This window comes from Pseudomonas sp. JAI120 (genome assembly GCF_014207255.1).
Lineage (GTDB): Bacteria > Pseudomonadota > Gammaproteobacteria > Pseudomonadales > Pseudomonadaceae > Aquipseudomonas.
The window spans coordinates 110,997-167,001 of the sequence record NZ_JACHCZ010000008.1 but is presented as its reverse complement, the minus strand read 5'-3'; the positions used below and the strand labels follow the sequence as shown (position 1 = coordinate 167,001).

Below are 56,005 nucleotides of genomic sequence, written 5' to 3'. Positions count from 1 at the left end.
CCGGACAGCAAAAAGCCCGCGATTAAGCGGGCTTTCTGTGGTGACCTGGCGTTCAGCGTTCCAAGTTACCGAATATGGCGCAGCGGACGGGACTCGAACCCGCGACCCCCGGCGTGACAGGCCGGTATTCTAACCGACTGAACTACCGCTGCGCGTAACACTTGAAGCGAATGGTGGGTGATGACGGGATCGAACCGCCGACCCTCTGCTTGTAAGGCAGATGCTCTCCCAGCTGAGCTAATCACCCTTCGTCTCGGTGTGGCGCGCATTCTACGGAGCGACCTTGGGTCTGGCAAGCACTTTCTTAAATCTTTTTTTTGAGGCCTTCCAATGGCTTAGGCAGGGTTGGCCTGAGGCGCTATCAAGAGAATAATGCCCCCCTTTGTATAAAGGAGAGACTCACCCCATGTGGTTCAAGAACCTGCTTATCTATCGCCTGACCCAAGATCTGCCTGTTGATGCCGAGGCGTTGGAAGCGGCCATGGCCACCAAACTGGCGCGCCCTTGTGCAAGCCAGGAGTTGACCACTTACGGTTTCGTCGCGCCTTTCGGTAAAGGCGAGGACGCTCCCCTGGTTCACGTCAGCGGTGACTTCCTGCTGATCGCCGCCCGCAAGGAAGAACGCATCCTGCCAGGTAGCGTGGTGCGTGATGCACTCAAAGAGAAAGTCGAAGAGATCGAAGCTGAGCAAATGCGCAAGGTCTATAAAAAGGAACGCGACCAGATCAAGGATGAAATCATCCAGGCCTTCCTACCCCGCGCCTTTATTCGTCGTTCGTCGACCTTTGCCGCCATCGCGCCGAAACAGGGCCTGATCCTGGTGAACTCGGCCAGCCCGAAACGCGCCGAAGACCTGCTCTCCACCCTGCGTGAAGTGATCGGCACCCTGCCGGTTCGCCCACTCACCGTGAAAACCGCGCCAACCGCCATCATGACCGACTGGGTCACCACCCAGAAACCGGCCGATGATTTCTTCGTCCTCGACGAATGCGAACTGCGCGACACCCACGAAGACGGCGGCATTGTGCGTTGCAAGCGTCAGGACCTGACCGGCGAAGAAATCCAGTTGCACCTGACCACCGGCAAAGTCGTGACCCAATTGTCCCTGGCCTGGCAGGACAAGCTGTCCTTCATGCTCGACGACAAGATGACCGTCAAGCGCCTGAAGTTCGAAGACCTGCTGCAAGACCAGGCAGAACAGGACGGTGGTGAAGAGGCGCTGGGCCAACTGGACGCCAGCTTTACCCTGATGATGCTGACCTTCGGCGACTTCCTGCCAGCGTTGATCGAAGCCCTCGGCGGCGAAGAAACCCCACAGGGCATTTAAGCCATGTGAAGATCAAAATGTGGGAGGGCTTGCCCTCTCCCACTTTTGACTGCATTTGCACTTCCAGAATCTAACAACAAGGACGCCCCCATGCGCGCACTCGCCGCCTTGAGCCGCTTCGTCGGCAATACCTTCGCCTACTGGGTGTTGATCTTCGCCGTCGTCGCGTTCTTCGAACCCAGCTGGTTCATCGGCCTGAAAAGCGCCATCGTGCCGCTGCTGGGCCTGGTGATGTTCGGCATGGGGCTGACCCTCAAACTTGAAGACTTCGCCGAAGTCGCTCGCCACCCGTGGCGTGTGGCCCTGGGTGTAGTCGCGCATTTTGTGATCATGCCTGGGGTGGCCTGGCTGCTGTGCCAGGCCTTTCACCTGCCGCCGGAAATTGCCGTCGGCGTGATCCTGGTCGGTTGCTGCCCAAGCGGCACCTCCTCCAACGTGATGACCTGGCTGGCCCGTGGCGACCTGGCGCTGTCGGTGGCCATCGCCGCCGTCACCACCCTCCTCGCCCCGCTGCTCACCCCGGCACTGATCTGGCTGTTGGCATCGGCCTGGTTGCCGGTGTCGTTCATGGAGTTGTTCTGGTCGATCCTGCAAGTGGTGCTGCTGCCGATCGTGCTCGGCGTGGTCGCGCAACGCCTGCTCGGCGAGCGGGTCCGCCACGCGGTGGACGTGCTGCCCCTGGTGTCGGTGGTCAGCATCGTGATCATCGTCGCTGCAGTAGTGGCGGCCAGCCAGGCGAAAATCGCCGAGTCGGGCCTGCTGATCATGGCCGTGGTGATGCTGCACAACAGCTTTGGCTACTTGCTGGGCTACTTCACCGGCCGCTTGTTCAAGTTGCCATTGGCCCAACGCAAGTCGTTGGCGCTGGAAGTAGGCATGCAGAACTCAGGGCTGGGTGCCGCGTTGGCCAGCGCGCACTTTTCACCGTTGGCGGCAGTGCCCAGTGCGTTGTTCAGTGTCTGGCACAATATTTCCGGGGCACTGCTGTCGACGTATTTCCGTCGCATGAGCGAGAAGGAAGACCGCCGCGTATTGGAGAACACGCCGCAAACTTGATCGAATGATCAATTTTCGGCACTCTACCGAGCTTCGCGGGGACGACCTCGCGACGCTGTCGAGGCGCACAACCCGGGGACGGCCCCGCCTGAAAAAGCGAGGTCATCATGTCCTGGATCATTCTGTTTTTTGCCGGCCTGTTCGAAGTCGGCTGGGCCGTCGGCTTGAAGTACACCGACGGTTTCAGCAAGCCACTGCCCACTGTCCTGACGATTGCCGCCATGGCCATCAGCCTCGGCCTGCTGGGACTGGCCATGAAAGAACTGCCCCTGGGCACCGCCTATGCCATCTGGACCGGCGTGGGTGCCGTGGGCACCGTGATCGCCGGGATTGTCCTGTTCGGGGAGTCCATGGCGTTGTTTCGGTTGGCCAGTGTGGCGTTGATCATTTGCGGGCTTGTTGGGCTTAAGATCAGCGCTTAGGCCGCTACCGCCATCGGGGGCAAGCCCCCTCCCACATTTGACCGAGCTGTCTAGTGTGGAAGGAAGCTTGCCCCCGATGAGGCCAGTACATCCAGCACAGAACTACCTGACACTCCCCCGCAAAACACCAACCACCGCCTGCAACTGCGCAGGCGTAGCCGCGTCCACAGCAACAGGCTCGCCCGCCACCAACACCACCCGCGACCAGATTCGATGAAGGAAGCCCTTATTCGGATCGCGGCTGAAGAAACTCCCCCACAACCCCTGCAACGCCATCGGAATCACCGGCACCGGCGTCTCTTCCAGAATGCGCGTCACGCCACCGCGGAACTCGTTCATCTCGCCATCACTGGTCAGCTTGCCTTCCGGGAAGATGCACACCAACTCCCCGTCCTTCAGGTATTGGGCAATGCGCGTGAAGGCCTTTTCGTAGATATGAATATCTTCGTTGCGCCCGGCAATCGGAATCGCCCCGGCGGTGCGGAAGATAAAGTTCAGCACCGGCAACCGGTAGATCTTGTAGTACATGACAAAACGAATCGGCCGACGCACCGCGCCACCAATCAACAGTGCATCGACAAACGAAACGTGGTTGCACACCAGCAAGGCTGCGCCTTCGTCCGGAATCAGGTCGAGGTTGCGATGCTCCACGCGGTACATGGAGTGGCTGAGCAGCCAGATCATGAAGCGCATGGTGAACTCGGGGACGATCCGGAAGATGTAGGTGTTGACGGCGATGTTGAGCAGCGAGACCACCAGGAACAGCTCGGGGATCGACAACTTGGCCACGCTCAGCAGCAGGATCGACACAATCGCCGACACCACCATGAACAGCGCGTTGAGAATGTTGTTGGCGGCGATCACACGCGCCCGCTCGTTCTCGGCGGTACGCGACTGGATCAGCGCGTACAGAGGCACGATATAGAAACCGCCGAACACACCCAGGCCAAGGATATCGAACAACACCCACCAGGCTTGGCCATAGCTGAGCACCGCGAGCCAATCATTCGCTTGAACGTTCTGTGGAAAGCCGCCGGAATGCCACCACAGCAGCAGGCCGAACACCGTCAGGCCGAACGAGCCAAACGGCACCAGGCCGATTTCCACCTTACGCCCGGAGAGTTTTTCACAGAGCATCGAGCCCAGGGCAATGCCCACCGAAAACACCGTGAGGATCAGGGTGACCACGGTTTCATCGCCGTACAACCACTCCTTGGCGTAGGCCGGGATCTGTGTCAGGTAGATCGCGCCGACAAACCAGAACCATGAGTTGCCAACAATCGAGCGCGACACCGCCGGCGTCTGTCCCAGGCCCATGCGCAGCGTGGCCCAGGACTGCGTGAAGATATTCCAATCCAGGCGCAGCTGCGGCGTCGATGCCGCCGCCCGTGGAATACTGCGGCTGGCCAGGTACCCCAGCACTGCCGCGCCGACAATCGCCACCGCCACGATCGGCGCGTAATGGGTGGACGACATCATGATTCCGGCGCCAATGGTGCCGGCGAGGATGGCCAGGAACGTGCCCATCTCCACCAAGCCGTTGCCACCTACCAGCTCGTCTTCGTGCAGGGCCTGGGGCATGATCGAGTACTTCACCGGACCGAACAGTGCCGAGTGGGTACCCATGGCAAACAACGCCAGCAGCATCAATTCCAAATGGTTGAACAGGAAGCCCGTGGCACCGACGGCCATGATCACGATCTCGCCGATCTTGATCGCGCGGATCAACGCATCCTTGTTGAATTTTTCGCCAAACTGCCCGGCCAGCGCCGAGAACAGGAAGAACGGCAGGATAAACAGCAAGGCGCACAGGTTGACCCAAATGGTGCGGTCACCGTCGATGGTGAGCTTGTAGAGAATCGCCAGGATCAGCGATTGCTTGAAGATGTTGTCGTTGAAAGCGCCCAGCAACTGGGTGATGAAAAACGGCAGGAAGCGCCGTGTGCGCAGCAAGGTGAATTGTGAGGGGTGGCTCATCGTCCGTGTTCCTGCGTGGCCTAATAGTTATCAGGCCACGACTTTACCTAACTCCGCCTACTTATTCCCTAGTCCTGCAATGCACGGCGAAACAAAAAGCTCACCTTTATAGGCGCCCTGCACAGTGCGCTTGGCCACGATCAGCCACATCAGCGCCAACGCCGCCACCAGCACGCTACCAAACACATTAAAGAAACCCAGATGCAACAGGCTCGCCAGCTTCAGAGTGGCCAGGGCGTAAACGCCCAACGGGAAGGTAAAGCCCCACCAGCCCAGGTTGAACGGAATACCGCCGCGCAGGTAACGCAGGGTGATCAATACCGCGATCAGCATCCACCATAAGCCGAAGCCCCACAGGGTGATACCTGCAACCAGGCCGAGACCATTGGCCATTTCCCCCACGCCAGGCAAGCCATTGGCGGCAAAGATCGCTGGTGCATCGCCGCCCAGCAACAACATGCCCAGGGCACCGGTACCGATCGGACCCAGCGCCAGCCAACTCGACGCGGCCATATTGGCATGGGGCAGTTTGTGCAGGGCCATGCGCAACATCAGGATCGTCAGGATGCTGAACGCCACCGGCAGCGAAAACGCCCACAGCACGTAGCTGGTCACCAGCATCACCAGTTGCGAGTGAGCGTCCGCCAGGTGCGGCGCGAGCAAGCCACCGCTGGCTGCCGCAACTTCTGCTGCAACCACCGGCAGCAGCCACACGGCGGTCATCTGGTCGATGCTGTGTTCCTGGCGGGTGAACATCATGAAGGGGATCAGCACACCGCAGGCCAGGGCCATCGCCACATCCAGCCACCACAGGGCTTCGGCCAGCGGGATCACGTCGCCGCCCCAACGCGGCAGGCCAAACAGCAGCAAGCCATTGAGAATGGTCGCCAGGCCCATGGGAATGGTACCGAAGAACATAGAGACCGTGGAGTGCCCGAAGATCCGCCGCGCCTCGTGGAAAAACATCAACCAACGCGCGGCATACAAGGCACTGAACAGGATAAACAGGCCGATGGTGAACCACCACAGCCCTTCGGCAATGGCATGCAAACCTGGCAGGTTGACCGGCCATTGCGCCAGGGCCAACGCCAGTACACCGGTGCCCATGGTCGCGGCGAACCAGTTGGGGGTGAACTGACGAATCACTTCCCGAGGGCGGGTCAGGTGACTGAAGGGTTTGTAACTGATGGTCGTCGAGCAGGTCATGATGGCAATCCTCTTCCTCGCATGAGGTTGAGACCATGGTAGAACCTGATCGAATATCTATATAACGGGTAATATCTCTAACTGTTATCTACTTTGCAGATATACAGGCCACCTTGGACTTTGCCGAATCCTGCAGCAGCAAAGCGACCAACGCCCCGAGGGCCAGCAGGATGAGGACTGCGCCGTACCCGTCGGTGGTGGCGATCAGGCCAAAGCTGCGAATCAGGTTGCCCGCCAGCAGCGAAGGCAAGCAAAACGCCAAATAACTCAGCACATAGAATGCCGACATCAAGCCTGCCCGTTCATGGGGCAAGGCCAGTGGCACCACACTGCGCAATGCGCCGAGAAAGCCGGCGCCGAAGCCGCTGCCGGCGATCAACGTGGCGATAAAAAACAGCGGCAGGCTGGCGCTGTGCACTGCCGTGAGGATCAGCGCCACCCCCACAGCCAACAGCGTCGCGCCCAGGCGCAGGACCTTACTGGCCGGGCGGTTGCGCAGGGTGAAGATCATCAGCGCCCCGCTCAACGTCAGCACCGCCACCAGGCCGCCGCCGATAAGGTTCGACGTAGAGCCTGTGGCCGCTCGCACCAGCGACGGCGCCAGGGACAAGTAAAAGCCCCCCATCGCCCACACCGCCACGTCCACCGGCAGCGACAACCACAACGCTCGACGCGCCTGGGGCGGCACATGCAGCGTTGGGCGCAGCGATGCCACTGCACCGGGAATGCGATCAACGGTTTCCGGCAGGCGCCATACATACAGCGCCTGCACCAGCATCAGCGCCAGCAGCGTCCAGTAGATCAACTGCGTCGGCAGCGGCGCGAACTCCGCCAGCACACTGCTGCCCATCGCACCGCACGCCATGCCCAGCAGAGGCGCCACACTGTTGACCAGCGGGCCCTGTTGGCGGTCGGTGTCGAGCAATGCCGCGCCCAGCACCGCCGTGGCCATGCCGGTGGCAAACCCTTGCACGGTACGCGCGGCGATCAGCCAAGCCACGCTGCCTTCATTGATGAACAGCAGCATCGCTAGCATATTCAGGACCAACGCAGTAAAAATCACTGGCTTGCGTCCCAGGTGGTCCGACAGCGAGCCCACGGTCAACAGCGCCGCCAACAGGCTCAAGGCGTACACGCCAAAGATCAACGTGAGCATGCCTGCCGAAAAATGCAGCCCCTCCTGATACAGGTGATACAACGGTGTCGGCGCACTGGAAGCCGCGAGAAACGTCAGCAACGTGACCGCGAGGAACACCAGGCTGGACCGATGAGAAGTGAGGCTAGACATGGGCACGCTCCGCTAAAGCTAATATTTTGCTTTTGCGGAGTGTGCTACCCGCCAGCGCTTAAAGCAAATTCTTTGTGTTAAGGTCGCCGCATGGCGATAAAAGAAGGCCTCCGCCCGGGGGGCCGCAGTGCCCGGGTACAAGAATCGGTCCATTCGGCCGTACGTGATTTGCTCGACGCCCATGAGCGCTCCAGTGTCACGGTGCCGATGATTGCCGCGCGCGCAGGCGTCACGCCCTCGACCATCTACCGGCGCTGGGGCGACCTCTCGGTGCTGCTCGCGGATGTGGCCCTGGCGCGGATGCGCCCCGACAGCGAACCCGCCAACACCGGCAGCCTGCGTGGCGACTTACGGGCGTGGGCCGAGCAATATCTGGATGAGATGAGTTCGGAGCCGGGCCGCAACATGATGCGCGATCTGCAATGCAGCGTGACGCCGGGCTACTGCGTGAGCATCTTGAGTGGGCAGTTTCAGGCGATTGTCGATCGTTATCCGGACCAGGCACCACCGAGCGTGGACCACTTGATCAATCTGCTCGCGGCGCCGACAGTGTTTCGTATTCTGTTCTCAACCGAGCCACTGCAAGTTGAAGAACTGCACGCGCTGATCGAGCTGGCACTGAAGGCCTGAAGACCTGACACAAAACCAAATGTGGGAGGGGGCTTGCTCCCGATTGCGGTATGTCAGTCAGCTTATCTGTAGCTGACACATCGCAATCGGGAGCAAGCCCCCTCCCACATTTTTCTACCGCGTTTATCAGGTACGCATCCCGCGCCCGCTCACCAGCAGCTTCGCGCAACCGATATACAACACCACCGTCGCCACCAGCATGAAGGTGATCGCCACGCTGATCTTGATATCCGACACGCCCAGGATGCCGTAGCGGAAGGCGTTGACCATGTGCAGCACCGGGTTGGCCAGCGACACGGTCTGCCAGAACGGCGGCAGCAAGGTGATGGAGTAGAACACCCCGCCCAGGTAGGTCAGCGGCGTCAGTACAAAGGTCGGGATGATCGAAATATCATCGAAGTTGCGTGCGAACACGGCGTTGATAAACCCCAACAGCGAGAAGATCGTCGCCGTCAGCACCACCACCAGAATGGTGACCCCGAGGTGATGCACCTGCAGGTGGGTGAAGAACAGCGACAGCAGCGTCACGATCACGCCCACCATCAAGCCGCGCAATACGCCACCCAAGGTGTAGCCGATCAGGATGGTGTGCGGCGACACCGGCGAGACCATCAGCTCTTCGATGGAGCGCTGGAACTTGCTGCCGAAGAAACTGGAGACCACGTTGCCGTAGGAGTTGGTGATCACTGACATCATGATCAGGCCCGGCACGATGTACTCCATATAGGTGAAACCACCCATATCGCCGATCTGGCGGCCGATCAGGTTACCGAAGATCACGAAGTACAACACCATGGTGATCGCCGGCGGCAGCAGGGTCTGCGGCCAGATCCGGGTAAAGCGCTTCACTTCGCGGTAGACGATGGTCTGCAGCGCGACGAGGTTGGGTTGCAGCTCAGAACTCATACCGCCACCTTCGTCAGATTTTTCTCCACCAGGGACACGAACAACTCCTCAAGGCGATTGGTTTTATTACGCAGGCTCAGCACTTCGATGTTCTGGGTCGCCAACTGGGTGAACAACGCAGTGATGCCCATGGCTTTATCCACCTGGACCTCCAGAGTGTGGCTGTCCACCAGGCGGCTGGGGTAGCCAAGCAGTTGCGGCGCTGCCGACAGGTTGTTCTTCAGGTCAAGCAGGAAGGTCTCCACATGCAACTGGCCCAGCAGGTTACGCATGCTGGTGTTCTCGACGATGGTGCCGTGGTCGATGATGCCGATATTGCGGCACAACTGCTCAGCCTCTTCCAGGTAGTGGGTGGTGAGGATGATGGTGATGCCCTTCTCGTTCAGCTCGGTGAGGAAGGTCCACATCGAGCGACGCAGTTCGATGTCCACGCCAGCGGTGGGTTCATCGAGGATCAACAGGCGCGGCTCATGCACCAGTGCGCGGGCAATCATCAGGCGACGCTTCATGCCGCCGGACAGCGAGCGGGACGGTACGTCGCGCTTGTCCCACAGGCCCAGCTGAGTCAGGTACTGCTCGGCGCGCTCCTTGGCGATTTTCGCCGGGATGCCGTAGTAACCAGCCTGGGTCACGACGATGTCGAAAGTCTTTTCAAACTGGTTGAAGTTGAATTCCTGGGGCACCACACCGATGGAACGCTTGAGCGCCGCCGGGGATTTGTCCAGGTCGTGGCCGAAGATATTCACCGTGCCGCTGGTCTTATTGACCAAGGTGGAGAGGATACCGATGGTGGTGGATTTGCCAGCGCCGTTGGGGCCGAGCAAGGCGAAGAAGTCACCTTCGGCAACGTCCAGATCGATACCGCTCAGGGCCTGGAAACCGTTGCCGTAGGTTTTGGTTAGCTGCCGGATGGACAGAGCAGAACTCATATCGGAATACGCACCAAAGAAGGGAATAGAAAGAGTAGATGAGGGCGCAGCGCACGTAGTTCAACGGCGGCGCATGACGGGCATGGTGCTTGCCCGCGCCGCACAAGTACAGTCACCTGTATTAATAGTCAGTATTAAGTCAACGCGGTCATGACCGCTTTGCGGTAGGCCGGGCGTTGTTGCAGGCGCTGGTACCAGGCCTCCAGATGGGGCATCGAAGGGCGTTCGATGGGCATCTCGAACCAGGCGTAGATAAAGCAGCCGAGGGGGATATCACCGATGCCGAAGGTGTCGCCCGACAGGTAAGGCTGGTGGGCCAATGCGCTGTCCACGGTGCTCAGTGCATCGATACAGGCCTGACGCCCAGCGTTGATGCTGTCCCAGTTCCGCTTTTCCTCCGGGGTGCGCACAACGCCCCAGAACACAGCCTTGAACGGCTCGGCGAGGGTCGAGGTGGTCCAGTCCATCCATTTCTCGGCGCTGGCACGCACTTGCAGGTCGCTCGGGTAAAACGCCGACGCGTGCTTGGCGCAGAGGTAGCGCACGATGGTGTTGGACTCCCACAACACAAAGTCGCCGTCCTCGATCATCGGCACCCGGCCATTCGGGTTCAATGCCCGGTATTGCGGCGTATCGACCACACCAAAAGCCCCGCCCGCATCAATTGCCTCATAGTCCAGGCCGAGTTCCTCGGCGCACCACAGTGCTTTCCTGACGTTTGATGAATTTTTACGACCCCAGATTTTCAGCATGACCGCGCCTTTTTATTGATGAACATGGCTGGATGAACGCAGCAGCATACGCCGGTTCACGCGCGGCTTAAATCGCTCTGCAGGTCGCCCAACAGGGTCGGCATCTGTTCGGCAAACAGGTGGGGGTAACATTTCTCCAGGTGGGCGAAGAAGAAATCCTCGGGCACATCGGGGAACTGCCCGTGGTCCACCACGTATTCCATCGAGCGCTGCCCCTGACGGTTGAACGCGTGGAATACGCTGTCGTTAATCCCATCAAAGTCCAGCGGCGGTACGTCGAACATTTCGCACAACTGCTGGTTGAACGCCGGAGTGGCTTTGACCCAGCGGCCCCGCAGGTACAACTCCGTGTATCCATGCATGGCGAACACATCACTCTTGAGCAACGCGACCAGGCGCGGCGTCGACAGGTGGTTGCGCACATCCGCCAGGCCGATGCGCGCCGGGATGCCGCAATGGCGGGCGCAGGCGGCGAGCAAGGTGGCCTTGGGCACGCAATAGCTTTCGCCGGCGGCCAGGGCAAAGCTGGCGCTCAGGGTGTCGGGGTCACGGCTGAAGGTGTAGGGGTTGTAGCGAATCGCCTCACGCACGGCGTAATAGAGACTGACCGCCTGGTCACATAAGTCCGCGCTGGGACCACGATGTTTTTCGGCGAACTCCACCACCGCTGGGTGGTCACTATCGATGAAGCGGCTGGGACTCAGGTACGTATCCATGAGCTTGATCTCCGAGGGAAGCCTGGAGTTTAACGACAGGTCTGCCATAGAGATAACGACGAATCGGCCAAATGTCGGCGCCTGATGCCAGGTGTCCCCAGTACAACTTGTAACACCCTGATCACCTCGCTTGTTCGGATGCCGACTAAGCTTCCTGGTGGTTTCGCCCCTGGTTTCACGGAGGATTGAATATGCTGTTGTTGTGGATACTGGTTCTGGTGGTCGGCATTGCCTACCTGGCACATCGCCGCGTCGCCCCCCTGCCCGCCCTGGGCGTGGTCGCCGTTTACCTGCTGGCGATGGGTGCCTGGAGCCACGCACCGGGTTGGCTGCTGCTGATTTTCTGGGTGTTGATCGCTGTCGTGGCCGCGCCCCTGCTGTTGCCGGACCTGCGCCGCCAATACTTCACCAAGCCGCTGTTCAGCTGGTTCCAGAAAGTCTTGCCGCCGATGTCCGAGACCGAGCGCGACGCGATCGACGCCGGCACCGTGTGGTGGGACGGCGAACTCTTGAGCGGTCGCCCCGACTGGGACAAGTTGCTGGCCTATCCCAAGGTCAAACTGACCGAAGAAGAACAGGCATTTATCGACGGCCCCACCGAAGAACTCTGCGCCATGGTCAGCGACTGGGAAATCGGCCAGGCCATGGACTTGCCGCCTGCCGCGTGGGAGCACATCAAGACCCACGGTTTCTTCGCCCTGATCATTCCCAAGGAATATGGCGGCAAAGGCTTCTCAGCTTATGCTCACTCCCAGGTCGCGATGAAACTCGCCACCCGCAGCGGCGACCTGGCCTCCACCGTGATGGTGCCTAACTCCCTCGGTCCGGCCGAACTGCTGCTGCACTACGGCACCGACGAACAACGCAACCACTACCTGCCGCGCCTGGCGCGTGGCGATGACATTCCCTGCTTCGCCCTCACCGGCCCGCTGGCCGGCTCCGATGCCGGCGCCATGCCTGACACAGGCGTGATCTGCAAAGGCGAATGGGAAGGCAAGGAAACCCTCGGCCTGCGCCTGAACTGGGAAAAACGCTACATCACCCTTGGCCCGGTCGCGACCCTGCTGGGCCTGGCCTTCAAGGCCCACGACCCCGACCACCTGCTGGGTGAAGAAGAAGACCTGGGCATCAGCCTTGCGCTGATCCCTACCGACACCCCCGGCGTGGAAATCGGCCGTCGCCACCTGCCCCTCGGCGCCGCGTTCATGAACGGCCCGAACTCCGGCAAGGACGTGTTCATCCCCCTGGAGTACCTCATCGGCGGCCAGGAAATGCTCGGCAAAGGCTGGATGATGCTGATGAACTGCCTGTCGGTAGGCCGTTCGATCTCCCTGCCCGCCGTGGGCACCGGCGCGGCCAAGTTCACCAGCCTGGTGACCGGCCAATATGCCCAGGTACGCGAACAGTTCAACGTACCGCTGTCGGCTTTCGAAGGTATCCAGGAAGCCCTGGCCCGCATCGGCGGCAACGCCTGGCTGATGGACAGCGCGCGCATGCTCACCGCCAATGCCGTGGACCTCGGCGAAAAACCCTCGGTGCTGTCGGCGATCCTCAAGTACCACCTGACCGAACGCGGCCGCGAGTGCATCAGCCACGCCATGGACGTGCATGGCGGCAAGGGCATCATCATGGGCCCGAACAACTACCTGGGCCGCAGCTGGCAGGGCGCGCCGATCTTCATCACCGTGGAAGGCGCAAATATTCTCTCGCGCAATCTGATGATCTTCGGCCAGGGTGCCATCCGCTGCCATCCGTTCGTGCTCAAGGAAATGGCGCTGGCCGGTCGTGAAGACCACGATCAGGCACTGAAGGAGTTCGACGGGCTGCTGATGCAACACATTGGTTTTGCCGTGAGCAATGCCGCCAGCACCCTGGTGCTGAACCTCGGCGTGGGGCACTTCGAGAAAGCCCCGGGCAACCGTTTGAGCCAGGGTTATTTCCGCGCCTTGAACCGCCAGGCTGCCGCATTCGCGCTGCTGGCGGACCTGAGCATGATGCTGCTGGGTGGCGAGTTGAAACGCCGCGAACGCCTGTCGGCACGCCTCGGTGACGTGCTGAGCCATATGTACCTGGCATCGGCGGCACTCAAGCGTTACCACGACCTGGATTCGCCGGATCACCTGGAACCGCTGTTCGCCTGGGCCATGGAAGAAAGCCTCGGCGAGTCCGAGCGTGCGCTGGATGAACTGCTGACCAACTTCCCGAATAAAGTGCTGGGCTGCCTGCTGCGGGTGATTGTGTTCCCGTTCGGGCGCCGCCATACCGGCCCGTCCGATGCACTGGATGCCGAAGTGGCCGCGGTGATTGGTCGCGCCAAAGGCGACCCGACCCTGGAAGAACTGCTTGCCGGCTGCTACCGCCCGCAAGCGGCAGAAGATCCGGTGGGCGCACTGCAACATGCCTACGACCTGCTGGGTGCCAGCCACCCGCTGCAGAAAAAACTGCACGCCGCGCTCAAAAGCGGCCAGGTCAAACCGACTGCCGGCGAACATGCCATCGACGCCGCGCTGCATGCCGGTGTGCTGCAACCTGCAGAAGCGCAAACCTTGCGTGACGCTGAAGCGGCACGGCGCAAGGTGATCGACGTGGATGATTTCAGCAAGGAAGAGCTGGTACACGCTGAAGGTAAAGTCCGCTGAGTCCGGAGGTCATATAAAAACGGGCGCGAGAGGCATATACTCTCGCGCCCGTTTTTGCTTTAGAGGACTTATCTCGTGTCCAACGTCGTTGCCGATCATCTCGTCTTGCTCGACCACCTGCGCAGCATCCTGGTTGCCGTCGGCGAAGCCGAACAGGTGCCCGAGGAAAGCCACACCCTGTTCCTGGAGCGCTTCGACGAACTGCGCGCCCTGCTGCCAATCGACCCGATCGAAAGCCAGTACCTGGGCCAGGACCTGATGAGCCAGGTCATCCTGCGCTACCCGCAGATCGCCCACCTCGTCCCGCGCGACCTGCTGTGGTTCTTCGGCGGCGATTGCCTGCACTTCATGCCTGATGAAGAACTGGACCTGTACCAGGCCCTGGAAGAGCGTCGCTTTGAAGCCGAACAGAACGAGGAACCGTTCGACTGGAACCAGGAAAAGCAACTGCTGGCCATGCCGCAAGACCAAAGCAAACACTGATTGCTCAAGACACTGCACAACTGAATGCGGGAGGGAGCAGGCCCTCCTCCCACATTTTCGACGGCGCGCCTATCGACGGCGCAATGTCGGCTCCCTCGCCATGCACTCCACCAGATAATCGATAAACACCCGCAGCTTCGGCGGCAAGTAGCGCGTGGGCGAATGCAACAACCACGCCTCGCCATGGTAGGACGCAATAAAGTCCCACGCGGGCAACACCTGTACCAACCGCCCCTCCTCCAACGCGTGCCGCGCGGTGAAATACGGCAAGCTGCCAATTCCCACGTGCTGTAACACCGCATCCAGCCGTACGCCGGTGTGATTCGCCGCATAACGTCCACGCACGCCGACCGTCACCGCCTTGCCGCCCTGGCGGAATTTCCAGCGCGAATCCCCCGGGGTTTCACCGAGATAGATGCAACTGTGCGCCAGCAAATCGTGGGGATGCTCCGGCGCACCATGCTCGGCTAGATACTGCGGCGTGGCACAGAGTAAATGCTCAATTGGCAATAACTGCCGCCCCACCAGGCCCGGCGGCGGGCTGTCGGTGATACGGATGCTGAGGTCGACATTGTCGTCGATCATGTCCACATGCCGGTCCTCAAGGATCAATTGCACATCCACCTTGGGATAACGCCGCAGAAACTCCGGCATATGCGGGTGCACCACAAACCGCCCCACCGCCTTCGGCACACTGACCCGCACCAGGCCTTCGGCCTCATGGGTGAACTGGCCGCTGATTTCCATCACTGAGCGCGCCGCGCTGACCATCTCCTGGCAGCGCTTGAAAACCTCCTCACCGGCTTCACTCAGGCGCAATTTGCGTGTGGTGCGTTGCATCAAACGGGTAGCCAGGGCCTTTTCCAGGCGCGAGATGCTACGGCTCACCGCCGACGGCGAAACGCTCAACTGCCGAGCCGCTCCGGAGAAGCTGCCGGTTTCTACTACCTTGACGAAAATCGCCATTTCACCCAGCAGCGACAAAGGAAGATTGATGCTCATGACGCACAGGTCCATTGATATTTGAGCGGATTATCACCTATCGACGCACTATTTATACTGCCCGCAGAACCCTGATGCGGATGTAGAAAATGACCGAGCGCCTGTTTTTCACCCACGACCACCTGACCGCCGAGCTTGAAGTGCTGAGCTGCACCCCCTGCGAGGGCCAGTTTGCAGTCGTTTTGCGGTCGACGATTTTCCATCCCCAAGGCGGTGGCCAGCCATTCGATACCGGCTGGCTGGGCGACAGCCAGGTGCTGCGAGTCACCCAGGAAACCGATCGCGTGGTGCACTATGTCAACCAACCTGTGGAACCGGGCCCCATCACCGCACGGGTCGACGAACCACGCCGCGCCCTGCACACCCGCCTGCATTCCGCCGGACATTTGATCGGCAACGCCGGCGAGACCCTGGGCTGGATGCCGATCAAGGCCCATCACTGGCCAGGCGAAGGCAAGATCACTTTTATCCGTGGCGAAACCGCACAAGCCATGGACGCCGAGATCATTCAACAGCGGATCAACCAATGGATCGCCGCCGACTACCCGCGTCATATGACCCTGGACGACGGCACCCGCGAAGTGGGCTTCGGTGATTTGCCGCCCTACGCTTGCGGCGGTACCCATGTGCAAACGCTGGGCGAGCTTGGCCAGGTGACGATCCTGGCGCTTTCGGAGAAAAAGGGCGCGTTGTCGGTGCGGTACAGCCTGGACTAGAGCGCGGAGTCGAGGGTGCTATCGAGTTTTTAGATAAGCCTCCCAGTGGCCTCCCAGGCACACCTTGGCAGTGGTAGTGTGTCGAAATATTTCTGACATATCGATCAGGAATCCCCTATTTCCCCTTGCAAAGGAATGCCTCTGACCATGCACTTTCGACTCAAGCAATTAGCGGCTGCCACCCTGTTCGCGGCCGGTCTTTCGGTGATGACCACGCCCGCCTTTGCCAACATCACCCCAGAGCAAAGCACGGCGATTCTGCAGAGTTTCAGCGAAAAGTCGGTTACGGATTTCCGTGGTTTCCTCGGCAGCCTGGCCAAGGGCGACTTGGGCAAGGCTGACGACGTGGGTCCGGCGATCAGTGCCTTCCTCGATAACAAAACCCTGACCGCCGACCAGCAGAACGAGATCCATCGCCTGCTGGGGATTTACACCCGAGTGAAGTACGGCAAGGCCGCCCTCGATACCTTGCGCGAACTGGTGGAAATCCCGACCTTCAACGTGGACGGCATACCGCAGTACAAAAACCCGGAATTCATCCGGATTGCTGACAAGATCCAGGCCCTGGCCAAGACCTTCAACCTCAACTTCCGTAACGTCGACAACCGCGTGTACGAGATTTCCCTGGAAGGCAGCGGCGACGAAGTGGTGGGCATCCACGCCCACGCCGACGTGGTGCCGGTGACGCCGGAGAACTGGGTGTTGAAAGACGGCACCAGGCTCGACCCGTTCAAGGTCACGCTGATCGGCGACCGCATGTATGGCCGGGGCACCGAGGATGACAAAAACGGCATCGTGGTGGCGATGTACGCCATGAAGGTGATCAAGGAAGAGAAGCTGCCGCTGGCGCGCAATTTCAAGCTGCTGGTGGACACCACCGAAGAAACTTCCGGCGACGCGATACCCTATTACTTCGAACGCAACCCGACGCCGCAGTACAACTTGGCGCTGGATGGCGGCTACCCGGTGGTGATTGCCGAAAAAGGTTATGGCACTGTCATGGCCACCTTCCCGCGTCGCAAAGGGGAAGGCAAAGGTGCCGAAATCATCTCGATGACCGGCGGCATGGCCACCAACCAGATCCCCTCGGCCTCGGTTGCCACGTTTATCAGCGACAAGCCTGCCGAACTGGCCGCCAGCCTGCAAAAAGCCGGCGCGGAGTATGCCAAGCGCAACGGCGGTGACTTCGAGGTGGCAGCCAAGGTGGTCGGCAAAGAGGTCAAGCTGACGGTGACCGGGGTTTCCGCGCACTCCTCCGAACCGCAATCCGGTATCAACCCGGTGTCGCGCATGCTGGAGCTGATCCACACTGTCGACGGCAAGAACGCCCTCAAGCATAACCACATCACCGACGCCGCCCGTTATGCCTCGGATAACTGGGGCCTGGATTATCTGGGCGGCAAATTAGGCGTGGGTTTCTCCGATGATTTCATGGGGCCGCTGACCACCTCGCTGACCTTTGTCGGCCTGGATGACAAAGCCTTCAAGCTGGCGGTGAACCTGCGTGTACCAAAGGGCAAATCGCCGGAGAAACTGAAAGCCGAGATTTCCAACAAGTTGAGCGCCTGGGACAAGCAAACCAAGGTCAATGTGGACTTCACTTACTCGATCGCCGAACCGATGTACCGCAACCCGGAAGGTGAGTGGGTGAAGGCCTTGTTGGCAGTGGCCAGCGAAAACCTGGGCATGGAGCATAAGTTCGGCACTTCGGCCGGCGCGACCTCTGTGCATGAACTGCCCAATGGCGTGCAATTCGGCCTGGCGCGGCCGGAAGTGAAATACACCGGGCACACCGACAATGAGTTCAAGACGGTCGATCAGTTCTTGCTGGATCTGCAGATCGTCACCGAAATGATGGGGCGTATCGGGCAGTTGCCGAAACTCTGACAGCGATTGAAGTGTGCGCAAAAAAACGCCGATCAGTGATGATCGGCGTTTTTATTCAGGTTCTTCATGCGCCCAGGTATCGCTTGCGCTCCTGTTCCCGCTGCAACATGTCCAGAGGTGGGTAGTAGATATACAGGGAAGACTCGATGGCAAACCATGCCGACGCCAACATTACCCCGCCAGCTACCACGACCATACTGGCCAAAAACAGCCCCGTATCACCCAGTACATGCATTGCCGAGAAAATCAGCGAACCAGTGCCGAATCCAAAATATGGCACCGCCCAATCCACGACGGACAGCACCAAACAACCAAACACCAGGTGCGCGACTTTGTTCATCATCAACCGGTGCTGTTCTCGCAACTGCACATGCCGCTGATACCAGCTAAGCAGGAAATCACTGTTTTCCTTCAGTGCCAGATCCAGAAGGTCGTTGGCCCACACATAACCGATCCCCCTTGAAGGAGGTGTATAGGCATCACCCAAGAGCTTTGGAAAGGCCATTCGCAACCTTGTGCCGATCCCACGAACGATTTCCGTCAACAGCGGCAGAACGAAAGACACCACCAGCGCAAAAGAGGCCGCGGCGACCGCCAGGAACCCCAAGTCAGCGAGCAATGCATCGCTGCTGGTCGTCCACTCCACCAAGGGCGTACCGGTACGGATTAGCAAAGCGATATCGAGAAACAGCACAACGCTGACAAAGCGCATTGCCCAATGGAAATCCCATGCTTTTTCCAAGGCGCTGATCCCCAATGGGGCGACCTTGGTTTCACCGGACGATTGAGAGGTTTCTGCCATCACGGGCGCTCCTTGAACTGAAACGCCCGACTATATCTCGAAGACGCCAGGATCTGAGCCAGGAAGATGGCAGTTTCAGACAGATAAACAAATAACGCACAAACAAAAACGCCGATCATCACTGATCGGCGTTTTTGTTGAATATGGAGCGGGAAACGAGACTCGAACTCGCGACCCCGACCTTGGCAAGGTCGTGCTCTACCAACTGAGCTATTCCCGCAAATGGCGTCCCCTAGGGGACTCGAACCCCTGTTACCGCCGTGAAAGGGCGGTGTCCTAGGCCACTAGACGAAGGGGACACGCTACTGAAACACATGGTGTGTATTTCAGTGCCCAGAGGCCTCATCCGAAGACTTGGTCCTGGTTTCACTCAGTGCCGCCCGAGAGCCACACTGCTTGTAAATTGGAGCGGGAAACGAGACTCGAACTCGCGACCCCGACCTTGGCAAGGTCGTGCTCTACCAACTGAGCTATTCCCGCATATGGCGTCCCCTAGGGGACTCGAACCCCTGTTACCGCCGTGAAAGGGCGGTGTCCTAGGCCACTAGACGAAGGGGACACACGTACAACATTCACTCCCTACCGCGTTTCGCTGTGTGCTTTACGCTGTAAGTGGCGCGCATTCTATGGATGGATTGAAAGGTCGTCAACCCCCAAGGATAAATTTATTTAAATCAATGACTTCGCCCGCGTTTACCGGCCTGCACGGGCATTCTGACCGCCCGGGCCTTGGCGCCTATATTCTGGCGCCCGACAAGGCGCTATAGTTTGCTCCAGCAAATGATGGCAATGTGCATCTATGCAGGAAGCGGCTACCTATATAGCTATATAGGAGAAACTACCTGGGTAACTGGTCGATCAGTCCTATCCGCCGACAAGCCCAGTCACTACACTCTACTGTAAACCCTATCAAAGAGGTCACACCGGTGACACCACTCATGATCACCCTGCTGGTAATAGCCGGGATCGTAATACTGATCGCCATTGGCTACATGAACCACGTGGTGGAAAACAACAAGCTGGAAAAGAAGCGCACCGAGATCGAGCTTAACGATCGCCTGCGCCGTTGCGGTGAGATCACCGAGACATTCCCTGGCCAACTGATGACCCCGGCGCTCAAACTGTTACTGACCCGCCTGGAGCTCAACGTCAACCAGCGCCTGTTGAACCTCAACAAGACCAGTGCACCGATCAAGGCACGTATCGCTGAGCTGAACACGCTGGTGGCCCAGGGCGAATCCCTTCCGGTGAACAACCCGCCCGCGCCGATCCAGACCGAAGCCAAGGCCAAGGACGTGCGCTTCCTGCTGGAAGCCCTGCACGGCCAAGTCACCCGCGCCGCCCAGGACGGTTTCCTGCCGACCAACGAAGCCAAGCACTGGATCAAGGAAATCCGTCATATCCTGGTGCTGTTGCACATCGAATTCTTCAACAACCTCGGCCAGCACGCCTTGCAGCAGGGTCAGCCTGGCCAGGCGCGCCTGGCCTTCGAGCGTGGCGTGCAGTACCTGCGCAAGCAGCCTGAACCGGTGCTCTACAGTGCACAGCTGCAATTGCTGGAAGGCCAACTGGCCCGCGCCAACTCTACCGTGCTGGCTAACAGCAAACAGGCGGCAGAGGAAGTCAACGAATTGACCCAAGGCATGAAAGAAGTCGACGCCGACGCCGAGTGGAAAAAGAAAGTCATCTACGACTGATCTGCCCACTCCCCTGTGGTGAGCGGGCTGCCCGCTCACCACAACATGCCATCACTTTGCATCTATCGCCACGCCCCCGACTAGCGTAAAAAAGTGCCCCTCACTCCGTGAAGTCAGAGGCCCGTTATGCCTATCGCCGTCATTGATGGACAACCGCTGCATTACGTCGACCAGGGCATCGGTCCTGTCGTCCTGCTCGGTTCAAGCTACCTGTGGGACCGCAACATGTGGGCTCCGCAGATCGAAGCCCTGTCACAACAGTACCGGGTGATCGTGCCCGAACTATGGGGCCACGGCGAATCGGGCCAACTCCCCGCACCCACCCACTCCCTCGACGACCTCGCGCGCCAGGCCCTGGCCCTGCTTGACCACCTGGAGATCGCACAGATCAACCTGGTAGGCCTGTCGGTGGGTGGCATGTGGGGCGCACGCCTGGCGTTGCAGGCCCCCGAGCGGATCAACAGCCTGGTGCTGATGGACACCTACCTCGGTGCCGAGCCAGAGGCCACGCGCCAGTATTACTTCTCGTTGTTCAAGATGATTGAAGACGCCGGCGCCATTCCTGAGCCGTTGCTCGATGTGATCGCGCCGATCTTCTTTCGCCCGGACATCGACCGCGAATCAGCGCTCTATCAGGATTTTCGCAAGTCACTGCTGGACTTTCCCCGGGAACGCCTGCTGAACAGCATCGTGCCCCTGGGTCGATTGATCTTCAGCCGCGAAGATGTGCTGGAACAACTACCGCACCTGGACGCCGACACCACCTTGGTGATGTGTGGCGAACAGGACCAACCTCGCCCACCCGCCGAATCCGAGGAAATGGCCGAACTGATTGGCTGTGCCCTGATCCTGATTCCAGACGCCGGGCATATCTCCAGCCGGGAGAACCCGGATTTCGTCAACGAAGCGCTGCTGACCTTCCTCGCCAACCACGCCTGATCGCCCTCCCTTTTGATCGCCGCCTCCGGGCGGCGATCAAAGACGGAAGTGCCCTACCATCCCTTTGAGTTCCGCCCCCAACTGCGCCAGTTGGATGCTCGACGCCGCATTGCCCTGCATGCTCAACGCCGATTGATCGGCACTCGCACGAATACTGGTGACGCTACGGTTGATCTCTTCGGCCACCGAGCTCTGCTCCTCAGCCGCAGCGGCAATCTGCTGGTTCATCTGCTGGATCAACGACACCGCTACCGCAATGCTGCCCAGGGCACTCTCGGTTTCCAGCGCATCGCTGACCGCCAGCTTGACCAGCTCGCCACTTTGCTGGATCTGCTGCACCGATGATTGCGCAGCGCTGCGCAGGGTACTGACCAGCCGCTCGATTTCTTCGGTCGATTGCTGGGTGCGCTTGGCCAGTGCCCGTACTTCATCGGCCACCACCGCAAAACCCCGGCCCTGTTCGCCTGCGCGCGCGGCCTCGATGGCCGCATTCAGGGCCAGCAGGTTGGTCTGTTCGGCAACGCTTTTGATCACACTCAGCACGGCGCCGATATTCTGGATTTCGGCACTGAGGCTCTCGATGCTGGTGCTCGCACGGGTACTGGACGTGGCCAGCAACTCAATGCGCTGCAAACTCTGGCGCACCACCAACTGGCCGCTATCGACCTTCTCATCCGCCGTCTGCGCGGCTTGCGCGGCCTGTTCGGCGTTGCGCGCCACATCGTGCACGGTGGCGGTCATCTGATTCATCGCGGTAGCAACCTGCTCGGTTTCTTCCTTCTGGCTGCTGACCTCGACGTTGGTCTGCTCGGTCACGCTGGACAACGAATGCGCCGAGCTGGCCAATTGTTCGATACCGGCCTGCAGGCCGCTGACCATCTGGCTGAGGCCGCTGCCCATCTGTTGCATCGCCTGCATCAACTGGCCGATTTCATCACGACGGCTGACCTCCATGCGTCCGCTCAAATCACCGGCGGCAATCTGTTGGGCCACCGCGATCACACTGCGCAGCGGTGCAACGATCAAGCGGGTAATCACCCAGGCTGCAATCAGGCCCACCAGCAAGGCCAGGGCCGACGAGCCGACGATCAGCATCGCGCTTTTCTTCAGTTGCGCCTGCATCGACAGGTCTTCAGCGTCATAGGCCTGGTTGACCCGGCTGACGACCTGGTCAGCACGATCATGCAGTTGTTTGTAGACGACTTTTTCCTGGGCCAGCAGGCCGGTGTATTCCCCCAGTTTCTCGCTGAACGCGGCGATATGCCCGGAAACTTCGTTGAGCACCGTCTGATAACCAGGGTCCTTGACTGAAGTTTTCAGTTGCTCGACCTGGGCCAGGGCCTGGTCGGCCTGCTCGATCTTGCCTTGCTCGGCGTCGTCTGCATCCACCCTGCGGCTCTGGTCCAGGCGCACTTGAGCTTCGTTCATGGCCTGCAACATCAAACGTGAAACCTGACTGATCTGGCCTGCCTGCTCGATAAACTCGGCCCCCTCCTTACCTTGGCTTTCCTTGAGACCATAGGCCCCGTCGTCCGACAGCCCGGACTGCAATACATCCAGGTTATTCGCCACGCTGGACACCGACCAACTGGCCATTTCCAGCGCCAGATCCTTGGTCTGTGTCAGCTCGACAAATTCATCGAACGCCTTACGGTAAGCGGCAAGGGCCTGCTCGACCTCGGCCATCACCGAAACATTCGCCGCAGACCGGGCCTTGAGACTGGCCACCTGGACCGCCAGGGCATCGAGATTTTCATGCAGGGCGTCGACAGCCTTGGGGTCGGCGTGCAGCGCGTAGTCCTGTTCGATCAGGCGCACCTTGAGCAAGCCGCTGTTGAGCGACGACATGGCCTTGAGGCCTTCAAAACGATGGCCAACGGTTTGCAGGGACCACACGCCGATAGCTGCGACCAACGCCGTCAGCAGCAGCACCAGGGTAAAGCCCAAACCCAGTTTTTTCGCCATACCGAGGTTGGCGAAACGTCGTTGCACGCCTGAAATCATTGCACTTGAATCCTCTTGCAATGGCGAACGCCATCAAGTCCGATGGACAAGCGACGAGATTCGCAACCAAAAGGCACCGAGCACAAGGCACTGGCGCCACAATAATGGCAAAAAGCTACACGCTCGTCGTTTTCAGAATGGTCGAGGTCGATCTGGCGGGCCCCATCGCACGGAACAACGCCAAGGCACGTTGATCAGTAGCATAGGCGACATTGAGGCGTAGCCACTCACTGTGACTGCCGGTTGGACTGAACAACGCCCCAGGCGACAACAACACCCCCAACTTCCGGGCGCACGCCTGCAACCGCGAAGGCTGCGCCGTCCCCGGGCGTGCCCACAGGAACATACCGCCGGTGGGTACGTCGAACACCTCCCACTCTTCGTCCTCCAGCACTTGCAGGGTCACGGCCATTTCACTACTCAACCGCTTGCGCAGGCGCTGCACCCACTTACGATACGTACCATTGGCCAGCAACGTGGCGACCACCGCTTCAGCAAACCGGGAGGTGCCGAAACCGGTCAAGGTCTTGAGGCTGGCCAGTTGCGTGATGATTGCGCTACTGGCGCAGAGGTAGCCCACACGCAAGGCGCTGCTCAGGGTCTTGGAAAAACTCGCGACGTAGATCACCCGATCATCATGGGGCAATGCCGAAAGCCGCGTGCAACCGGCATGTTGCAGGTCGCCGTAGACGTCTTCCTCAATGATCAGGAAGTTTTCGCGGTGCGCCAGTTCCAGCAAACGCTCGGCCACCACCCGGCACAGGCTGGTGCCGGTGGGATTGTGATAAAGGCTGTGGATGAACAGGCACTTGGGATGATGGCGCTGTAGCAGCGCTTCAAGCGCCGGGAGGTCGGGGCCGCCTCGGGTACGCGGTACTTCCAGCAGTTGCACGCCCTGGAACGCCAGTTGCCGATAGAGGTTGGCATACCCGGGGGTTTCGACCACCACGCTGTCGCCGGCCTTGAGTAGTGTACGTATCAGCAGGTCCAGGGCATGGCTGGCACCTGCGGTGGTAAGAATACGGTCCAGGCTGGTGGCGATGTGAATCTGAGTCAGGCGCTTGAGCAGTTGCTCGCGCAGCGCGGGCAACCCCAGAGAGGTGCTGTAGTTGAACAGGCCTGCGGTGTCGGTGCGGGTGACTTCACGAATCGCGTAACTGATGTCATCGCTTTCGCGCCAGGCATCGGGCAACCAGCCGCAGCCCAGTTTCAACTCTCCCAACGGATTGTCGGCAAAGGCGCCCCACTCGCGCTCCGCCCCCTCATACCAATTACCTTCGTGGCAGACCGCCGGCTGGGCCACCACAAATCCCGAGCCCTGCCGGGGCGCCAGCACCCCTTGGGCGACCATCCTTTCGAATGCTTCGATCACGCTGGATTGGCTGAGCAGATTATCCAGGGCCAACTGGCGGACGGACGGCAAGCGCGTTCCGGGGCTCACCCCGTCCTTGCGAATCCATTGCGCCACTGCACTGACGATTTGCTGCACGACCGGTACAAGGGCTTGTCGATCGATCCCTAAATCCATGAGCCACTCACTTCAACTGTCTGTTATCAACCCGGAGAGTTAAGCACAGAAGCAGCGAATTACCGGCCGCATAATTTTATTAAAGTATTGATTTTATTGACTTATTTACCTAATGACACATATTCGGTCACGGCGTTTTGCCAGCTTTGGAAAAGCCCCACGCCCCCCCAGACGTTTTCGAACAAGGGGGCGGCCAAAGGTCCTAGATAGCCGTCGCGCCACCGTCCACGGCCAAGGCGTGGCCGGTGGTGAACGCCGCTGCGTCGCTGCACAGGTACAGCACTGCGCTGGCGATTTCCTCCACCTTGCCGATACGCCCGACCGGGTGCATGGCGGCGGCGAATTCCGCCTTGCGGGGGTCGGCTTCATAGGCGCGCCGGAACATATCGGTATCGATCACCGCCGGGCAGACGGCATTGACGCGGATTTTCTTCTTCGCGTACTCGATGGCTGCGGACTTGGTCAGGCCGATCACCGCGTGCTTGGAGGCCGCATAGATACTCATCTTCGGCGCCGCGCCCAACCCCGCCACCGACGCGGTGTTGACGATGGCCCCACCGCCCTGGGCCAGCAGCAGCGGCAACTGGTACTTCATGCACAACCACACCCCCTTGACGTTGACGCCCATGATCGCGTCGAACTCATCCAGGCTGCCGTCCGCCAGCTTGCCCTTCTCGATCTCGATGCCAGCGTTATTGAAGGCATAGTCCAGGCGACCATAGGCACTGATGGTCTTTGCCATCAACTGCTGCACCTCCGCCTCCTGGGTGACGTTACAGCGCACGAACAGCGCCTCGCCACCGGCCTGGTGGATCAGCCCGACCGTACCCTCACCGCCTGCGACGTCGAGATCGGCGACCACGACCTTCAAACCTTCGGCGGCGAACGCCAGCGCAGTGGCGCGACCAATACCGGCGGCTGCGCCGGTCACCAGGGCGACCTGACCGGAAAACGTCATGCTCATGGAAGATGTCCTATTGGGATTAATGGCTGTGGCGCGAGTCTAGCCACCGCCGAGACGGACACGTCAGCACTATCAGAAGGCCGGTTAGCGCCGTATGAGTCATAGTGATAAGGCAACCGGGTTCGCTATCAATGGCACCTATCGATGAGCATTCGCGCCCTCGGCTGACCTTGCCCCGGGGCCGTTCAAGGTCTATCAATCATGCTTCACTTCTAAAGAGTCCTTGCCATGACCGCCCAGACCAACCGCCAATTCCTGCTCGCCAAACGCCCGGTCGGCGCGGCCACGCGGGAAACCTTCACTTACCAGGTAGTGCCGGTGGGCACGCCCGAGGACGGGCAGGTGCTGGTGCACAACGAATACCTGTCCCTCGACCCGGCCATGCGTGGCTGGATGAATGAAGGCAAATCCTACATTCCGCCCGTAGGCCTCGGCGAGGTAATGCGCGCACTGGGTGTGGGCAAGGTGATTGCCTCGAACAACCCGAAATTCGCAGTCGGGGACTACGTGAATGGCGCCCTGGGCGTGCAGGATTACTACCTGGGCGAACCGCGCGGCTTCTACAAGGTCGACCCCAAGCTGGCTCCCCTGCCCCGCTACCTTTCTGCACTGGGCATGACCGGCATGACCGCCTACTTCGCGCTGCTGGACACCGGCGCACCCAAGGCCGGTGAAACCGTGGTGATCTCCGGCGCGGCCGGTGCCGTGGGCAGCATTGCCGGGCAGATCGCCAAGCTCAAAGGCTGCCGCGTGGTCGGCATTGCCGGCGGTGCCGACAAGTGCAAGTTCCTGGTGGATGAACTGGGCTTCGACGCCGCCATCGACTACAAGAACGAAGACGTGCCCGCCGCCCTCAAGCGCGAGTGCCCTAAAGGCGTGGATGTGTATTTCGATAACGTCGGCGGCGACATTCTTGACGCGGTGCTCAGCCGGCTGGCGTTGAAAGCCCGCGTGGTGATTTGCGGGGCCATCAGCCAGTACAACAACAAGGAAGCCGTGAAAGGCCCGGCCAACTACCTCTCATTGCTGGTCAACCGCGCACGAATGGAAGGCTTTGTGGTGATGGATCACGCGGCGAACTTTGCCGCCGCCGGGCAGGAAATGGCCGGCTGGATGGCCCAGGGCAAGCTCAAGAGCAAGGAGGATATTGTCGAGGGGCTGGAGACGTTCCCGGAGACACTGATGAAGCTGTTCAACGGCGAGAACTTTGGGAAATTGGTGCTCAAGGTCAGCTGATACACGGCAGATCCGCTCGTTCCCACACGCGTGGGAACGAGCATCGATCAGGCGATCTCGGCGACTACCGCTGCCAACGCCTTGGCCGGATCCGCCGCCTGGCTGATCGGACGGCCGATCACCAGGTAGTCGGAGCCCGCGTCCAGTGCCTGGCGCGGGGTCAGGATGCGGCGCTGGTCGTCCTGGGCGCTGCCCGCCGGGCGAATCCCCGGAGTGACCAATTGCAACGACGGATGGGCGGTCTTCAAGGCCTGTGCTTCCAGCGCCGAGCACACCAGGCCATCAAGGCCGGCTTTCTGCGCCAGGGCTGCCAGGCGCAGCACCTGTTCCTGAGGCTCGATGTCCAGGCCCACGCCCGCCAGGTCTTCGCGCTCCATGCTGGTCAGCACGGTCACGCCGATCAGCAAGGGCTTGGGGCCGCTGCGCTGTTCCAGCACTTCGCGGCAGGCGGTCATCATGCGCAGGCCGCCGGAGCAGTGCACGTTGACCATCCACACGCCCATCTCGGCCGCAGCCTTGACCGCCATGGCGGTGGTGTTGGGGATGTCGTGGAATTTCAGGTCGAGGAACACCTCGAAGCCTTTGTCACGCAGGGTGCCGACAATTTCAGCGGCACAGCTGGTGAACAGTTCCTTGCCGACCTTGACCCGGCAAAGCTTGGGGTCCAACTGGTCAGCCAGCTTCAGTGCGGCGTCACGGGTGGGGTAATCCAGGGCGACGATGATAGGAGTCTGGCAGACGGACATTGGAATGGGCTCTCAGGCAAGTCGAAATCGGCGCGGATTGTAGCGCAAGCAGCGCCGTTGCGGGATCCGATGATCGGTAAATACTGACCGACCGCCATCAGGCGGGCATTTCGGGTAATTATTTCAAGGCTGATACATTCACGACATGCCCACAACACGCCCCGTCGCTAGTCTCGCCCGCACGACTCAACGACCAGCACTACCAGCCATGGGGCTGGGCGCCTATGCTGACCGCAATAACCAGGCAGATGATCGCACTATGCATACCCCTTCCGTCCCTGTGAACGAAGAGCAAAAAGGCGCAGTGATCGCCGATGACAAGCGCTGGAATACCCGCGCACTGATCGTCGACGACGATGTGCCGATCCGCGAGTTGCTGATCGACTACCTGGCACGCTTCAATATTCTCGCCACCGGTGTGACCGACGGCGCCGCAATGCGCCTGGCCATGCAAGCCGAAACCTACGATGTGGTGGTACTCGACCTGATGCTGCCGGGCGAAGACGGCCTGACGCTGTGCCGCTGGCTGCGCGCCGAATCGGACATCCCGATCCTGATGCTCACCGCCCGCTGCGAGCCCACCGACCGCATCATCGGCCTGGAACTGGGGGCCGACGACTACATGTCCAAGCCCTTCGAACCGCGTGAACTGGTAGCCCGCATCCAGACCATCCTGCGCCGGGTACGCGATGACCGCACCGAACAGCGCGCGAATATCCGCTTCGACAACTGGCGCCTCAACAGCGTGTTGCGTCAATTGGTGGCCGACGATGGCTTGGTGGTGCCGCTGTCCAACGCTGAATTCCGCCTGTTATGGGTGTTTATCGAACGCCCGCGCCGAGTGCTGAGCCGTGAGCAGCTGCTCGATGCCGCCCGTGGCCGCTCCATTGAAGCCTTTGATCGCAGTATCGACTTGCTGGTGTCACGCCTGCGGCAAAAACTCGGGGATGACCCCAAGGCACCGCAGTTGATCAAGACCGTGCGCGGCGAAGGCTACCTGTTCGACGCCCGGGATATTGGCTGATGCGCGCCCCCTTCAATACGCTGTTCGGTCGGCTGTTCGGCGTGTTGCTGGTGGCGATTGTGCTGGCCCATGCGCTGGCGTTCTTCTGGTTTCACCACTACGGCCAACCGCCCCCCCCCCCTCCTGAGCGATTTATCGAGCAGCCGGACGGGACCATGGTGCCAATGCGCGATAAGCACCCACGCCCCTGGTTTGGCGGCCCGGTGGTGCCCCTGACCTTTCAATTCGTCTCGTTGATTATCGCGGCCTGGTACGGTGCCAAACTGCTGAGCCGGCCAATACAGCGCCTGAGTGAAGCGGCGGAACGCTTGAGTCTGGACCTCGACAGCCCCCCCCTCGATGAATCCGGCCCGTGGGAAGCGCGGCAGGCCGCCTCGACCTTCAACCTGATGCAAAGGCGCATTCGCGAGCAGGTCAGCCAACGCGCGCGCATGCTCGGCGCCGTCTCCCATGACCTGCGCACCCCGCTGTCACGCCTCAAGCTGCGTCTGGAACAAGTTGAAGACATCCGGTTGCAGGGCCAGATGCGCCAGGACCTGAACGACATGATCGGCATGCTCGACGCCACCCTGAGCTACCTCCACGAACAGCGCACCAGTGAAACCCGGCATTGGCTGGATGTACAGGCGCTGGTGGAGTCAATGAGTGAAAACGCCCAGGACCAGGGTTCCGATGTGCAATGTTCGGGCACCTGCGTGCCCTTGCTGGTGCAACCGATGGCCTTGCGTTCATGCCTCAACAACCTGATCGACAATGCCTTGCGTTATGCCGGCACAGCCCGCGTGGAGTTGAGGGACAGCCGTGAGGCGCTGATCATCCGCGTGATAGACCATGGGCCGGGGATTGCGGCAGATATGCGCGAGGCGGTATTCGAGCCGTTCTATCGTCTGGAAGGTTCCCGTAACCGCAATTCCGGCGGCGTCGGCCTGGGCATGACCATTTCCAAGGAAGCCGCGGAGCGCCTGGGCGGCCGCCTGAGCCTGGAAGAGACGCCAGGCGGCGGCTTGACCGCAGTGATGTGGTTACCCAGGGCTTAAAGAGGCTTGTCTTCGCGCCGAACCTGGGCCTGGGTTGCGCTCCAATCCATCAGCAGGCTGTAGGCCACGGCCAGCAGGGTCGGACCGATAAACAGGCCGATAAAGCCAAAGGCGATCAACCCGCCAAATACCCCAAGCAACACGATCACCAGCGGCAAATTGCCGCCACGGCTGATCAGGTAGGGCTTGAGCACGTTGTCCACGCCGCTGATGATGAACGTACCCCACACGCCAAGGAACACCGCGTAGGTGTAATCGCCTTTCCACGCCAGCCAGGCCGTGGCCGGGATCCACACCAGCGGCGGGCCCATCGGGATCAGGCTGAGCAGGAACGTCACGATCCCCAGCACCAGCGCGCCCGGTACGCCGGCGATCAGGAAGCCAATCAGTGCCAGCAGGGCCTGGGCGGCAGCAGTGCCGATCACGCCGTTGACCACCCGTTGCACGGTGCCCGCCACCAGTTCGATGTAGTAACCGGCGCGATCACCGATCAGACGCTCCAGCAGGCGATGGACGAACATCGCCAAACGTGGGCCATCACGATAGAAGAAAAACACGAACACCAGGCTCAGGGTCAGCTCGAGGATGCCGCCACCGATCTGCGCGCTGCGCGCCAGCAACCAGTTACCGACCTGCCCAAGGTAGGGCTTGATGCTGACCATCAACGCCGCGCCTTGCTGATCGATAGTGTCCCAGGTCGCCACCAGCCGCTCGCCGATAAATGGGATCGAGCCCAGCCAGGTGGGCGCCTCGGGCAAGCCATCAACCTGAATATCCTTGATCAGCGCGACGGCATCGCGCACATGGTCCGCCAGGTTGAACCCCAGCCACACCAGGGGCACTGCCACCAGCAACATCCAGCCCAAGGTCAGGATGCCGGCGGCCAGGGATTCACGGCCGCCCAGCCAGCGGGTCAACAGCACCATCAACGGCCAACTGGCGAACGCCAGCACTGCGCCCCAGAACAGCGCCGACCAGAACGGCGCCATCACCCAGAAGCTGGCACCAAACAGCACCAGCAGCAGGATTTGCACCAGCAGGCGATCGTTATTGAGCATGGAGTATCTCTAGAAGAAGGCTGTAGGAGAGAGCTTAGGCAAACGGCACGGGTCCGTTCGCCCTGTTACGGTCAGCGTATCAGATGCAGATGCAGGCCTTTGGTTTCAGTGGTGCCGGTTTCCAGGCGTGCGGCACGCACGCCCTTGTCGACCAAGGCCTGGCGCCAGGCTTCGGCTTTCGGGCCGGTCAAACTGACGCGCAAGGTGGCATCGAGGTTCAATCCGCGGGAAATCAGGGTCAGCCAGGTGTCGTCAGGGTCGCCGCCCAGCGCGGGGAAGTCCAGCTCGCCGGTGCTTTTCAGCTCGCGCAACAAGGTGGCCGAGGTGGGCAACAAGTCGCCCAACGGTGCGCTCGAATCCAGCTGCTCCACATGCAGATAGGCGCGGCGGTTGCCCCGGGTGATGCCGTACATGGCCACCAGGGCGTTTTCCTGCGGGGCGGCCAGACGCAGCAGCAGGTATTCCTGCTGGCCATCGGCACCGACCAGCTTGGCATTACCGAAGACTTCGTTGGCCCACAGGCTGCTTTCCCCGCAGTCGCGGGCCTGGCACCAGAACAACAACTGCGCGCCGTTGGCCTGCAACGCTTCGCGCGTCGACGTAAATGCAGCACTGGAGGTGTGTTCGGCAGGCAGTTCATAGGTAATCGCTGTGGTTTGCCCACGGGCGGTGGCCTGGCTTTCGTAACGCAACTGGCCACTGATCTTGCGGATCGCCCCCATGGGGTAGATGCGTTCCTTTTCTTCAGCGGGGCGGTAATCGACGATCTGCGCGTCGACCTGACGGGCCACGGCAGGCAGGTCCTGGCTTCCCGGCACATCGGCGGCGAACACCAAAGGGCTGAAACAGCACAGTCCGAGGGCACGTATACATCCTTTACGCAGGCTCATCGGATCGGTGAGCCCTGGCCATCGGAGGTCGCAGCGGTGTTGAGTTGGTTCATGGTTGACTCCCTTTCAATCCGCCCAGCCTCGGCAGTTGACCGCCCCAAGTCAAGGCGCGGAGAAGAACCGATTGAAACAGTCTGCAACAAGGACTGCACCGGGCTCATCATTCAGGTGTAAATGATGGCCACCTGGCAACGTGGTTACCGTAAAGGGTAGCTGGGAAAGCAATTCGGGATGTTTCGCCAACATGCCATCGGCGGCGACCACCAACTGCGTAGGGCAACCCACGCGGCGCACGAAAGCCATCGCCTGCTCATCGGTCAGACGCATCGGCGAAGCCAGGGTCAGGCGACTGTCCGAGCGCCAGGTATAACCGCCCGGCACCGGCATCAAACCGCGCTGGGCCAGCAGTTCTGCGGCTTCACGGCTCACGGCAACCAAACCTTTCATACGCGCCTCAACCGCCCGGTCCAAGGTGGTGTAGACCGGTTTGCGCTTATCCTGCAGGTTCAATTGGGCCTGCAAGGCCATGCCCAAGCGCTCGGCTGCGTTCTCACCGCTGGCAGTGGGCGGGATCACGCCGTCAATTAAACCCAGGTGCGTCACCCGTTCCGGCAAAGCGCCGGCCAGCACCAGGGAAACGATGGCGCCGAGGGAGTGGCCAAGTAATGCAAAACGTTTCCAGCCCAGTTGCTCGGCGACTTGCAGAACGTCGTGGACGTAATCCCACAAGGCATAACCGGCACCTGCAGGACGATGCGCCGAATGCCCGTGGCCGGCCATGTCCAGCGCCACGATACGTAAACCCGCAAGCTTCGGCGCCAGGCGCGCAAAGCTGTTGGCATTGTCCAGCCAGCCATGCAGGGCGATCACCGGCAAACCGTCCTCGGGGCCAAACAGATGGGCCGCCAACTCGATGTGCGGCAGGCTCAGGCGCACTTCTTCGACCGGCGTACTCATGCGCAACTGCGCTCGCGGGCTTGCCAGCGGGCGAACAGGGTCTTGATCAAGGTCGCGGTGTCCTGAGGGCGTTCGAGGGGAAACATATGACCGCCGGGCATAGTGAGCATTTCGCCCATGGGCAGACGGTCGACGCCGCTGGCGTGGTGACGCATCACCACACGACTCTGTCGACCGCGCACCACCGCCAGCGGCACTTTCAGTTGGCGCACCTGGCCGGGGCTGGTGTGAGGCACGCCCCGGTAGATGCTGATTTCGGTCGCCGGGTCGAAGCGCAGGCGCAGGCGATCACCCGCCTGGTACAGGCCGTGTTGCAGGTAGGCGTCGAAGCATTCCGGGTCGAAGCCTCGGAACAGGGTCTTGCCGGCGAAGTAGCTGCGCGCGGCGTCCAGGTCGCTGAACTCTTCGCGACGGCCCAGGGTGCGTCCGGCCGGCGTGAGTCGGTCGATAAAACCGAAGCGCTTGGCGGCACGGATCACCCAGCGGTCGGCGCGGGTCAATACCGGCGAATCGAGCATCACCACCCCACGATACAGCTGCGGGCAGCGCATGGCCGCGTGCAAATGCAGCACGCCACCCAGGGAGTGGCCCACACCCCACACAGGCTCCGGTTGCTGTTCCAGATGATGGATCAACTCGTCCACCAGGTTCTGCCAGTTATCGTCCACTGGAAACCTGGGGTCGTGACCGTGCTGCGGCAAGTGAGCTACCGCATACTCCGGGGCCAGGGCGGCAAACAGCTTGCCGTAGGTGGCCGAGGGGAAGCCATTGGCGTGGGCAAAAAACACGTGCTGCGACATAGCGGATCCATCTGCAAAAACCGAGATTGATTGTCACCAGCCTCAAGCCCCACAGCAATGACTGTAACCGCCAGGAATGATGACACTCACGCCACACCTATCGCGCCGGAGGGGTTTCGCCCAAAGGCACCACGGCCATGGTCAGCCGTGAAACACAGTTGCACTTGCCGTCATCGGTGGTCAGGCGGATGTCCCAGACCTGGGTGGTGCGGCCGATATGGATCGCCTTGGCCACCGCCGTCACCCGCCCGCTGCGCACACCGCGCAGGTGGTTGGCGTTGACCTCCAGGCCCACGCAATAGAACTTGCTCGGGTCGATGCACAAGTAAGCCGCCACGGAGCCGACGCTCTCGGCCAGTACCACTGACGCGCCGCCATGCAGCAGGCCGTAGGGCTGGTGAGTGCGGTGGTCGACCACCATGCTGGCGGTGAGGGATTCGTCGTCGAAGCTTTCAAAACGGATGTCCAGCAGGTCACCGATGGTGTTCTTCTGGCCGGCATTGAGTTGCTCGATATTCGGTTGGGTGCGCCACAAGCTCATGGAATTGTCCTTATTGGTTTTATTACGACCCTAATCCTGCCACACAACTGCCTCGCTGCGCTCGCTCCACGCCTGAAACTGAGCACCGTTGTGCGGTGCAGCGGGCGTGGTGAGGGTCTGCACCTCAGCTGCGCCGACGGGCTGCACCAGAAAGGTTTGGCGCGGGTGCCGCGCTTCACGTTCGAAGAACACCTGTAACGGCAAACGAAAAGCGACGGGCATGGGACGCGCGCCTTTGTGGCCCGACGATAGCCTACGGATTCTTCACGCTGACCAGGCTCATCAGTCCCGCCAGCGGGAAGTCGCCCTCCAGTTCCGCCAGGCTGGCGGTGTACATCGGCTGCGGCTGGCGCTGATGGCCATGCTGCAAAAAGCTGATCAAGCTGCCGACCAGGGGCTGATGGCTGACCAGCAGCACATTGTCATCGCTGTCGAGCTTGTTCAGAACCTCCAGCGGATTGCCCTCCGGCGCGAGCCAAGGCACCGTGCGGATGTCCGGCTCAAAACCCAGCGAGTCCCGCACCAACTGTGCAGTTTGCTGCGCCCGTACGTACGGGCTGGCAATGATCGCGCTGAGCGGCTGGCCGATCAGGTGCGCAGCACTGCGCAACACCTCGGCGCGGCCATGCTCGGTGAGGTTGCGCTCGGCATCCGTGCGGGCATGCCCCTCGGCCTCACCGTGACGCAAGACCCACACCTTCATAGCTTCGGTTCCTCATCACGCGCTGGATGCGGTGCCGGCGGCACGCTGTGGGCGGCTTCGCCCTCGGGAGCGCGCGGGGTTGGCCAGTCGGCGAACGGCCAGGGCTTCTGTTCAGTGTGGAAGCTGCCAAAGCGGCCGATCTGGGCAAGAAACTGGCTGAGGCTGTCGCCGAAGTTCATCAGGCCAAGATTCGGCGCGCTGTAGACCAGACGGTAGATCACCTGCACCACCACCAATGCGCCTAGCAGGAACTGCGCCACCTGCCACACCAGGGCAAACACCAGCATCCACAGGATGCGCAGGAGGATGGACTCGTACTTGGGGGCTGCTTTCGGATCGTTCATGGCGCGTTCCTCAGTTGAAACCACTGGTGGAAATAAAGTCGACGTCGGTTTTGGGTTCGGCCCGCATCAGCAACTCGATGACCTGATTCAAGGTGCGCCCTTCAAACAGGATGGCGTGCAGCCCGGCGACCAGCGGCATATACACGCCGACTTCCTGGGCCTTGGCCTTGAGCACCTTGAGGGTGTTGACCCCTTCGGCCACTTCGCCCAGGCGCGTCACCGCGTCTTCCAGGCTCAGGCCCTGGCCCAGGGCGAACCCCACCTGGTAGTTGCGGCTTTTCGGCGACGAACAGGTGACGATCAAGTCGCCCACGCCGGCCAGGCCCAGGAAGGTCATGGGGTTGGCGCCCTGGTTTACCGCGAAGCGGGTCATTTCCGCCAGGGCACGGGTAATCAACATGCTCTTGGTGTTTTCGCCCATGCCCAGGGCCACCGCCATGCCGGCGATGATCGCGTAGACGTTTTTCAGCGCCCCGCCCAGTTCCACGCCAAAACGGTCGCCACTGGCGTATACGCGGAAGGTCCGGCCATGCAGCACCGCCTGGACACGCTCGCACAGTTCCTCATCCTCGCTGGCGATCACCGTGGCGGTCAGCGCGTGCTCGGCGACTTCCCGCGCCAGGTTCGGCCCGGACAGCACGCCAATGCGCGCCTGGGGGGCGATTTCTGCGAGGATTTCGCTCATCAGCTTGAAGGTCTGCGCCTCGATGCCCTTGGTCAGGCTGACCAACAGCTTGCCCGCCAGGCGCTCGGCATGGGGCGCCAGCACCGAGCGCAAGGCGCTGGAAGGCAGCGCAACGAAGCACAGGTCGCAGTCCGTCAGGGTGGCCAGCAAGTCGGTGACCGGCTCGACCGCCGGATGAATCTTGATGCCTTTAAGGTAACGCGGGTTTTCGCGGTGTACACGAATGGCCTCGGCCTGCGCGGGATCGCGCATCCACTGGCGCACCGCATGACCGTTCTCGGCCAGCAGGTTAGCCACGGCGGTACCAAAACTTCCGCCTCCCAGGACCGCAATAGGGCGCTGTTCAGTCATATGCAATCCGTTAATCCATACCAGTGGCGATGGCGGCATTATACGGGGCGACCCGCTTGCGGCCAGCCCCCGTATCAAATCGTGCGGCTATCGGGAAATGCCATGCCCGTGCGACGGAATTGCAAGGGCGACGACTGGCAAATAGCCTCACCTCAGTTAACATGGGCGGCTATCCGTCACTATCAAGGCCATGTCGTGTATTTGGGCCCTCCTTCCCGTTCATCTCTACTGCTTATGCTGTTGTGCAGTGCACCTGTGCTGGCTGACGACCTCTTCCTCGACAGCCAGCCGCTCCCGCAGGTATTGACCGCCACGCGCCTCAAGCAATCGGCCGCCGCCGTGCCGGGCAGCATGACCGTGATCGACAGCGAGTTGATCAAGGCCAGCGGCGCAAGGGACATCAGCGAGCTGCTGCGCCTGGTGCCGGGGATGATGGTCGGTTACACCACCGGCAACCAGGCGGCGGTGAACTACCACGGCACCAGCGCCAGCGACGCGCGACGCATGCAGGTGTTGATCGACGGGCGTTCGGTGTACCGCGCCGGCCTGGCCACGGTGGACTGGAGCGACATTCCGGTGGCGATGGAAGACATCGAACGCATCGAGGTCTTCCGCGGCCCCAACACCGTCAGCTACGGGGCGAATGCCTTGATGGCGGTGGTCAATATCCTCACGCGCTCACCGGCCAACAGCCATGGCTCACGGGTGAAGGTGATTCGCGGTGAGCGCGGTATCAATGACTTTTATGCCAGCCAGGGCGTGGGCTGGGAAACCGGCGATCTGCGCCTGTCGCTGTCAGGGCAACAGGACGATGGCTTTGACAGCGATGCCGTTGGCGCCGACCGCCGAGACAGCCGTCGCCTCAACCGCTTCAGCCTGGCAGTGAGCCAGACCTTGAACGCGCAACAGAGTATCGACTGGCAACTGAATGCCAAGGAAGGCACCAACCAGCGCCCTTACACCTACGCCCCGGTATTCGCCGGGATTACCGAAGGCGGCGACAGTTCCGACGTCACGGCCAAGGACTACGCCGGTTCCCTGCGCTGGAACTTTGATTTCAACCCAGAGCACAGCCTGTATATCCAAGGCTCGGCCCAGCAATGGGACCGCCGGCAAATCTGGAAAGCCTGTGACGCCAAGGTCTCGTTCAGCCCCGAGCTGACCCAGTTGTGGCAGCTCAACCCCAACTACGCCGAACGGCTGGCCCGGCATATGGACACCTACAGCCAGGGCTCCGCGCCACCGGGCAGTGCTGCCGAACAAGCCTTGGCCAACCAGGTACTGGACCAGTGGCGCAACGGCGCCAACCAGAGCGTATGCGGCGACATCGACCAGAGCACCCGCGAAAGCCGCTACGACGTGGAAATTCAAGACACCCTCAGCCTGTCCGACAGCCTGCGCCTGGTCAGCGGCATGAACTACCGCTACGACCGCGCCGACTCCGACACCTACTTCAACGGCACCTTGGACGACACCACCTGGCGCCTGTTCGGCCAGTTGGAATGGCGCGCCAGTGAGCATTGGCTGCTGCAAGGCGGCGCCATGTTCGAAGACACGCACCTGAGCGGCCCTTCGCTGACGCCAAGGGTGGCAGTCAACTATTTGATCAACCCGCGCCACGGCTTGCGCGCGGTGTACTCGGAAGCCATCCGTTCGCCGGACATGTTCGAGAACAATGTCAACTGGAGCTACCGCGTTACCAACCTCAGCTCACCGGCCTATGGGCAGAGTTCCGGACAGTACTTCGTGAAGACGCGGGGCCCGGGCAACCTCGACAAAGAACTGATGCGCTCGCGGGAACTGGGCTACAACGGCTTCTTTGCCGACATCGGGCTGAACATGGACGTGAAGCTGTTCTACGACGAAATCACCGATATGATCAGCTCGCCGCTGCGCAATAACCAGTACATTGCCAGCAACGCCAACAGCTCACGGTTCACCGGCGCCGAGTCCCAGTTCGACTGGCGCGTGAGCAACGCCGACCGCCTGCGGCTGACTTACGCTTATGTCGACGCCACCACCAGCAACCCACTGGACAAAGCACAGACCGCGCGTAACAGTGGCTCGGCCGGCTGGTTGCGCGAATGGGGCCAAGGTTGGTCCAGCGCGCTGTTCTACTATGGCGACGACGCACTCAACCAATATCGTTTCGAACGGGTCGACCTGCGGGTGGCCAAGCGTATTGCCCTGGGCAAAGCCAACGTGGAGCTGGCCGGCATGTTGCAACAACGCCTCGATAACCAGCCCACTACCTGGGCCGACAACACTTACGATCATCGTCACGTACTCTACTTCAGCGCGGAGTTAGAGTTCTGACATGAGCGACTCGTCACGGATGACCTTCTTCCTTATCTATAAGCTGCGGCGACTTGCCGTGCTGCTGGCCGGCCTGTTGCTGTGCGCACCGGCGTGGAGCGCCGAGATCCTGCTGACCGCCGCCGAAGACGGTGCTGGGGTGCAGGCCTTTACGCAGGCGCTGGCCCAGCAACGCCCCGAAGACCGCGTCACCTTCACCTCCCTCGCCGACTTGCCAGCACCAAGCCACCTGCCCGCCGGCACGCGTCTGATCCTGCTCGACCTGCCCGGCCTCGACTGGCGCCTGCGGGATACCCAAGGGCCGCCGACGCTGGTACTGCGCATCAGCCGGCTACAAGCCCATCAGCGCCCGGAGGCCTCACGGCACGCGCGGGTCAGCCTGTTGTGGAGCGACCCACCGCTGGAGCGGCAGTTGCGCCTGATCACCAGCGTCATGCCCCAGGCACGGCGCATCGGCGTGCTCTACGGTGTCGACAGTGAATTCCTGCTGCCCGAACTGCGCCAGCATGCAGCGGCCCTGGAATTGGAGATCGTGCCGCAGCGCTGGGACAACACTAACGACAGTCGTCCGCTGCAAACCCTGTTCAGGAACAGCGACGTGCTGCTCGGCCTCGATGACCCGCAGCTGTACAACCCGAAGACCGCGAAGAACCTGCTGCTGAGCAGCTATGCCCAGCAATTGCCGCTGTTCGGGCCCAATGCAGGGTTTGTGCGCGCCGGCAGCCTCGCCAGCACCTACAGCGACCAGGACGATTGGCTGGCGGTACTCGATCGTTTGCTGGACCAGTCGCCGGCCGGTTGGCCACGCGCGCTGTACCCCGAACACTTCAAAGTCGTGGGCAACGCACAGGTCGCACGCTCACTGGGCATCGAACAGGTGGACGAAACCAACGTCGCCGCCCGAATGGCCGAAGGAGAAAAACGCCCATGACCTTGCGTCGTCGTTGGGACATCAATACCCGCACCCAGCTCATCACCCTGGGCCCGGCGCTGTTGCTGACGTTGCTGTTGATCAGCTTCTTCACCTTCGTGCGTATCCAGGACCTGCGCCAGGAACTGGACCACACCGGCCAATTGATCGCCAACCAACTGGCACCGGCCACCGAATATGGGGTGATCTCGGGCAACAACGATGTGCTCGACAGCCTGCTGCGCGCCACGCTGGCCACGCCCCATGTGCGCTTCCTGGAGATTCAGGACAGCAGCGAAAATATCCTGGTGTACGTCGAGCAACCCTCGGAGAAGCACGACCGCGCGCTGTCGGTAAAAGTGTTCCAGGCGCCGATCCGCCTGCAGCATATCCAGCTGGGCAACGACTTTTTCCAGGACAACCTCAACGAACCCAAGGCCCCCCGCGCGGACTACCTGGGCCGGGTGATCGTCGGCATGTCCAATGACGCCTTCAGCCAGCGCCAGCAGGAGATCCTGTTCAAGGCCGGTATTCTCGCGCTGTTCGCCCTGCTGTTTACTTTCCTGCTCGCCCGGCGCCTGGCGGCGAGCCTGTCGCAACCGATCAGCGCCATGGGCAATGCGGTCAAGGCCATCCAACAGGGCGACTACAAGACGCAGTTGCCGATTGTGGATGACTCGGAGCTGGGCGACCTGTCGCGGCATATCAACAACCTCGCCGAAGGCCTCAACCAGGCCAGCCGCGAACAACAGCAGGCCATGGCCCAGTTGATCCAGACCCGCGAAGAGGCCGAACGGGCCAACAACGCCAAGTCAGACTTCCTGGCCATGATGAGCCACGAACTGCGTACGCCGATGAACGGCGTACTGGGCATGCTGCAACTGCTGGAAACCACCGAAATGACCGAGGAACAGACCGAATACGCGGCGCTGGCCTCCGAATCCACCGAGCATTTGCTCAAGGTGATCAACGATATTCTCGACTTCTCGCGCATTGAACGCGCGGCCCTGGAGCTGGAACATATCCCCTTCAACCTGGCCGACCTGATCAACAGTTGCGCCCAGGCCTTCCAGCACAGCGCCCAGCAGCGCGGGCTGGCGCTCAAGCTGCCGATCCCGCCCGGCATGGACGCACTGCGGGTACAGGGCGATCCGACACGGATCCGCCAGATCCTGGTAAACCTGATCGGCAATGCCTTGAAGTTTACCGAACACGGCACCGTCAGCGTCGAGCCCCACTGGCAGGTGCTCGACCATGAGTTGGTGTGGTTCACCTGCACCGTGCGTGACAGCGGCATCGGGATTTCCGCCGAGCGCCTGGAATTGATGTTCGATGCGTTCCAGCAGGCCGACAGTTCCATTTCAAGACGTTACGGCGGTACCGGTCTCGGGTTGCCCATCGCCCGCACCCTCGCCGAACGCATGGGCGGCACCCTGCGCGCGCAGAGCGAGGAAGGCCGTGGCTCTGTGTTTACCCTGGAGATCCCCCTGGCCATCGACCAGCACAGCCAGCCGTCGATCGCCCTGGATGCCGAGGGCAAGCACAGCGCAGGCGAAGGTCGCCATGTGTTGCTGGTGGAGGACAACCCGGTCAATCGCACCGTGGTCGAAGCCATGCTGCGCAGCCTGGGCTTTGAAGTCAGCCTGGCCACCGATGGCGCCGAGGCGATCCGCAGTGCCGAGAGCCTGATTTTCACCGCGATCCTGATGGATTGTCGCTTGCCCTTGATCGACGGTTATGAAGCCACCCGGCAGATTCGCCAACTACCCGGCTGCGCCGATCTGCCGATCATCGCCCTGACGGCCAACGCCTTGCAGGGCGACCGGGAAGCGTGCCTTGCGGCCGGAATGAACGATTACCTGGCCAAGCCGTTCAAACGCACGGATTTGCAGCAAATCCTGCAGCGCTGGGTGCAATAGCGACGCGCCATCAGCCAACTGCGACTGGCGTGAAAGACGAAAGTGCGGCAGTCTTAGGCACCCGAACGGGCCCCTAAACAGGCTCGGTTTAAAATTTCAGTGAACAAGTGTACATTCAGTGCCTTGCCGCTGTGACTTTCACTACAACGCAATAGTCTATGTGTAGGCTGCCGACATGAGGCATGAACGCTTCATTCGGTTCGGGAAGATTTGCCCTACCCTGCCGCATGGGATTATTGAGGAGCTCGCATGACCAAACAAAACGCCTTTACTCGGGAAGACCTGCTGCGCTGCAGTCGCGGTGAGCTGTTCGGCCCAGGTAACGCGCAACTGCCCGCCCCGAACATGCTGATGGTGGATCGCATCACCCATATCAGCGAAGAGGGTGGCAAGTACGGCAAAGGTGAATTGGTCGCCGAGCTGGATATCACCCCGGACCTGTGGTTCTTCGCCTGTCACTTCGAAGGTGACCCTGTGATGCCGGGCTGCCTGGGCCTCGACGCCATGTGGCAACTGGTCGGCTTCTACCTGGGCTGGCAAGGCCTGCCAGGCCGTGGCCGCGCCCTGGGTTCGGGCGAAGTGAAGTTCTTTGGCCAGGTCCTGCCGACCGCCAAGAAAGTCACCTACAACATTCAAATCAAGCGCGTCCTCAAGGGCAAGCTGAACCTGGCAATCGCCGACGGTTCGGTGACTGTCGACGGTCGCGAGATCTATACTGCCGAAGGCCTTCGGGTCGGCGTATTTACTTCCACTGACAACTTTTAAGGGTTATCCGCATGCGCCGCGTCGTTATCACTGGTCTGGGCATCGTTTCTTGCCTGGGCAATGACAAAGAGACCGTCACCGCTAACCTGCGTGCAAGTCGCCCTGGCATCCGCTTCAACCCGGAATATGCCGAAATGGGTCTGCGTAGCCAGGTTTCCGGCTCCATCGACCTGCCCCTCGAAGAACTGATCGATCGCAAGATCTATCGCTTCGTGGGCCACGCTGCCGCCTACGCCTACCTGGCCATGAAAGACGCCATCGCCGACTCCGGCCTGAGCGAAGACCAGGTATCGAACGTACGCACCGGCCTGATCGCCGGCTCCGGCGGCGCATCGACCCTCAACCAGATGGAAGCGCTGGACATCCTGCGCGAAAAAGGCGTGAAGCGCGTTGGCCCGTACCGTGTCACGCGGACCATGGGCAGCACCGTTTCGGCCTGCCTGGCCACGCCGTTCCAGATCAAGGGCGTGAACTACTCGATCTCCTCCGCATGCGCCACCAGTGCACACTGCATCGGCACCGCCGTTGAACAGATCCAACTGGGCAAGCAGGACATCGTGTTCGCCGGCGGCGGTGAAGAAGAACATTGGAGCCAGTCGTTCCTGTTCGACGCCATGGGTGCCCTGTCCACCCAGTACAACGAAACCCCAGAAAAGGCCTCCCGCGCCTACGACGCCAAGCGTGACGGTTTCGTCATCGCCGGCGGTGGCGGCATGGTGGTGGTCGAGGAGCTGGAACACGCCCTGGCCCGTGGTGCCAAGATCTACGCGGAAATCGTCGGCTACGGCGCTACTTCCGATGGCTACGACATGGTTGCGCCAAGCGGTGAAGGCGCCATCCGCTGCATGCAGATGGCCATGTCCACCGTGGATACCCCGATCGACTACCTGAACACCCACGGCACTTCGACTCCGGTCGGCGACGCCAAGGAAATGGAAGGCGTGCGTGCGGTATTCGGCGACAAGGCTCCGAAAATCAGCTCCACCAAGAGCCTCTCCGGTCACTCCCTGGGCGCCGCCGGCGTTCACGAAGCGATCTACTGCCTGCTGATGATGGAAGGCAACTTCATGGCCGGCTCGGCCAACATCGACGAGATCGACCCGGTCGTCGCCGATATGCCGATCCTGACCAAGACGGTTGAAAACGTAAAAGTCGACACCGTGATGAGCAACAGCTTCGGCTTCGGTGGCACTAACGCCACCCTGGTGCTGAAACGCTGGCAGGGTAAGTAAGCCCCGCAGGTTGAGTAGATGAAAAAGCCCCGACTGGTTCGGGGCTTTTTTATGGGCGACTGGATGCCCCCGCCCTGCAGCCGGTCTCCTGGAAGTTATCAGCGCTCCGCCGCATTGGCGTAAGACGAAAACGAAATATCAACGCGCACCCTCATCGCGACGAGGTTTAGGCAGGATGGCCAGGAAGTTATCCCTCGCCACTTTGTGGGCAACGTCTTCAGGCAATGCATCAAGGAACACATCAAAGCGGTGCATTTCCTTACCCAGCTTGTTGAAACGCCCGACGACGTCCGAACCCAGCATAAAGCGCTCCGGGAAGCGTTCCACCAGCGCTACCCACTCCGGCCGAGGCTTGCCCGCATCATCCAGTAAGTACGGCGTGAGCATGCTCCACGACAGGTCGATATACAGGTTGGGGTAAGCCTCGAGCATGCGGCTCAAGGTGGGCAGCAAAAAGTCCATCTGCACCTGGTGGCGATGAATTTCCTTGCTGGTGCCAGCGTGGGCCCAGATAAAGCGGGTGTGCGGATGGTTGCGCAGCGGCTCTTCGATTTCGGCCAAATACAGCGGGTTACGCTCGCGCTTGGAGGTGATGTTGGAGTGCAGCATCACCGGCAAGTCGTTTTCCGCCGCCAGATGATAGATGCGTGTCATGGCTTCGTTATTGGCGCGCGGGGTATCCCCCGATGTGAGGGCGGTAAGGTCGTCGTGACGGGTAAACACTTCACCGATGCCCTGCCACAGCCCCGGGTTGAGGTCGAGCATGCGCTGGATATGGGCATCCGAGTTCTTGTCGTTGGGGTTGAAGCCGGACAGAAACGGATGAAAGTGCTGGCGTTGTTCAGGTGTCAGTCTATTTACCGCTGCGGCAACAATCACGTCAGTGGCGCTGTACCAATAGGCATCCGCGTCATCACCGGCGTAGTAGCGTGGGCGCTTGGGTTCGTCTTCGTGCCATTTCTTTGCGACGGGAATGCCGGAAATCATGACATGCTCGATGCGATTTTCTGCCATCGCCTTGAGCAACTTGTCCATCCCCGCCGTTTCCTGGAAGAAATCCACGTAATGCAGGTGCGCATCGCTGTAGGCATAGTCGCGAGCCTGTGCGACAAGGCTGCTGGCGGCGAGCAACAGGGCGAAACTCAGGCGGGTCCAGGGCACGGTACAACCTCGATAAGGGCGAATACCGGTAGACCTTGCGCGCCATACCGGGGTTCAGCCAGCAAAAAATGTGGAACACCCCAGCGCCTGCATGCTCTATAACTGCATGACCTTCATTCTGCCACCCCGTGAGGTTTGCCATGCCTGTTACCGTCAATACGCTGAACGCAGACAACTTCCGCCACAGCGTCAATATCAATAACCACGAGCTGTTTACCGACCTGCCCAAGAGCCTGGGTGGTGACGACTCGGCGCCCTCTCCCCATGATTATTTCGACGCCGCGCTGGCATCATGCAAGGCGCTGACCGTCAAGCTCTATGCCCAGAAAAAAGACATCCCGCTGACCGGTGTCACCGTGGAAGTCACCCACGACGCCACCGAAGAGCAAAAGGGCAAATACAAGCTCAACGTCAAGCTGACGCTCAAGGGCGTACTCACCGACGAACAGCGCGACGAGTTGCACCGTGTGGCCGATCGCTGCCCGGTACACAAGCTGATGACCACCGCCGAGGTCACCATTGAAACTCGCCTCTCTGAAGGCGCGTTCAGCCAATAGCGGCAACATCTCGTCGGGCGGGTTATGCTCAGCGCCATCTAACCCGCTCAGACTGGGACGCACCATGAACACCCTCACCGTGATCCGCCCACGCCCTGAAGATGTCGAAGGCCAACCCATCCTGCGCCCGCTGCCTTCGCGCGAATGCCGCAGCGTCGGGCCGTTCGTGTTCTTCGATCATATGCTGCCCACCCGTTATGCACCGGGGAGCGGCATGAATATCCGCCAGCACCCGCATATTGGCCTGTCCACCCTCACCTACTTGTTTGAAGGCGTACTGCAGCACAAGGACAGCCTGGGTTCCGACCAAGTGGTAGAGGGACGTCAGTTGGATGACCGCCGGCAGCGCGATTGCCCATGTCGAGCGCACACCCGAGGCACTGAAGGCCAATGGTTTCACCCTGCATGGCCTGCAAGTGTGGCTGGCATCGCCCAAGGACCACGAAGAGGGGCCGGGGCATTACAGCCATCACCCTGCGGCGAGCCTGCCGGTGAGTGACAACCTGGGCGTGCGGATTCGCCTGATCGCCGGCAGTGGCTTCTGCCTCAAATCACCGGTGCCGGTGCTGTCGCCTACGTTGTATGCAGATGTGCACATGCAAACGGCCACGACCCTGCTGATTCCTGACGAGCACGAGGAACGCGCGGTGTATGTGCTGGAGGGTGAAGTACAGCTGGAGGGTGAGCGGCTTGAGGTGCACAGCCTGGTGGTATTGCCGGCCGGGCAGGAAATGACCCTATTCGCCGAAAGCGATTGCCACGTGGTGGTGTTTGGCGGGGCACCACTGGATGGGCCGCGGCGGATCAACTGGAATTTTGTCGCTAGCGATCCGCTGAAGATCGAGCAGGCCAGGCAGCGCTGGGCCGATGGGGATTGGCCGACGGTGCCGGGTGAAACTGAAAGAATTGAGTTGCCTGTGAGATAGCTATCGGGGGCAAGCCCCCTCCCACACTTGATTGGATTCACACGGTCAAAATGTGGGAGGGGGCTTGCCCCCGATGAAACCGGAACAGGCGCTGAAGATTTAGCCCTTGAACACTTCGTCCAGCAAGTTATGCATCGACTGGAAGGCCCGCGCAGCGGTCTTCGCGTCGTACATCATCTTGCCCGGCACATTGGCATCCGGGTCAGTGAAGGAATGCACCGCACCGCCGTAGCTCAGCAATTGCCAATCCACGCCCGCCGTGTTCATTTCAGCTTCGAACGCTGGCAGTTGCTCTTTCGGCACCAGCGGGTCGGAAGCCCCGTGCAGCACCAGCACTGAACCCTTGATGTTTTTCGCATCTGCCGGGTTCGGCGTGTCGAGGGTGCCGTGGAACGATACGGCTGCCTTCAATGGCGCACCGGTACGCGCCAGCTCCAGGGAGCAGCAACCGCCGAAGCAGAAACCAAAGGTGGCCAGCTTCGAGGTGTCCACTGCCGCTTCGGTCTGGCCCAGCAGCTGCTCAAGGGCAGCCTGCATGCGCTTGTTCAGCAACGGGCGATCATTCTTCAACGGCATCATTGCGGCACCGGCTTCATCGCCATTCGACGGGCGCACGGTTTGCCCGTAGAGGTCGGCGATCAGCACCACGTAGCCCTTGGCGGCAACGCTCTTGGCGATTTCTTCGGCACCCGCACTCACACCCATCCAGTTCGGCGCCATCAGCAGGCCGGGCAGCGGGTTCTTTTGGCTGGCATCGAACGCCAGGCGGCTTTCATAAGACTGGCCATCAATCTGATAGACCACGGAACGCACAGTAACTTGGCTCATCATTTACTCCAGTTGAAGATCACTAGAACGGAAATGGGCTGTAGGAGCGAGCTTGCTCGCTCCTACAAACGAAAAAACCCGCCGAAGCGGGTTTTTCTACAACGGTGTCAGATCGACAGTTCAACCAACAGCTTGTTCAGTCGGCGCACGTAGGCGGCCGGGTCTTTGAGGCTGTCGCCAGCGGCCAGGGCCGCCTGGTCGAAGAGGATGTGCGACAGGTCGCCAAACCGCTCTTCGCTCTGCTCGCCGTCGAGTTTCTCGATCAGCGGGTGAGCCGGGTTGAATTCGAAGATCGGCTTGGAGTCCGGGACCTTCTGGCCGCTGGCTTCGAGGATCTGGCGCATCTGCATGCCCAGGTCCTGCTCGCCAATGGCCAGGATCGCCGGGGAGTCGGTCAGACGGTGGGAAACCCGCACTTCGCTGACGGCATCGCCCAGCGACGCCTTGATCCGCTCAACCAGGCCTTCTTTGGCCTTCGCGACTTCTTCGGCTTCTTTCTTCTCTTCTTCGGAGTCCAGGTTACCCAGGTCCAGGTCGCCACGGGCTACGTCGACAAAGGATTTGCCGTCGAACTCGTTGAGGTAGCTCATCAGCCACTCATCGATACGGTCGGTCAGCAGCAGCACTTCGATGCCTTTCTTGCGGAAGACTTCCAGGTGCGGGCTGTTCTTGACCTGTGCGTAGGTTTCGCCGGTCAGGTAGTAGATCTTGTCCTGACCTTCCTTGGCACGAGCCAGGTACTCGGCCAGGGAAACGACCTGCTCGCCCTCTTCACCCTGGGTGGAAGCAAAGCGCAGCAGACCGGCGATTTTCTCCTTGTTGGCGAAATCTTCTGCCGGGCCTTCTTTCATGACCTGACCGAAGTTTTTCCAGAAGCCCTTGTATTGCTCAGGCTCGTTCTTCGCCAGTTTCTCCAGCATGTCGAGTACGCGCTTGGTCAGCGCCGACTTCATGGAGTCGATGATCGGGTCTTTTTGCAGGATTTCCCGCGACACGTTCAACGACAGGTCATTGGAGTCGACCACGCCCTTGATAAAGCGCAGGTACAGCGGCAGGAACGACTCCGCCTGGTCCATCACGAACACGCGCTGCACGTAAAGCTTCAGGCCTTTCGGCGCTTCACGCTGGTACAGGTCGAACGGCGCACGGGCCGGCACGTAAAGCAGCGAACTGTATTCCAGCTTACCCTCGACCTTGTTATGGCTCCAGCTCAGCGGGTTTTCGTAGTCGTGACCGATGTGTTTGTAGAACTCCTGGTATTCCTCGTCCTTGATCTCGGTACGCGGACGGGTCCACAGGGCACTGGCGCGATTGACGGTTTCCCATTCCTCGGCAGGCTTCTCTTCACCTTCGGCAGCGGCTTGTTCTTTCGGCAGCTCGATCGGCAAGGCGATATGGTCGGAGTACTTCTTGATGATATTGCGCAGGCGCCAGCCATCGGCGAACTCGTCTTCACCGGATTTGAGGTGCAGGACGATGCGGGTACCACGGTCAGCCTTGTCGATGGTGGCGATTTCAAATTCGCCCTCACCTTTGGAAGCCCAATGCACGCCTTCGCTGGCGTCAAGGCCGGCACGACGGCTGAACACTTCAACCTTGTCGGCAACGATGAAGGCCGAGTAGAAGCCCACGCCGAACTGGCCGATCAGGTGCGAATCTTTCTTTTGGTCGCCCGACAGGTTTTTCATGAAGTCGGCGGTGCCGGATTTGGCGATGGTCCCCAGGTGGGTGATCGCATCGTCGCGGCTCATGCCGATACCGTTATCTTCGAGGGTGACGGTATTGGCGTCTTTGTCGAAGCTCACACGGATTTTCAGTTCCGCGCCACCTTCCAGCAGCTCAGGCTTGGACAGGGCTTCGAAACGTAATTTGTCGACAGCGTCAGAGGCGTTCGAGATCAATTCGCGAAGGAAGATTTCCTTGTTGGAATACAGCGAATGGATCATGAGGTGCAGCAGTTGCTTCACCTCGGTCTGGAAGCCCAGGGTTTCCTTTTGAGTTTCCACACTCATGGTCATCAAACTCCAATTGGATGGCAGTGGCCGCGCCCTTGAGGGTTGGCGGCGGGTTGTCATCAAAGTTGGGGGCTAAGACCAGGATTTCAAGGGCGGCTTCCTTCCTCGATCTTGAAATGCGCACGAGCGGTGGCAATCGGTTCGGCAGCGGTGCTTTGCCAGGCGGTGATCGCGACATTCGCCACCCGTCGGCCCTGGCGCCACACCTGGCATTTGGCGTAAGTGTCGCGAAACTGGCCGGCGCGCAGGTAATCGAGCGAGAAATCGATGATTTTCGGGATACCCGGCGCTCCGGTAAACACCAGCAGGTGCAACGCCGCTGCCAGCTCCATAAAGCCGGCGATCACCCCGCCGTGAAGCGCAGGCAATATGGGGTTACCAATATTGTCCTTGTGGGCCGGCAGGCGAAACAGCAATTCATCCCCCAGCCGGGTGCATTCGATACCGATCAGTTTGGCGTAGGGGATCAGGTCCAGCAGGGCCTCGTAGTTGCCTCGCTGATGGGCCTGTTCCAGGCGAGTCTTGAATCGATGTGTCATGCCTGCTCTCCCTTGATGGCGCTGCCCAATCCGTGGGTGCCCTTGAGACGCTTGCCCATGCGCATGAAGGTGCCCACCACATGGGCGATGGGTTGTTGCGGGTCGTCCTGGTAGGCAAAGCCACGGGTAAAGATCACGTCGGTGGTCACTCGGTAGCATTGGGCGAATCCATATACCGGCTTATGTGGCTCGGCGGGATGCATATAGTCGACACGCAGGTCCAGGGTCGGGCACACCTCGAACTCCGGCAGGACACACAGGGTGGCCATGCCGCAGGCAGTGTCCATTAAAGAGGTCAGCGCGCCACCATGGATCACGCCGGTCAGGGGATCTCCCACCAGTTGTGCGGCGTAGGGCATGACCAACGTGATGCCCTCCTCGCTGGCATGATGAGTGGTGATACCCAGCACCTGGCAATGGCGCAAGGCCGAGACAAAGCGCTTCGCGCGCTCTAACAAGGGATTTTCGGTCATTCGTTGCAGACTCTTATTAGTGTTGATGTGCGAAATAGACGGTACGCGCGAAAGTTCCTCTGAGACCGTTGTTTATATATCTGTGGAATAAAAGGAACTAATGCTGAACGCCCATGCTCGAAAGGCCAGTAGATATCTTCACTAAGGAGAAACACCCCATGCGTAAGACTTTAGCTATTTCCATGATGTTGGCCGCTGCCCTCGGTCTCGCTGCTTGCGACAAGAAATCCGAAGACAAAGCCCAAGATGCCGCAGCGCATTCTGAGCAAGCTCAAAAAGACATGGCGAAAGCTCAGGATAAAGTGAACGACGCTGCGAAAGAAAACGCCGATGCTGCCAAAGCTCAGGCTGAATCGAACGACGCCGCCGCAAAAGAAGCAGCACCTGCTACTCCTGCCACCGGTTCCTGATACCGTAGCATGAAATAGCTTCGCTGCAAAAAGAAAGCCCGCTTATATAGCGGGCTTTACTTTGTCTGCTGTTTTTAACCCGCCGCGTCACGCATTAAATCTCCTCTTTGGCGGCCTCAGGCATCGGTGTATCCGTCTGCGTATACACCATCACTTGCAGTACGTCGGAATGAAACTCCCGACGATACAACACGAACACCACCCCGGCACTCATCAACATGAACAACCAGGGGCTGACGAACCACGCCAGCATGGTCATGCCGAAGTAATAAGAACGCAGGCCAAAGTTGAACTGGTTGGCGGCCATGGAGATCACTCGCGCCGCACGCAGGGCAAACGCCTTGCGCTCCTGCTCCGACACATGCCGCTCACCGATCATCGGCGCCGACCCTACCAGCACCGCGGCAAAGTTGTACTGGCGCATGCACCAACTGAAGGTGAAGAAGGCATAGACAAAGACCAGCGCCAGGCAGAGCAGCTTGATCTCCGACATGCCCTGGGAGGCCTGCTGCACCATGGGTATGTCGGCCAGCAATGACACCGCCCGCTCGGAGGCCCCCAGCACCGTGAGAATGCCGGCGAGGATGATCAAGGTGCTGGAGGCGAAGAATGAGGCATTACGCTCCAGGTTGCCGATCACGCTGGCGTCGGCAATCCGGTTGTCGCGCAGCAGCATGCGGCGCATCCAGTCCTCGCGATACAAATGCAGCACGCTGGCCAGGCAAGCAGTGTCTCGGGCTTTCCAGGTGGCATAACGGGTGTAGCCGCCCCAACACAGGACGAACCAGAGGGCAGCAAGCAGGTGAATCTGATTGGCTTCGACGAACGACATGCGGGTCCTTGCAGAAAGGAGATTGAAAAACTTTTTGCGTCTGTTCGACGTTAGCGCAAAGAAAAAGACACGGCCCGCCGCTCAAAAAAAATGCCCCGTATCGATTGATACGAGGCATTTCCGTACTGCATGAAACCCGCTTGTTATGCGATGGCTTCGCTGCGCTTACCCAGCATACGATCAATGACGACCGCCACACCCAGCGTCATCACCGACGGCACCAGCCACGCCAGGCCTTGCTCGCTCAGCGGCAGGTTCGCCAGCTGCGAAGGCATCCAGCCTGCCAGGCCTGCGCCCTTGAGCGCGTCGATGCAGCCAAAGATGAACGACACCAGCATCACCGGCCCGACGATACGGCCCTGCTCCTGCCAGAAGTCTTTGCAGAAGCTCAGGGCCACCAGCACGATGCACGGCGGGTAGATCGCGGTGAGTACCGGGATCGAGAATGCAATCAGCTTGGTCAGGCCCAGGTTCGACACGAACAGCGAGAACAGCGCCAGGATCACTACCAGAGTCTTGTAGGACAGCGGCAGGATTTTGCTGAAGTACTCGGCGCAAGCACACGTCAGGCCGACCGCGGTGACCAGGCACGCGAGCGAAATCAACACCGCCAGGAAACCACTGCCCAGGGAGCCGAAGGTGTGTTGCACATAAGCGTGCAATACAGCCGCGCCATTGGCAGCGCCGGCAGCGACTTCATGACTGCCCGCCCCGAGGCGGAACAGACTGATGTACACCAGCGCCAAACCTACGCCGGCAATCAACCCGGCAATGATCGCGTAGCGGGTGATCAGCTTGGGCGATTCGACACCACGGGAACGGATCGCGTTGACGATCACAATGCCAAACACCAGCGCACCCAGGGTGTCCATGGTCAGGTAACCATTGATAAAGCCCTGGGAGAACGGTGCAGCAACGTATTCCGGGGTGGCGACACCCACCTCACCGGCCGGCAGGGCAAACGCGGCAATGCCGAGGATGGCCAGCGCGATGATCTTCAGCGGCGCCAGGAAGCGACCCACGGTGTCCAGCAGTCGGCCTGGGTACAGGGAGACAAAGAACACCACCAGGAAATACACCGAGCTGTAGAGGAACAGCGCCAGCGGGCTTTCGCCGGTCAGCGGCGCCAGGCCCACTTCAAACGACACGGTCGCGGTACGCGGGGTGGCGAACAGCGGCCCTACCGCCAGATACGCAGCCGCCGCGAGCAGGCCACCGGCGATCTTGCCGATCGGGCTGCTCAACGCGTCCATGCCGCCGCCGACCTTGGCCAGGGCGATCACGGTGACCACCGGCAGGCCGACGGCAGTGATCAGGAAGCCCAGCGCCGCCATCCAGACATGAGGCCCGGACTGCAAACCAACGATAGGCGGGAAGATGATGTTGCCGGCGCCCACGAACAGGGCGAAGGTCATGAAGCCCAACGCCAGGATGTCCTGGCTTTTCAACACTTTCATTTGAGGAAATACCACACTACTGAATCGGAATTTAGAGAGGGATTCCCTATGGATGAGGGAAATGCTGCCGGCCCTTATGGGCACCGACCGGTCTAGCGCGCGGCTTCCTTTTGGGAGGCGGACGCATAAAGAGGCGGCTAGCCTAACGAATTTGCGGGTCAAACGCACTGTTGGGGGGCGAACTGTCCGATAAGCGACATTTTTATGTCGCGTTTTTATATCTAAATTTTGAAATGCGATCGGATGTGGGAGCGGGCTTGCTCGCGAAAGCGGCGTGTCAGTCAGCTCACGAGTGGCTGATACACCGCTTTCGCGAGCAAGCCCCCTCCCACATTTTGATCTTCGCCAACTTCAGAATGCACAAAGGCCACCCGAAGGTGGCCTTTGCTGGTAAAGCGTCAGCTAAGCGCGAGGCTTACTTGACAGCCCAACCGGTCAGCTCAGCCAAGGCCTTGCCGATGTCTGCCAGCGAACGCACGGTTTTAACGCCTGCGTCTTGCAGTGCAGCGAATTTCTCGTCTGCAGTGCCTTTGCCGCCAGAGATGATTGCGCCAGCATGACCCATGCGCTTGCCCGCAGGGGCAGTCACACCAGCGATGTAGGAAACAACCGGCTTGGTCACGTGTGCCTTGATGTAGGCTGCCGCTTCTTCTTCAGCCGAACCGCCGATCTCACCGATCATCACGATCGCTTCGGTCTTCGGGTCTTCCTGGAACAGCTTCAGGATGTCGATGAAGTTGGAGCCTGGGATCGGGTCACCGCCGATGCCGACGCAAGTCGACTGACCGAAACCGGCGTCAGTGGTCTGCTTCACAGCTTCGTAGGTCAGGGTGCCGGAACGGGAAACGATACCGACTTTACCTGGCAAGTGAATGTGACCTGGCATGATGCCGATCTTGCATTCGCCTGGAGTGATCACGCCTGGGCAGTTAGGGCCGATCAGGACTACGCCCAGCTCGTCGCACTTAACTTTAGCGTCCAGCATGTCCAGGGTAGGAATGCCTTCGGTGATGCAAACGATCAGCTTGATGCCGCCGAATGCCGCTTCCAGGATCGAGTCCTTGCAGAAAGGAGCTGGAACGTAGATCACGCTGGCGGTGGCGCCAGTGGCAGCTACAGCGTCTTTCACGGTGTTGAACACTGGCAGGCCCAGGTGCTCGGTGCCGCCTTTGCCCGGCGTTACGCCGCCAACCATCTTGGTGCCGTATTCGATGGCTTGCTGGGTGTGGAAACTACCTTGCGAACCGGTAATACCCTGGCAGATAACTTTGGTGTCTTTATTGATCAGGACGCTCATTATTTGCCCTCCGCAGCTTTGACAACTTGTTGAGCAGCGTCGGTCAGGCTGGTAGCCGCGATGATGTTCAAACCGCTTTCTGCCAGTACTTTAGCGCCCAGTTCAGCGTTGTTGCCTTCAAGGCGAACAACAACCGGGATTTTAACGCCGACTTCTTTCACTGCACCGATGATGCCTTCGGCAATCATGTCGCAACGAACGATGCCGCCGAAGATGTTGACCAGTACTGCAGCGACGTTGGAGTCGGACAGGATGATCTTGAAGGCTTCGGTTACGCGTTCTTTGGTAGCACCACCGCCCACGTCGAGGAAGTTGGCTGGTTTGCCGCCATGCAGGTTGACGATGTCCATGGTACCCATGGCCAGGCCAGCACCGTTGACCATGCAACCGATGTTACCTTCCAGGGCTACGTAGTTCAGTTCGAACTTGGCAGCGTGCGCTTCGCGCGGATCGTCTTGCGACGGATCGTGGAAAGTCTTCAGCTTAGGCTGACGGTACATGGCGTTGGCGTCGATGTTGATCTTGGCGTCGAGGCAGTGCAGATCGCCGTCAGCCTTGATCACCAGCGGGTTCACTTCCAGCAGGGCCAGATCGTGATCCTGGAACAGTTTGGCCAGACCTACGAAGATCTTGGCGAACTGGGCAACTTGCTTGCCTTCCAGACCCAACTGGAAAGCCAGCTCGCGACCCTGGAATGGCTGGGCGCCAACCAGTGGATCGATAGTGGCTTTCAGAATTTTTTCTGGGGTTTCGTGAGCGATCTTCTCGATGTCCACGCCACCTTCGGTGGAAGCCATGAACACGATGCGACGGCTCGAACGGTCAACGACAGCGCCCAGGTACAGCTCTTTAGCGATATCAGTGCACGATTCAACCAGGATCTTGGTGACTGGCTGGCCATTGGCATCAGTCTGGTAGGTCACCAGACGCTTGCCCAGCCACTGCTGTGCGAAGGCCTTGGCGTCTTCTTTGCTGCGAACCAGCTTAACGCCGCCCGCTTTACCGCGACCACCAGCGTGGACCTGGGCTTTGACAACCCACTCGGTGCCGCCGATCTTATCGCAAGCTTCTGCTGCTGCTTCCGGGGTGTCTACTGCGTAGCCCTTGGAAACTGGCAGGCCGTATTCAGCGAACAGCTGCTTACCCTGATACTCGTGAAGATTCATGCTTTTTACCGTCTTCGTTAGGTACTGCGCATTCGGCGCTGCGCTCATTATGAGTGCCGCGCCACCTGTGACTGCTGCTTGCGCAACTTGCGGGGCTCAAGGCCCGTAAAGCTGCGCAAGACTGCGTCCAGCGGATATTCCGCGGTGAGTCTTGCGCGCAAGGCTCACGACGGGCAACTCCGCCGTGGTTTCTTATTATCTCGCTTAGCGCTTCTTCTTGTTGGCGATGTGGATGGCATGACCATTCACTGCCAACGCGGCTTCGTGCAGCGCTTCGGACAGGGTCGGATGGGAGAAGACCATCATGCCGATGTCCTCGGCACTGGTGCCGAATTCCATACCGATCGCGCCCTGCTGAACCAGTTCTGCTGCGCCTGGGCCAATCACGTGGACGCCCAATACGCGGTCAGTCTTGGCATCAGCGATGACTTTGACAAAACCACCGGTGTCGTTGGCTGCCATGGCACGGCCAGAAGCGGCAAACGGGAAGGTGCCGACGTTAACTTCAACGCCTTCAGCTTTCAACTGCTGTTCGTTCTTGCCGACCCATGCAATTTCCGGGTGGGTGTAGATAACCGACGGGATCAGGTCGTAGTTCATCTGGGTTTTGTGACCCTTGATGCGCTCGACAACCATAATGCCTTCTTCGGAAGCTTTGTGCGCGAGCATCATGCCGCGAACCACGTCGCCGATGGCGTAGACGCCAGGAACGGTGGTAGCGCAGTGATCGTCAACGTGGATGAAGCCACGCTCGTCGATGTTCACGCCGCTGTCGGAAGCCAGCAGGTCGGTGGTCACTGGACGGCGACCTACGGCTACGATCAGCTTGTCGAAAGTGATGGTCTGTTCGCCATCCTTGTCGGTGTAGGTCACAACGACTTCTTCGCCGTTAACCTTAGAGCCGGTCACGCGAGCGCCCAGCTTGATGTCCAGACCTTGTTTGGTCAGGGTTTTCAGCGC

Annotated in this window: 52 protein-coding genes, 6 tRNA genes and 2 pseudogenes (1 of these 60 running past the window's edge); 21 read left to right on the top strand and 39 right to left on the bottom strand. The window is 60.4% G+C overall.

What is annotated here, in order from left to right; genetic code table 11:
* Positions 1–75 precede the first annotated feature (75 nt).
* Positions 76–152, bottom strand: a tRNA-Asp gene (locus tag HDC32_RS29925).
* Positions 153–171: 19 nt separating this feature from the next.
* Positions 172–247: transfer RNA gene (locus HDC32_RS29920), tRNA-Val, on the bottom strand.
* Positions 248–406: 159 nt separating this feature from the next.
* Here HDC32_RS29920 and rdgC point away from each other — a divergent pair.
* The 3 genes from rdgC to sugE all read left to right on the top strand — a co-directional run bounded on the left by rdgC (position 407) and on the right by sugE (position 2,805).
* Positions 407–1,327 (top strand): recombination-associated protein RdgC, encoded by a 921-nt coding sequence (gene rdgC, locus HDC32_RS29915; protein WP_027607105.1) that lies wholly within the window; start codon positions 407–409, stop codon positions 1,325–1,327.
* Between the two features lie 90 nt (positions 1,328–1,417).
* Positions 1,418–2,383, top strand: a complete 966-nt coding sequence (locus HDC32_RS29910) for a bile acid:sodium symporter family protein (protein ID WP_131699168.1) — start codon at positions 1,418–1,420, stop codon at positions 2,381–2,383.
* A gap of 107 nt (positions 2,384–2,490) precedes the next feature.
* Complete coding sequence (gene sugE / locus HDC32_RS29905) at positions 2,491–2,805, top strand: quaternary ammonium compound efflux SMR transporter SugE (RefSeq protein ID WP_131699167.1); 315 nt, start codon at positions 2,491–2,493, stop codon at positions 2,803–2,805.
* 102 nt (positions 2,806–2,907) lie between these two features.
* On the opposite strand, the gene HDC32_RS29900 is transcribed toward sugE, so the two are convergent.
* The 3 genes from HDC32_RS29900 to HDC32_RS29890 all read right to left on the bottom strand — a co-directional run bounded on the left by HDC32_RS29900 (position 2,908) and on the right by HDC32_RS29890 (position 7,276).
* Complete coding sequence (locus HDC32_RS29900) at positions 2,908–4,782, bottom strand: MFS transporter (protein WP_184746458.1); 1,875 nt, start codon at positions 4,780–4,782, stop codon at positions 2,908–2,910.
* Positions 4,783–4,839: 57 nt separating this feature from the next.
* Positions 4,840–5,988, bottom strand: a complete 1,149-nt coding sequence (locus tag HDC32_RS29895) for a TDT family transporter (RefSeq protein ID WP_145337982.1) — start codon at positions 5,986–5,988, stop codon at positions 4,840–4,842.
* 88 nt (positions 5,989–6,076) lie between these two features.
* A complete protein-coding gene (locus tag HDC32_RS29890; RefSeq protein WP_131699164.1) occupies positions 6,077–7,276 on the bottom strand; it encodes an MFS transporter in 1,200 nt (399 codons plus the stop codon).
* A 90-nt stretch (positions 7,277–7,366) separates the two neighbouring features.
* On the opposite strand from HDC32_RS29890, the gene HDC32_RS29885 reads away from it, so the two are divergent.
* Entirely contained in the window at positions 7,367–7,906 is a 540-nt protein-coding gene (locus HDC32_RS29885; protein ID WP_131699163.1) for a TetR/AcrR family transcriptional regulator, read from the top strand.
* A gap of 126 nt (positions 7,907–8,032) precedes the next feature.
* Here the strand turns inward: HDC32_RS29885 and HDC32_RS29880 are convergent, their stop codons facing one another.
* The 4 genes from HDC32_RS29880 to HDC32_RS29865 form a co-directional block, all read right to left on the bottom strand.
* Positions 8,033–8,812: an ABC transporter permease gene (locus HDC32_RS29880; protein WP_012723134.1), complete on the bottom strand. Its 780-nt coding sequence runs from the start codon at positions 8,810–8,812 to the stop codon at positions 8,033–8,035.
* Positions 8,809–9,741 carry an ABC transporter ATP-binding protein gene (locus tag HDC32_RS29875; RefSeq protein ID WP_131699162.1) on the bottom strand — a complete coding sequence of 311 codons (933 nt, stop codon included), beginning with the start codon at positions 9,739–9,741 and terminating at the stop codon, positions 8,809–8,811. Before HDC32_RS29875 ends, HDC32_RS29880 begins: the two co-directional genes overlap by 4 nt.
* Before the next feature lie 134 nt (positions 9,742–9,875).
* Positions 9,876–10,493: a glutathione S-transferase family protein gene (locus HDC32_RS29870; RefSeq protein WP_167656170.1), complete on the bottom strand. Its 618-nt coding sequence runs from the start codon at positions 10,491–10,493 to the stop codon at positions 9,876–9,878.
* Between the two features lie 56 nt (positions 10,494–10,549).
* Positions 10,550–11,209 carry a transglutaminase-like domain-containing protein gene (locus HDC32_RS29865; protein WP_131699160.1) on the bottom strand — a complete coding sequence of 220 codons (660 nt, stop codon included), beginning with the start codon at positions 11,207–11,209 and terminating at the stop codon, positions 10,550–10,552.
* Between the two features lie 191 nt (positions 11,210–11,400).
* On the opposite strand from HDC32_RS29865, the gene HDC32_RS29860 reads away from it, so the two are divergent.
* Both HDC32_RS29860 and HDC32_RS29855 read left to right on the top strand, forming a co-directional pair.
* Entirely contained in the window at positions 11,401–13,848 is a 2,448-nt protein-coding gene (locus HDC32_RS29860) for an acyl-CoA dehydrogenase (RefSeq protein WP_184746456.1), read from the top strand.
* A gap of 75 nt (positions 13,849–13,923) precedes the next feature.
* Complete coding sequence (locus HDC32_RS29855; RefSeq protein ID WP_053128652.1) at positions 13,924–14,331, top strand: PA2817 family protein; 408 nt, start codon at positions 13,924–13,926, stop codon at positions 14,329–14,331.
* Positions 14,332–14,400: 69 nt separating this feature from the next.
* Here the strand turns inward: HDC32_RS29855 and HDC32_RS29850 are convergent, their stop codons facing one another.
* On the bottom strand, positions 14,401–15,333 hold the full coding sequence (locus HDC32_RS29850; RefSeq protein ID WP_145337986.1) for a LysR family transcriptional regulator: 933 nt from the start codon (positions 15,331–15,333) through the stop codon (positions 14,401–14,403).
* A gap of 89 nt (positions 15,334–15,422) precedes the next feature.
* Here HDC32_RS29850 and HDC32_RS29845 point away from each other — a divergent pair, with 89 nt between their 5' ends.
* Positions 15,423–16,049 (top strand): alanyl-tRNA editing protein, encoded by a 627-nt coding sequence (locus tag HDC32_RS29845; RefSeq protein ID WP_184746454.1) that lies wholly within the window; start codon positions 15,423–15,425, stop codon positions 16,047–16,049.
* Between the two features lie 147 nt (positions 16,050–16,196).
* Positions 16,197–17,936, top strand: coding sequence for a dipeptidase (locus HDC32_RS29840; protein ID WP_184746452.1), 1,740 nt, complete (start codon positions 16,197–16,199; stop codon positions 17,934–17,936).
* Positions 17,937–18,000: 64 nt separating this feature from the next.
* Here the strand turns inward: HDC32_RS29840 and HDC32_RS29835 are convergent, their stop codons facing one another.
* The 5 genes from HDC32_RS29835 to HDC32_RS29815 form a co-directional block, all read right to left on the bottom strand.
* A complete protein-coding gene (locus HDC32_RS29835) occupies positions 18,001–18,741 on the bottom strand; it encodes a hypothetical protein (RefSeq protein ID WP_184746450.1) in 741 nt (246 codons plus the stop codon).
* 141 nt (positions 18,742–18,882) lie between these two features.
* A tRNA-Gly gene (locus HDC32_RS29830) sits at positions 18,883–18,958 on the bottom strand.
* Between the two features lie 3 nt (positions 18,959–18,961).
* Positions 18,962–19,037, bottom strand: a tRNA-Glu gene (locus HDC32_RS29825).
* Between the two features lie 105 nt (positions 19,038–19,142).
* Positions 19,143–19,218 (bottom strand) — tRNA-Gly (locus tag HDC32_RS29820).
* A gap of 3 nt (positions 19,219–19,221) precedes the next feature.
* Positions 19,222–19,297: transfer RNA gene (locus tag HDC32_RS29815), tRNA-Glu, on the bottom strand.
* 367 nt (positions 19,298–19,664) lie between these two features.
* Between HDC32_RS29815 and HDC32_RS29810 the strand changes: the two genes are divergently transcribed.
* Both HDC32_RS29810 and HDC32_RS29805 read left to right on the top strand, forming a co-directional pair.
* The gene (locus HDC32_RS29810; RefSeq protein ID WP_167656174.1) at positions 19,665–20,435 is read left to right on the top strand and encodes a hypothetical protein; all 771 of its coding nucleotides are present in this window, start codon (positions 19,665–19,667) and stop codon (positions 20,433–20,435) included.
* Between the two features lie 126 nt (positions 20,436–20,561).
* Positions 20,562–21,374, top strand: a complete 813-nt coding sequence (locus HDC32_RS29805) for an alpha/beta fold hydrolase (protein WP_145337990.1) — start codon at positions 20,562–20,564, stop codon at positions 21,372–21,374.
* Between the two features lie 36 nt (positions 21,375–21,410).
* On the opposite strand, the gene HDC32_RS32620 is transcribed toward HDC32_RS29805, so the two are convergent.
* The 4 genes and pseudogenes from HDC32_RS32620 to HDC32_RS29790 all read right to left on the bottom strand — a co-directional run bounded on the left by HDC32_RS32620 (position 21,411) and on the right by HDC32_RS29790 (position 25,870).
* Entirely contained in the window at positions 21,411–22,253 is an 843-nt protein-coding gene (locus tag HDC32_RS32620; protein ID WP_405046406.1) for a methyl-accepting chemotaxis protein, read from the bottom strand.
* An 18-nt stretch (positions 22,254–22,271) separates the two neighbouring features.
* Positions 22,272–22,469: pseudogene (locus tag HDC32_RS32615) on the bottom strand (HAMP domain-containing protein); the annotation flags it as partial.
* A gap of 1,024 nt (positions 22,470–23,493) precedes the next feature.
* A complete protein-coding gene (locus tag HDC32_RS29795) occupies positions 23,494–24,906 on the bottom strand; it encodes a PLP-dependent aminotransferase family protein (RefSeq protein WP_184746446.1) in 1,413 nt (470 codons plus the stop codon).
* A 202-nt stretch (positions 24,907–25,108) separates the two neighbouring features.
* The gene (locus HDC32_RS29790) at positions 25,109–25,870 is read right to left on the bottom strand and encodes an SDR family oxidoreductase (RefSeq protein ID WP_131699441.1); all 762 of its coding nucleotides are present in this window, start codon (positions 25,868–25,870) and stop codon (positions 25,109–25,111) included.
* 228 nt (positions 25,871–26,098) lie between these two features.
* Here HDC32_RS29790 and HDC32_RS29785 point away from each other — a divergent pair, with 228 nt between their 5' ends.
* A complete protein-coding gene (locus HDC32_RS29785) occupies positions 26,099–27,106 on the top strand; it encodes an NADP-dependent oxidoreductase (protein ID WP_145337996.1) in 1,008 nt (335 codons plus the stop codon).
* A gap of 47 nt (positions 27,107–27,153) precedes the next feature.
* Here HDC32_RS29785 and pyrF read toward each other — a convergent pair whose 3' ends face one another.
* On the bottom strand, positions 27,154–27,852 hold the full coding sequence (gene pyrF / locus HDC32_RS29780; RefSeq protein ID WP_131699443.1) for an orotidine-5'-phosphate decarboxylase: 699 nt from the start codon (positions 27,850–27,852) through the stop codon (positions 27,154–27,156).
* A gap of 208 nt (positions 27,853–28,060) precedes the next feature.
* On the opposite strand from pyrF, the gene HDC32_RS29775 reads away from it, so the two are divergent.
* Both HDC32_RS29775 and HDC32_RS29770 read left to right on the top strand, forming a co-directional pair.
* A complete protein-coding gene (locus HDC32_RS29775; RefSeq protein ID WP_131699444.1) occupies positions 28,061–28,876 on the top strand; it encodes a response regulator in 816 nt (271 codons plus the stop codon).
* Complete coding sequence (locus HDC32_RS29770; protein WP_184746444.1) at positions 28,876–29,913, top strand: cell wall metabolism sensor histidine kinase WalK; 1,038 nt, start codon at positions 28,876–28,878, stop codon at positions 29,911–29,913. Before HDC32_RS29775 ends, HDC32_RS29770 begins: the two co-directional genes overlap by 1 nt.
* Here HDC32_RS29770 and HDC32_RS29765 read toward each other — a convergent pair.
* From HDC32_RS29765 to HDC32_RS29725, 9 genes are all read right to left on the bottom strand, one after another.
* Positions 29,910–30,971: an AI-2E family transporter gene (locus HDC32_RS29765; protein WP_131699446.1), complete on the bottom strand. Its 1,062-nt coding sequence runs from the start codon at positions 30,969–30,971 to the stop codon at positions 29,910–29,912. The two genes, HDC32_RS29770 and HDC32_RS29765, sit on opposite strands and share 4 nt — an antisense overlap.
* 71 nt (positions 30,972–31,042) lie before the next feature.
* A complete protein-coding gene (locus tag HDC32_RS29760; protein WP_131699447.1) occupies positions 31,043–31,861 on the bottom strand; it encodes a DUF4892 domain-containing protein in 819 nt (272 codons plus the stop codon).
* Positions 31,862–31,963: 102 nt separating this feature from the next.
* Positions 31,964–32,818, bottom strand: a complete 855-nt coding sequence (locus HDC32_RS29755; protein ID WP_184746442.1) for an alpha/beta hydrolase — start codon at positions 32,816–32,818, stop codon at positions 31,964–31,966.
* Positions 32,815–33,618 carry an alpha/beta fold hydrolase gene (locus tag HDC32_RS29750; protein WP_131699449.1) on the bottom strand — a complete coding sequence of 268 codons (804 nt, stop codon included), beginning with the start codon at positions 33,616–33,618 and terminating at the stop codon, positions 32,815–32,817. Before HDC32_RS29750 ends, HDC32_RS29755 begins: the two co-directional genes overlap by 4 nt.
* A gap of 97 nt (positions 33,619–33,715) precedes the next feature.
* A complete protein-coding gene (locus tag HDC32_RS29745; RefSeq protein WP_184746440.1) occupies positions 33,716–34,159 on the bottom strand; it encodes a hotdog fold thioesterase in 444 nt (147 codons plus the stop codon).
* Positions 34,160–34,189: 30 nt separating this feature from the next.
* A complete protein-coding gene (locus HDC32_RS29740; protein ID WP_167656169.1) occupies positions 34,190–34,381 on the bottom strand; it encodes a hypothetical protein in 192 nt (63 codons plus the stop codon).
* 31 nt (positions 34,382–34,412) lie between these two features.
* Entirely contained in the window at positions 34,413–34,862 is a 450-nt protein-coding gene (gene sixA, locus HDC32_RS29735) for a phosphohistidine phosphatase SixA (RefSeq protein ID WP_145338001.1), read from the bottom strand.
* Positions 34,859–35,206, bottom strand: a complete 348-nt coding sequence (locus tag HDC32_RS29730; protein ID WP_184746438.1) for a DUF4389 domain-containing protein — start codon at positions 35,204–35,206, stop codon at positions 34,859–34,861. The genes sixA and HDC32_RS29730 overlap by 4 nt, the downstream gene beginning before the upstream one ends.
* Positions 35,207–35,216: 10 nt before the next feature.
* Positions 35,217–36,242 (bottom strand): NAD(P)H-dependent glycerol-3-phosphate dehydrogenase, encoded by a 1,026-nt coding sequence (locus HDC32_RS29725; RefSeq protein WP_184746436.1) that lies wholly within the window; start codon positions 36,240–36,242, stop codon positions 35,217–35,219.
* Between the two features lie 195 nt (positions 36,243–36,437).
* On the opposite strand from HDC32_RS29725, the gene HDC32_RS29720 reads away from it, so the two are divergent.
* From HDC32_RS29720 to fabB, 5 genes are all read left to right on the top strand, one after another.
* On the top strand, positions 36,438–38,558 hold the full coding sequence (locus tag HDC32_RS29720) for a TonB-dependent receptor (RefSeq protein ID WP_337782131.1): 2,121 nt from the start codon (positions 36,438–36,440) through the stop codon (positions 38,556–38,558).
* A 1-nt stretch (position 38,559) separates the two neighbouring features.
* Positions 38,560–39,489, top strand: a complete 930-nt coding sequence (locus tag HDC32_RS29715; RefSeq protein WP_131699455.1) for an ABC transporter substrate-binding protein — start codon at positions 38,560–38,562, stop codon at positions 39,487–39,489.
* A complete protein-coding gene (locus tag HDC32_RS29710) occupies positions 39,486–41,387 on the top strand; it encodes an ATP-binding protein (RefSeq protein ID WP_131699456.1) in 1,902 nt (633 codons plus the stop codon). The genes HDC32_RS29715 and HDC32_RS29710 overlap by 4 nt, the downstream gene beginning before the upstream one ends.
* A gap of 249 nt (positions 41,388–41,636) precedes the next feature.
* Positions 41,637–42,152 carry a 3-hydroxyacyl-[acyl-carrier-protein] dehydratase FabA gene (gene fabA / locus HDC32_RS29705; protein WP_003210552.1) on the top strand — a complete coding sequence of 172 codons (516 nt, stop codon included), beginning with the start codon at positions 41,637–41,639 and terminating at the stop codon, positions 42,150–42,152.
* Between the two features lie 11 nt (positions 42,153–42,163).
* Positions 42,164–43,384: a beta-ketoacyl-ACP synthase I gene (gene fabB / locus HDC32_RS29700; protein ID WP_074844724.1), complete on the top strand. Its 1,221-nt coding sequence runs from the start codon at positions 42,164–42,166 to the stop codon at positions 43,382–43,384.
* A 138-nt stretch (positions 43,385–43,522) separates the two neighbouring features.
* On the opposite strand, the gene HDC32_RS29695 is transcribed toward fabB, so the two are convergent.
* Entirely contained in the window at positions 43,523–44,545 is a 1,023-nt protein-coding gene (locus tag HDC32_RS29695) for an amidohydrolase family protein (RefSeq protein WP_131699457.1), read from the bottom strand.
* 140 nt (positions 44,546–44,685) lie between these two features.
* On the opposite strand from HDC32_RS29695, the gene HDC32_RS29690 reads away from it, so the two are divergent.
* Positions 44,686–45,102: an OsmC family protein gene (locus HDC32_RS29690; protein ID WP_092490338.1), complete on the top strand. Its 417-nt coding sequence runs from the start codon at positions 44,686–44,688 to the stop codon at positions 45,100–45,102.
* Positions 45,103–45,166: 64 nt separating this feature from the next.
* A pseudogene (locus HDC32_RS29685) lies at positions 45,167–46,028 on the top strand (pirin family protein).
* Between the two features lie 99 nt (positions 46,029–46,127).
* Here the strand turns inward: HDC32_RS29685 and HDC32_RS29680 are convergent.
* From HDC32_RS29680 to HDC32_RS29665, 4 genes are all read right to left on the bottom strand, one after another.
* Positions 46,128–46,856, bottom strand: a complete 729-nt coding sequence (locus HDC32_RS29680; protein WP_145338011.1) for a dienelactone hydrolase family protein — start codon at positions 46,854–46,856, stop codon at positions 46,128–46,130.
* 107 nt (positions 46,857–46,963) lie between these two features.
* On the bottom strand, positions 46,964–48,868 hold the full coding sequence (gene htpG / locus HDC32_RS29675; protein ID WP_145338013.1) for a molecular chaperone HtpG: 1,905 nt from the start codon (positions 48,866–48,868) through the stop codon (positions 46,964–46,966).
* 89 nt (positions 48,869–48,957) lie between these two features.
* Entirely contained in the window at positions 48,958–49,410 is a 453-nt protein-coding gene (locus HDC32_RS29670; RefSeq protein ID WP_090407082.1) for a PaaI family thioesterase, read from the bottom strand.
* A complete protein-coding gene (locus HDC32_RS29665; RefSeq protein WP_131699461.1) occupies positions 49,407–49,883 on the bottom strand; it encodes a PaaI family thioesterase in 477 nt (158 codons plus the stop codon). Before HDC32_RS29665 ends, HDC32_RS29670 begins: the two co-directional genes overlap by 4 nt.
* Before the next feature lie 158 nt (positions 49,884–50,041).
* On the opposite strand from HDC32_RS29665, the gene HDC32_RS29660 reads away from it, so the two are divergent.
* The gene (locus tag HDC32_RS29660) at positions 50,042–50,293 is read left to right on the top strand and encodes a hypothetical protein (protein ID WP_090407089.1); all 252 of its coding nucleotides are present in this window, start codon (positions 50,042–50,044) and stop codon (positions 50,291–50,293) included.
* Between the two features lie 94 nt (positions 50,294–50,387).
* Here the strand turns inward: HDC32_RS29660 and HDC32_RS29655 are convergent, their stop codons facing one another.
* The 5 genes from HDC32_RS29655 to lpdA all read right to left on the bottom strand — a co-directional run.
* Positions 50,388–51,125: a DUF599 domain-containing protein gene (locus HDC32_RS29655; protein WP_145338015.1), complete on the bottom strand. Its 738-nt coding sequence runs from the start codon at positions 51,123–51,125 to the stop codon at positions 50,388–50,390.
* Positions 51,126–51,268: 143 nt separating this feature from the next.
* A complete protein-coding gene (gene brnQ, locus HDC32_RS29650) occupies positions 51,269–52,582 on the bottom strand; it encodes a branched-chain amino acid transport system II carrier protein (RefSeq protein WP_024074306.1) in 1,314 nt (437 codons plus the stop codon).
* A gap of 415 nt (positions 52,583–52,997) precedes the next feature.
* Positions 52,998–53,879 (bottom strand): succinate--CoA ligase subunit alpha, encoded by an 882-nt coding sequence (sucD, locus tag HDC32_RS29645; RefSeq protein ID WP_003172813.1) that lies wholly within the window; start codon positions 53,877–53,879, stop codon positions 52,998–53,000.
* Positions 53,879–55,045, bottom strand: a complete 1,167-nt coding sequence (gene sucC / locus HDC32_RS29640) for an ADP-forming succinate--CoA ligase subunit beta (protein WP_003233235.1) — start codon at positions 55,043–55,045, stop codon at positions 53,879–53,881. The genes sucD and sucC overlap by 1 nt, the downstream gene beginning before the upstream one ends.
* Positions 55,046–55,249: 204 nt before the next feature.
* A protein-coding gene (lpdA, locus tag HDC32_RS29635; RefSeq protein WP_065924490.1) for a dihydrolipoyl dehydrogenase crosses the window boundary here: on the bottom strand, positions 55,250–56,005 show its 3' portion. 681 nt of this gene lie beyond the right edge of the window; only the last 756 of its 1,437 coding nucleotides appear in the window; its start codon lies beyond the right edge, outside the window; its stop codon occupies positions 55,250–55,252.

Bases quoted from the DNA above. Each gene is read 5' to 3' on its own strand.
- rdgC (WP_027607105.1), top strand. From the start codon at position 407: ATGTGGTTCAAGAACCTGCTTATCTATCGCCTGACCCAAGATCTGCCT.
- HDC32_RS29910 (WP_131699168.1), top strand. From the start codon at position 1,418: ATGCGCGCACTCGCCGCCTTGAGCCGCTTCGTCGGCAATACCTTCGCC.
- sugE (WP_131699167.1), top strand. From the start codon at position 2,491: ATGTCCTGGATCATTCTGTTTTTTGCCGGCCTGTTCGAAGTCGGCTGG.
- HDC32_RS29900 (WP_184746458.1), bottom strand. From the start codon at position 4,782: ATGAGCCACCCCTCACAATTCACCTTGCTGCGCACACGGCGCTTCCTG.
- HDC32_RS29895 (WP_145337982.1), bottom strand. From the start codon at position 5,988: ATGACCTGCTCGACGACCATCAGTTACAAACCCTTCAGTCACCTGACC.
- HDC32_RS29890 (WP_131699164.1), bottom strand. From the start codon at position 7,276: ATGTCTAGCCTCACTTCTCATCGGTCCAGCCTGGTGTTCCTCGCGGTC.
- HDC32_RS29885 (WP_131699163.1), top strand. From the start codon at position 7,367: ATGGCGATAAAAGAAGGCCTCCGCCCGGGGGGCCGCAGTGCCCGGGTA.
- HDC32_RS29880 (WP_012723134.1), bottom strand. From the start codon at position 8,812: ATGAGTTCTGAGCTGCAACCCAACCTCGTCGCGCTGCAGACCATCGTC.
- HDC32_RS29875 (WP_131699162.1), bottom strand. From the start codon at position 9,741: ATGAGTTCTGCTCTGTCCATCCGGCAGCTAACCAAAACCTACGGCAAC.
- HDC32_RS29870 (WP_167656170.1), bottom strand. From the start codon at position 10,493: ATGCTGAAAATCTGGGGTCGTAAAAATTCATCAAACGTCAGGAAAGCA.
- HDC32_RS29865 (WP_131699160.1), bottom strand. From the start codon at position 11,209: ATGGATACGTACCTGAGTCCCAGCCGCTTCATCGATAGTGACCACCCA.
- HDC32_RS29860 (WP_184746456.1), top strand. From the start codon at position 11,401: ATGCTGTTGTTGTGGATACTGGTTCTGGTGGTCGGCATTGCCTACCTG.
- HDC32_RS29850 (WP_145337986.1), bottom strand. From the start codon at position 15,333: ATGAGCATCAATCTTCCTTTGTCGCTGCTGGGTGAAATGGCGATTTTC.
- HDC32_RS29845 (WP_184746454.1), top strand. From the start codon at position 15,423: ATGACCGAGCGCCTGTTTTTCACCCACGACCACCTGACCGCCGAGCTT.
- HDC32_RS29840 (WP_184746452.1), top strand. From the start codon at position 16,197: ATGCACTTTCGACTCAAGCAATTAGCGGCTGCCACCCTGTTCGCGGCC.
- HDC32_RS29805 (WP_145337990.1), top strand. From the start codon at position 20,562: ATGCCTATCGCCGTCATTGATGGACAACCGCTGCATTACGTCGACCAG.
- HDC32_RS32620 (WP_405046406.1), bottom strand. From the start codon at position 22,253: ATGGTCAGCGGCCTGCAGGCCGGTATCGAACAATTGGCCAGCTCGGCG.
- HDC32_RS29795 (WP_184746446.1), bottom strand. From the start codon at position 24,906: ATGGATTTAGGGATCGATCGACAAGCCCTTGTACCGGTCGTGCAGCAA.
- HDC32_RS29790 (WP_131699441.1), bottom strand. From the start codon at position 25,870: ATGAGCATGACGTTTTCCGGTCAGGTCGCCCTGGTGACCGGCGCAGCC.
- HDC32_RS29785 (WP_145337996.1), top strand. From the start codon at position 26,099: ATGACCGCCCAGACCAACCGCCAATTCCTGCTCGCCAAACGCCCGGTC.
- pyrF (WP_131699443.1), bottom strand. From the start codon at position 27,852: ATGTCCGTCTGCCAGACTCCTATCATCGTCGCCCTGGATTACCCCACC.
- HDC32_RS29775 (WP_131699444.1), top strand. From the start codon at position 28,061: ATGGGGCTGGGCGCCTATGCTGACCGCAATAACCAGGCAGATGATCGC.
- HDC32_RS29770 (WP_184746444.1), top strand. From the start codon at position 28,876: ATGCGCGCCCCCTTCAATACGCTGTTCGGTCGGCTGTTCGGCGTGTTG.
- HDC32_RS29765 (WP_131699446.1), bottom strand. From the start codon at position 30,971: ATGCTCAATAACGATCGCCTGCTGGTGCAAATCCTGCTGCTGGTGCTG.
- HDC32_RS29760 (WP_131699447.1), bottom strand. From the start codon at position 31,861: ATGAGCCTGCGTAAAGGATGTATACGTGCCCTCGGACTGTGCTGTTTC.
- HDC32_RS29755 (WP_184746442.1), bottom strand. From the start codon at position 32,818: ATGAGTACGCCGGTCGAAGAAGTGCGCCTGAGCCTGCCGCACATCGAG.
- HDC32_RS29750 (WP_131699449.1), bottom strand. From the start codon at position 33,618: ATGTCGCAGCACGTGTTTTTTGCCCACGCCAATGGCTTCCCCTCGGCC.
- HDC32_RS29745 (WP_184746440.1), bottom strand. From the start codon at position 34,159: ATGAGCTTGTGGCGCACCCAACCGAATATCGAGCAACTCAATGCCGGC.
- HDC32_RS29740 (WP_167656169.1), bottom strand. From the start codon at position 34,381: ATGCCCGTCGCTTTTCGTTTGCCGTTACAGGTGTTCTTCGAACGTGAA.
- sixA (WP_145338001.1), bottom strand. From the start codon at position 34,862: ATGAAGGTGTGGGTCTTGCGTCACGGTGAGGCCGAGGGGCATGCCCGC.
- HDC32_RS29730 (WP_184746438.1), bottom strand. From the start codon at position 35,206: ATGAACGATCCGAAAGCAGCCCCCAAGTACGAGTCCATCCTCCTGCGC.
- HDC32_RS29725 (WP_184746436.1), bottom strand. From the start codon at position 36,242: ATGACTGAACAGCGCCCTATTGCGGTCCTGGGAGGCGGAAGTTTTGGT.
- HDC32_RS29715 (WP_131699455.1), top strand. From the start codon at position 38,560: ATGAGCGACTCGTCACGGATGACCTTCTTCCTTATCTATAAGCTGCGG.
- HDC32_RS29710 (WP_131699456.1), top strand. From the start codon at position 39,486: ATGACCTTGCGTCGTCGTTGGGACATCAATACCCGCACCCAGCTCATC.
- fabA (WP_003210552.1), top strand. From the start codon at position 41,637: ATGACCAAACAAAACGCCTTTACTCGGGAAGACCTGCTGCGCTGCAGT.
- fabB (WP_074844724.1), top strand. From the start codon at position 42,164: ATGCGCCGCGTCGTTATCACTGGTCTGGGCATCGTTTCTTGCCTGGGC.
- HDC32_RS29690 (WP_092490338.1), top strand. From the start codon at position 44,686: ATGCCTGTTACCGTCAATACGCTGAACGCAGACAACTTCCGCCACAGC.
- HDC32_RS29680 (WP_145338011.1), bottom strand. From the start codon at position 46,856: ATGAGCCAAGTTACTGTGCGTTCCGTGGTCTATCAGATTGATGGCCAG.
- htpG (WP_145338013.1), bottom strand. From the start codon at position 48,868: ATGAGTGTGGAAACTCAAAAGGAAACCCTGGGCTTCCAGACCGAGGTG.
- HDC32_RS29670 (WP_090407082.1), bottom strand. From the start codon at position 49,410: ATGACACATCGATTCAAGACTCGCCTGGAACAGGCCCATCAGCGAGGC.
- HDC32_RS29665 (WP_131699461.1), bottom strand. From the start codon at position 49,883: ATGACCGAAAATCCCTTGTTAGAGCGCGCGAAGCGCTTTGTCTCGGCC.
- HDC32_RS29660 (WP_090407089.1), top strand. From the start codon at position 50,042: ATGCGTAAGACTTTAGCTATTTCCATGATGTTGGCCGCTGCCCTCGGT.
- HDC32_RS29655 (WP_145338015.1), bottom strand. From the start codon at position 51,125: ATGTCGTTCGTCGAAGCCAATCAGATTCACCTGCTTGCTGCCCTCTGG.
- brnQ (WP_024074306.1), bottom strand. From the start codon at position 52,582: ATGAAAGTGTTGAAAAGCCAGGACATCCTGGCGTTGGGCTTCATGACC.
- sucD (WP_003172813.1), bottom strand. From the start codon at position 53,879: ATGAGCGTCCTGATCAATAAAGACACCAAAGTTATCTGCCAGGGTATT.
- sucC (WP_003233235.1), bottom strand. From the start codon at position 55,045: ATGAATCTTCACGAGTATCAGGGTAAGCAGCTGTTCGCTGAATACGGC.